Here is a 57,671-nt window from a genome sequence, read left to right on the forward strand (position 1 = left end):
TCACTTAGCTTTTGCGGAAATAAAAAAGACAAAGGATAACTAATTTATCCCTTGTCTCTATTAAATGTTCCTAGTTTTCTACTTGAATTTCAATAAACTTATCGATTCATTTCACTCTGATAACCGGTTCCCTTATGGCTTTCTATAATCTTATCCATTTCCTTTATATCAGTTGAGGGTAAATCACCTAATACCGTATTTTTAACGGCACATGCAGCATTACCATATTCAAGAGCTTTCTGGCAATCACCATAAGCAAGCAGACCAAATAATACACCGGATACATAAGCATCCCCGCTTCCGATTCGGTCAATAACCTCAATATTTTCATACGGCTCTTCACGGTAGAATTTATCCTCTTCGGCATTATATATGGTTGAACCAAAGGTATGCTTTTTCGGACTGATAATTTTACGCTCCGTGGAAGCCAGAACCCCTATATTATATTCTTTAGCAAATGATTTCAAGATTTCCTTTAAATCACCGGTTCTTCCAAAAGTACGCCTTGAGGTTTCTTCTGATATAAATAAAATATCAACGTATGGCAATATACGTTCAATATATTTCTTCGCATCTGCTTCCGTCCACAAATTAGCCCTGAAATTCACATCAAAAGATATGAAAGCACCTGCTTCTTTAAATTTCCTGATTAAGGTTTCTGCAGTATTACGTGTCTGCTCTGAAAGTGCTAAAGATATACCGCTGGTATGGAACAGCCTTGTGGTATGATAAATACTCTCAGGAATCTCATCCAACTTAATGCTGTTTATTGATGCATTCTTTCTATCATATACTACGGTAGGTTTTCTAGGGAATACTCCGTGTTCATAATAATAGATACCCAGTCTTGCTTCCGGACTTTCATCATAAACCAGCCATTCATCACTTACACCGCAAAAGCGGACATTGTTTTTTATATAAGTACCTAATTCGTTTTTGGGAAGCTTTGATATAATTCCGGTATGCAATCCCATTAATGAAATCCCGGATACAACATTTAATTCTGCTCCGCCTGCCCTTTTTTCAAATACGGCTCCGGATATCATTCTCTCGTTTAAAGGAGATGATAATCTTAATAATAATTCTCCAAAAGCAAGCGCATCAAATTCTTTTTTTTCCTCTGAAAACTTCATATATCCTCCATGTAATACGGCAAATATTTAAACTATAACCGTTTATAAAATAACAGAAGTTGCTTCTCAAACTTCTGATAAAAGGCGATATTTTCCGCCGTATATTTACTTCTTCTGAATCAGGTGTACCCCAAAGCCGCCAATTTCTTCTGCTATATATATGGCAGTCATGTTACCATTATTATCATATTTTACAGTATTCATATCAAAGGTGACACCTTGCAGCTCCAGATGATAAATGGCTCTATCGATATAATTGGTCTGGATGGCGATATGTCCATTCTTTCCTAAATAAGGTGCTTTCATTACTTCAATTCCAAGTCCGGCAAAAACAGAACTTACACCTGAGTTCTTTGTAAAACCAAATATTTTCTCAAAGGAGGAAGCAATATGATCCGCTTCCGATTCGTCAGAAGCATTGATACCAACATGACATAATTCGAACCCTAACATTTTGGTTACCGCTTCTTTGGTTAATTGACTTATCTTATCAAATTCACCGGCTTTGATCATTTCATCATTAACCATCCAGCTTCCGCCGCATGCTATAATTTTAGGAAAATCCAGATAAGTAATTAAATTTTTCTCGTTAATACCTCCGGTAGGCATAAATTTCATATTAACATATGGTGCAGACATTGCTTTAATCATATTTAACCCGCCTGCTGCTTCGGCAGGAAAGAACTTAACAACTTCAAGTCCTAATTCGATTGCCTGCTCAATATCGCTGGGGTTAGAACAGCCTGGTGTGATTGGTATTCCTTTGGAAACACAGTATTTTACGATTTTAGGATTTAAGCCGGGACTTACAATAAATGTTGCACCTGCGTTTATTGCTTTATCTACCTGTTCCGTTGTAAGTACCGTTCCTGCTCCCACCAACATGTCCGGGTATTTGGAAGTCATAATACGAATCGCTTCTTCTGCTGCATCTGTTCGAAAAGTTACTTCGGCACAAGGCAGTCCGCCTTCACATAGAGCCTTCGCCAAGGGTTCGGCATCTTCCACGCGGTCCAGTTTTACTACCGGTACGATACCCATTTTTTTTATGCTCTGTAAAACATTATTCATTTTTTTCTCCCTCTTAATAGTATTTTCAATATGTCTTATAACAACCTTGGTTTTAGTATACACTTTTGGAAAAGTAAATTCAATGTTCCAGGCATTGCTTTTTTACACAATTTTTTCTATCAATCTATTCTCTTTTATTTATTCCAAAAACAAAATTGGGCTTTGCCGGGTTAATCTTTCTAATATAAGTGTCATAAGTCTCAAATAGTTAAAATAAAATCTTTCCCAAATTCATAATAAAGCTTAATAGTAAATTATTATTATAAATAGTACTTAAGAAAGTATTTTCATTTATCAGCTGAAAAACAACTTCTCCCCATTTTGTACTACTCAATATAGTTATAAAAATACATCCTATCCATATTACGATTATTCCTTGCAAAAGTCCTGCCAGTAATCCGGCCGTCTTATTCAGACCGTTTATAAGGGGTAGTTTACTGATTATATCCAAGGTTTCACAAAGTAGTGCCAGTCCAATCGTTATAAAAAGTACTACAAGGAGGAAAACGGCTGCATTTATAATAATTCTTGCTATGGAATTTATGATATAACCTTTAAAATTCTTTACTGCCATGGCAGTATAAACATCTTTTGTATTATTTTCTATCAGAGTATGTTTCATTATCTTAGGAAGTGGAAGTTTATTAATGAAATTAACCTGATCGGGTTTTTTTTCACCCATGTCTTTAAACTCAATCACCTTTGAAACTTTCTCGGTAACAAATCCCATAACTTTATCATTTTTCTGAAGTTCTTTACTAATAGCCGGGCTGACCCAACTTGTTACTATAAGTGCTATTATTGTTGAAAATAGAGTAAATACAGTCCGGATAAATCCTACTCGCCGCCCGTTTAATGCATACCCGGCTAAAACTACCAATACCAATATCACCAACCAATTCATGATATCCTCCTGTTTTATAGAGTTTTATTTATATTGTCAATTAAGGAATTTTCTTATGTAAAGGTGACCCAAAATAATTATTATTTCTTAGCTTCACTTAGTTTTACTTCTTCTATATACTGATTATCGATAATTATGTAGCTATCAATATTATTGACCGGCAGAATATAGGAAATATCGCTGTCAAAGGTATAATGGAATTTCTCCTCTCCGTCGTTATGTAAAATAGTCCATTCTAAATTGGAATAAAGAATGACTTCATCTCCGGATACATAGATATTGTCATAATTATAATTAATAGCCTTATCAAGTATTACATTACCTTTTAAATCATATAGGAGAATAAGGTATTTATCTTCTTTATCACCATTATCCAATACAAATCCTACGTATTTATCACTATGGAATATACTTTTGATTTCCGACTTAAAGGTTTCTTCATATACAACTTTTGGTGTCTGGTTCATGGAATACAGGCTAAATCGGTCATCGCCAAAGGTACATACTGTGTTATTATTGATAAATTCAATATTGGGTATAATTGTCTGTCCATAATCAAAACCACCTACCACATTATCAACATAGTTTTGACCTACCCCGCCAAAATTATAAAAGGTAACTTTATTTTGTACTTTGCCGCTGCTTATGGATAAATAACTGGTAACCAGTTTTCTTCCGTCATTTGATAAGGAAAGGTCAATGGGGAATCCGTCTTTCTCATTAATCGTTCTGGTACTTACCAGTTCTTCCCCATCTTCACTGTAAATTTTTATGTAATTTACATCATCTCCATCCATTAATACCGCAACCACTCCCTGATTGGCTATTTCACTTTTAATTATGGGATCTGGTACATTAATTGTGGTCATTCCCCCTTCTCCATTAAATACCTCCAGAGATTTATAACCCCGGTCGCTAATGACCACATATTTATCACAGACATCTGCAATGGGATCTTTCATTTCAAATGTACCATTCCAAAGGAGATTACCTGCTCCGTCCATAGCCATGGCCCCATCCCTGCTGTAACGGAGTACCCCTGTTCCATAGCTGTCATATTTAGCTGAACTGCTGTCACTCCTTTTCGTTTTATGGATGACCTGGTAACTTGTATAATTTTTATGTAAAATTAAATTTGCTGCAAATATAATAAAACCGATACCAGCAATTACTGAGACTATCGTTATTATGGTTACTATTTGTTTATGTTTACGTTTTCTTAGTTCATAGCTTCTTAAATCCCGTTTTTCTAATTCTATCGCCATGATTTCTCCTTTTTGCTTCCTTTTATCTTTATTAAACTCTTTTTGTACATGTATGTTAATTATACCTTATTTGCCTCATATTGACACTAACTTTTTTATATTTTTAAACCAGAAGAAACACGCTTTGCGAATTTCTTCGGTTCACGTGTGCGTTCGAATTATTGCAAGCAAGCTTGCTAATTCTCACTTTGCTTTTGCGGAAATTAGGAAAGCTGTCAACCTGAGCTTAGGTAACCAGGCTCAATTCGACAGCTTCTAATATATTATGAAACAAACATATAAATAGGAAATACTACCTGATCCGTATTTTATGTCCTAACTAAGACTAAGGTACGATTAATTTCTGACCCTCATAAATTTTATTTTCATCTTCTATTCCATTTAATTTTTTAATCTCATCCATGTAACTGAATGTATTATAAAGCTGATGACTAATGGATGCAAGAGTATCTCCTGCGTGTACGATATAATATTTTACCGGAGCCGAAGTCTGTACGGTTTCATTATCGTCCTTATTAGAATTGGAATTATCCGCTGCACTTGCAGAATTATCGTTCTGGTCATCGGCTTTTGCAGTATCCTTTTTATTACCTGTATTATCACTTTCGGAATTATCCCCGTTCGGAATATTATCTCCATCCGCATCGTCCGCCGGCTTATTGTCATCCTCCTCTATGGTGTTTACATTACCCTCAATTGTTTCAACCGTTGTTTCCTGTCCGTTATCCGAGCCTTGTTCCTCTTCTGCATCAGATCCTTTACCTGGTTGATTGTCCACTATGTTCTTATCATTGTCACCGGTTTGGGAATCGGCATCGGCAACCTGGGAATTCTCTTTATTCCCATCTGCAACCTGGGTATTATCCCCGGTCTGCTCACCCGTCTCTGTATTTACTGCCTCATCTAAGGTATCACCGTCATTTTGAGCTATATTGAGACTTTTGGATATGGTATTGAGGGCTGTTTCCATACTCTTCATTTTATCATAATTATCTAACATAGTCGCGGCTATAACTAACACAATGATTGCTAATAAAGTACTGGCAGCATACAGCAGCCGAATAATACTTCTATCATCTTTAATTTCTTTCTTTTCCTGAATTACATTGCGTATTTTTCTGGTGGTATGATCGGTGTAATTTTTTTCTTCACTTACAGCCTCCTTATTTTCCACCATATAATTCTGCATTTCTTCATTTTTTTCATAATATATGTAATAGCCATTTAATTTTACCAACTGATTATTTTCATTTACATAAAAAGCTTCTTCCTTCTCCATACTGTCCATCTTGAGGAAGACTTTATCTGATCCCGAGAAATTCTCCATATGAATTTTCCGAATTTTTTCTCCGCTTTCGATAAAAAATTCCGGACCTATCAGAGACCATCCTACAATTTCCACATCGCTGAAATATCTTTTTATATTTTCGTATATACTTGTCCAACCCTCGTCAGAAAAGGCAATTCCATTACCAAAGTCCGTATTCATCATTTCTATTGCACCTTTGATGAATATATTTTTGCTTTCTTCCGTTCTTATATAATATCCAAGTAAAACAGCAATTCTGCAGCCGGAATGTTCTTTATCTGATAATTGCTTTATATAAGTCATTACATAATCTTCTACATAAATCACCTTATTACGAGATCCCATACTTCCTACCTGTCTAACATTTTTAGGAATCTTAATGGGCATGGTGTTAACAGGCTCTGGCTGGTTATTTATATTTCCGCCCTTACTGTTTAAGTTGTCCATAACTTTTTCCCTCCTAACCACAGTCTATTTTAGACAATGATATAAATATTACTGTTGTTAATCGTATCATAGCCGTCATAAATATTATGTCAAAAGAATAAAGCAAACCTAGATATCTTACTTATTTTATATTCTCTTATTCGCCTTTTATTTTCAGGTTCTGCAATTTTTTTGCTGTATTTAATATTACCGGATGAGATTTATTACTATTCTTGGTGGAATTTGGCTTTCAAAATATTGCTATAATCTGACTATTTTACTTTTTTAAGGTAATACTTTTGTTATTACAGAATATGGTTGTAGTGTACGAGTATTAATAGGAGGTTATAATGAATAGAGAGTTAGAGGCTGAAAAGAAATTATATTATTTTAATACGAAAGATCGTTATTCTGTGTATGATTTTAGCAAGACTTTACAAGAATTGATACAGAAAAACATTTATAATAAAAAGCAAATAGTTTTCTTATGTATTGGAACTGATAGGGCAACCGGCGACTGCCTTGGACCTATTGTTGGTTATAAATTATCAAAACTTCCTCATAATATCATATTATACGGAACATTGGAGCAGCCTGTGCATGCTAAAAATCTCGGAGAAACCATGAATTACATTTATGCACATCATCAAAATGCTTTTGTAATTGCAATAGATGCCTCTTTAGGCAAATCCGGCCATATCGGTTATATTACTCTGGGGGAGGGCCCTTTATTACCAGGTGCCGGAGTTGATAAAGCTCTACCGCCGGTGGGAGATATCTTTATCACAGGTATTGTAAATTTTTCAGGAATGTTAGACCATATGCTGCTTCAGACTACACGGCTAAATGTAGTAATGATTTTAGCAGATTATATATGCACCGGTATTAATTACTGCTTTTATAAATTAGCTGCGGATTGAGGAAAAGCCTGTGTAGGTTAAGTTTTAAATCTTACCTAGACAGGCTTATTTTTAATAATTTCCCTCTTTATAATAACCAAGCGCTTCCGAAATCGTTTTTAAATCATTCTCAATTATAATATCAGATAATATATTTAATTTGTCTACGGACATAAATTCTTTACCCAGATAGGCTTCATATTTATTAGCTATTTCCATGGATAACACTTTAATCTTTTCTTCCGTATCTTTTATTTTAACATATACTTCACCATATTCTTTCTTCAAAGAATTTAATTCTTCCTGACTTCTGGCTCTAATTTCATCTCCGATAACCAAACGGGTATTATTTTCAAAGGTATTCAGAGCTTCTTTCTTTTGCTCCATTATTGATTTCAACTCATAATCCAGTTCGGATAATTCCTGGTTAAAATTATCCAGTCCATATTGGCTTTCATCCTTATCCTTTAAAATTCTCTTTCTGATTTTCTCTCTTTTTTTCTTATTTTCACCGATTTGTAAACGTATATTATAAATCCGTTTAATCGTCTGCATATGCTTATCTTTGACATTATTATCAATAAGCATATAGGAGCCGCCGAAAAATATTACGGTAATAAAATAAATTAAAATCAAATAAATCATTTTTTCATCCGGAATTACATAAAAGTAAAAGAAACAGGGAATGATCAGCAGAATTATAATTAAGGACAGTAAGATGATTGCCATATCCCCCATACCTGTTGGAAGAAATAAAGCATAAAATAACTTGGTATTACAAAAAGCAGGCACTTTCTTTTGCTTTAGTATGGCTTTCGTTTCTAATACCATCTGCCTGTACTCTTCTTTAAGCTGAGACGTCTCTGTTTCAATACGTTCAGAGATTTTCGCACTTTTTGATTTTTCTTTTTTATTACGGATTTTTTTCGCTCTTAAACGTGTTTTTTCAAGCTGATCGTCGTAAGTCGCTTCAATTTCATCTTTTCGTTTTTTTGTAGTACTTGCAATTTCTTCAGTTATTGCTTTTTCTTTATTTTTAATGGTTTTTTCCAAACGGGATTCTTCCGATGCCAAGGCATCATTACTATCCATGTAATCATTTAACTCGGACAATATGTCCTTTAATCTGTTTACATCATCTAATCCACCGGATAATATATTACTTTCCATATACCTTTCCTCCTATGTATTAGTTAATAGGTAATATGTTTATCAACTGTTTTTTACAAAATATCTCTATAATCGATTTTACTAGATATGACAGGAAAGGTCAATGGATATTCCAATAATGCTCCTATTTGATTAACACAAAAACAGGGCTAAAGAATAAAGTACATTCTCTTTAGTCCTGTTTTAATATATATTAAGCTCCCCAGCTATTTATATAAAGCAATTTAATACGAATGTTATTATCTAGAATTTAAATCTATTTATGATTACCTGAAGGTCCTGAGCCATTGCAGCTAACCCTTCACTTGCTTTTGCTATCTCTTCAACCGATGCGGTCTCCTCTTCCAGAGAAGATGTTACCTGCTCCGTAGAAGCGGAATTTTCCTCTGCAATCGCAGATAGGTTCTGCAAGGTATCCAGGATTTCATTTTTCATTTTCTCCATTTCCTGCCCGGATACATTTAATTTCTCAACTGCTTCTTTCGCATTTTTAATTGCTTCGGCAATCTCCATATATTTCTTTTTATTGATCTCTACACTATCTGTCTGTTCTTTGATAACGGATGAAATTTCTTCCATTGTATGGACAGCATTCTGAGAATTGCTTTGCAATTCCTTAACCATTTCATCAATTTCTTTCGTGGAAGCAGTGGATTGTTCCGCCAGGCTTCGGATTTCTTCTGCCACAACAGCAAACCCTTTGCCTGCTTCCCCTGCTCTTGCTGCTTCTATTGCCGCATTTAAAGCTAAAAGGTTTGTCTGTTCGGCAATAGAGGAAATTACATTGCTTGCCTGTCCAATTTTATTAGAACTTTCGTTTGTTTTTAAAATAACTTCCTTAATATCACTTGATGCCTTATTATTTTCTTCTGTTTTCTTGATAAGGAAATCTATCTCTTTTAATCCTTCCTGAAGAACTTCCACAACTTTTTGTGTTGCATCATTTAATCCTGCTAAATAATTCTGATCCTTTTCGATTGCTTCTCCCAGTGAATCGGCTTTCATGGAGCCTTCTTCGGTATGTTTCGCCTGATCCATTGCTCCCCTTGCAATTTCTTCTACGGTTGCTGATACTTCCTCAGATGCCATAGCCGATTGTTCCGTGGTTGCTGTTAATTCTTCGGAAGCGGCAGCCAACTGTTCCGAGGAATTATTAATGTCACCGATAATACCTCTTAAGCTGTCTGTTATACCTTGTAATGCCTTGGACAGAACTCCTATTTCATCTTTCTTATCCAGATACCTCTTATTAATGTTTTCAGTTATATCCAAAGCTGCTATTTTTTCAGCATGTCTGACCGTATTAATAATTGGCTTGGTAATGGTATTTCCCATAATATAAACTATAATAATGCAAAGTATAAATATGAGGAAAGCTATAATGATGATAGTATTACGCAATACAGGAATTGCAGATAATACTTCACCTTTATCCGCTGTTATAACAAAAATCCAATCGGTTCCTTTAATTGCTGAATAACCTGCATACAAATCTTTTCCCTGATAAGAATATAAATCAACACCATCTTTTTTATTGACTATCATCTGAAATAACCTGGAAAGGGAGGATAGGCTTGCATCCTTTTTGGATTCCTCGATAGGATTAAATTGATTTAAAACTTTATCTTTCTCCGGATGTGCGATTACTGTTCCCTTACTGTTTATAAGATAACCATAACCATTTTTACCATACCCCGTATCAGATACGAGTTCACTTAGTGAATTGCCATCCCTTCTTCCGATTATTGCTCCCACCACCTGATTATTTTTGCGGATTGGGGCTGCTATCATTATAACCGGCTCATTTGTTACCTTGCTTATTAATACGTCCGATACTGCTGTTTCACCTTGAAGGGCTTTTTGGATATAATCTCTGTCAGCCAGATCGCTGGTAGTTCCATCCGTATATTTAGCAGTACCATCCATCCCTACAATGGCAATGGCAAGAAAATCGGTAGAACTCACCATAGATTTTAATAAACTCTCCTGATTAGTCCAATCCATACTTTGAATGACTTCATTAAGGGCAATTATCTCTAAAGTACGTTTTAGAATATCTACTCTGCTTTCTGTTAACTTAGCATCTTCCGCTGATAAGGAGGCCAGTGCTCTTTCTCCTTCCCCAGTTAAAGATTTACTGGAACTTTCAACTGAGATAATTCCCAATAGAATAGAAACCAATAAAATCAATACCGAAAAATTGAGTATTAATTTTGTTTTAATGCTTTTCATTTCGAAAATAATTCCTCCGATTCTTTTTTCTATTTATGTATTGTCATAAAACAACAGAGTAAAGCGGACATGTCCGCACCAACTCCCTAAGTCCCTAACGAGTGAAATGCTTGAGCGTTTTGTGCGCCAAATGCAATCACGCCAGTGATTTCCACAAAAAGGTTATTATCCTTTTGCGCCTCCCCCGGAGGGCTTTAATTTTATAGGAACGTTCGGAGAACATCCCTATAACCGGAAGAAACACGCTTTGCGAGTTTCTCTGGTTCGCATACGCATTCGAATTATTGCAAGCCAGCTTGCTAATTCTCACTTTGCTTTCACGGAAATTAAAAAAACCCTTTTTCATAAGCAACAGAAAAAAAAGGGTTTTATACCATATTTTGCAACCGGCTGCCATGTTCGTTAACTTAGGCCCTTGGCTTTGCGTCCTTATCTTTCGAGAAGTTTGCCCTTTTTAGTAATGCTTTCTATAAAAGAAATAAAAAAAAATTCGTTTTTTGTCGAATTACAAATTATATATTACATTACTTTATATTATTATGCAAGGATTAATAAATAAAAAAATTTTTTTGTCCGTTTCTAAGTACTTATAACGGAAAATATGGCAATTATTAACTGATATGTTAAATATATGAAGTCAATGTTCACACTTTTTTCAAACTTCTAACATATTTTCTACACATTCACGCTATATAATGTCATCAATCAAGGAAGTCCCTCTCCCTTGTTTATATAAATACCTTTTCATAACGGGCCTGTTGTAAAAATAAAATAATCTCAACTTACATTTATAAAATATACTCTCCCGTAGATAATATAAATTTTTTTACAGCAGACCTACTCCTCTAAACTTATCTCCCAATCCTGTAAAAGACACCAGTTCATAACCGGGTTATCTTCATCTGCACTTACAGTACCCACCAATACATCTTCGATTTTATCTTCAAACTCCATATATTATTCCTGTGTTATTCCTGTTTCCTCATATATTTCCCGGAGACAAGCCTCCTTGGGACTATTTAATTCTTCCGGTTCCAGGTGACCGCCCACACCTGCCCATAAACCTGGCGCCAGATTTCTGCCGGCTGCCCGCTTCATTAATAAAAACTCGTTTCTGTTCATTAAATAGGCTGTTGCCATATTTCTTAGTTTTATCATGATATCTCCTTTAAGTATCAATCCTTGTAAGTACATTCTATAAAATTCTTAATTAGATTTAGATATTTTTCATAATATTTCAGGCTGAGTTCCCCATGAGAACAGCCTTCTGCAAGATAAAACTTACTACTTGGAATAAGTTTATGAAGATAAGCCGCTGATTTTTTCATAATCTTTAATTCCTTTTCTCCGACTATAATCAAAATCTTTGCTGTATTGTCTTTAATAGAATCTTTTAAAATATAGTCTCCGTTGCTCAAAGTAATATTTATTAAAGATTCTTTTGTTATTTTCAAACTGTCTTCATAATACGTCGGGGACATATCCTCCGGTACGGATAAAGTCTTTGCCTGCAATTTTGAAAACCATTTTTCCCTGATTAACCCATAAAATAATTTATAGCTTGGCACAGTAAGTAATTTAGTACCTTTTATAGGATACAGCAGGGCACTTTCAATGATTCCAAAAGAACTTATATCTTTACGTATGGATAGAACCTCCGTTACTATTTGAGCTCCGATTGACAATCCTCCAAGTAAAAATACTTTTCCGTGAAATTCCTTATCTATATATGCAATTAGTTTCCCGGCTGAATCCTGAATACTTATAAAGGTCGTAACTCCATCTTCCCCGTGACCGTCTATAATGGGGGTAACTATATAATAATTGTCTTGTAATTTATCAATTATTTTTTGATATGACCACCAGGATAAACCACCCCCATGGAGCAGTATAACTACGGGCCTCTTCCTATCACCGAATACTTTAAATTTCATAAAACCTCCTTACTCCTATTAAAAACATCACTTTGCTTTCGCGGAAATATAAAACCATGGTAAATGGGATTTTCCCCATTTTACCATGGTCTCATGTTCAGGTGTTCTTTATGTTTGTATTATTTAGAATTTATCTGCCTTTACAATGATTGCAGAATCTTCCGCTTTTTATTTTAGTCCCGCACTTTTCACACACAAACCAGGCATATTTGGATTCCTCTGAAAATTCCAGCCTGTCTTCCCGAATCCACTCAAACAGCTTTGTTGGTGTTATTTCATTGGCTTCCGCTATTTGTACAATGGTTGCTTTCGGATGTGCCATGATATAATCCTTAACCTGTTCAAATTTCTCTTCTTCCTCTTTCACCATAGGCCTTAAAGCTGAAGTCAGGCTTTTATTAACCGGTTCTGCTTTTTCTTTGGACACCAGTTTCGTGCATTCCGGGCATAACTCCGGTCCATAAATATATTGGAATAACCTTTTGCAGTTCTTGCATACTCTTACTTCCATTCACATCTCCCATATATTGAATCGGAAAGGGTATCTTATAATTCCACTCGTCCTTCCAGCGCACGAAGTAATGTCACTTCATCAATGTACTCCAAATCTCCCCCAACCGGTACACCGCTTGCAATACGGCTGACCTTAATTCCGGTAGGCTTAATCAGTTTACTGATATACATAGCGGTAGTTTCACCTTCCAGGCTGGAATTCGTTGCTATAATAACTTCCTCAACATCCCCTTGCAGACGTTGTATTAATTCCTTTAATTTAATATCATCCGGACCAATACCTAACATCGGTGATATCGCTCCATGAAGTACATGATATACCCCATCAAACTTACCGGTCTTTTCATAGGCCGCTAAATCTCTTGGATTTTCAACTACCATAATGATATGTTGATTTCGTTTTTCACTGGAACAGATAGGACATAACTCACTATCCGTCAGGGTATAACAATTGGAACAGTATCTGACATTTTGCTTTGCTGCCGTTATCGCCTGGGATAAGTTATTTACCTGATCCTGTGGCATGTTAATTATATGAAATGCCAGTCTTTGCGCAGTCTTAGCTCCAATCCCCGGCAGCCTGGATAACTCTTCAATTAATTTGCTGATCTGACTGCTGTAATAGTTCATTAGAAAGGAAATCCTCCTAAACCACCAAGGCCTCCGGTGATTGAACTCATAGCCGCCTGAGATTCATCCTCCATTTTACGGAATGCTTCATTGACTGCTGCCATAATAAGATCCTGAAGCATCTCAATATCATCCGGATCTACTACGTCTTTGGAAAGAGTGACAGAGGTTATCTCTTTTTTACCGGAAACTTTAACCGTAACAGCACCGCCTCCAACAGAAGCTTCCCACTCTTTTTCTTCTATTTCTTTGGTTTTCTCTTCCATCTGCTTTTGCATTCTCTGAGCCTGTTTCATTAAATTATTCATATTGCCGGGCATAGCTCCTCCCGGAAATCCACCACGTTTTGCCATGTTTATTCTCCTTCCGATTATTAATCCTCATATTCAATCGTTATATTTTTTATTAATTTAGTTAAATCCGGGATGTCTTCCATAGATTCTTTTCCCACGGTTAACAGCTTTGTCTGTACTTCTACTTCTTTATTAATAACTTTAGCTATGGCATCTTTTAGTTCTTCCATATGACTTTCCTGTGATATCAGTTCTTTATCCATGGATTCGGTAAATACCAGCAGAAGAGTATCATTATTTCCGATACTCGGTTTTGCATTCATTAAAGAGGCTTTTGTCAAAAGGGATGTACCTGCAACAATATTATGCCAATTTTTCGCTACTTCCTTTAAGTCTTCTGAAATAGCCTTAGTCAGTACCTGCGGTACCTTTTCCTCCCTCTCCTGCTTTACCGGTTTGCTTATGTCTCTCTCAACCGGTGGGGCCATTATTGTTCCGTTTTCTAATTTGCCCTCAATTATCTTAAGTCGATTAATAATATCTTCATAATTTGTTTCCATCTGAGGTTTACATAATTTAATCAGTGCCACCTCAACCATAACTCTTTTCTGGGATGCATATTTAATCTGATTGGATAAATCTGAAAATATCCGGATATACCGTATTAAGGTTTCCATATCAAACTCTTCTGCCTGCTGCTTTAAAATAACCAGATTATCTGTTGATACTTCAATAATCTCATTTGCCTCATCCGATGTTTTTACTAAAAGAAGATTTCGTAAGTACCAGGTAAAGTCTACCGTAAACTGGGTTAATTCCTTACCTTTTATTATAAGTTCTTCCAACAGAACCATGGCACCGGTCACATCACCTTTTCGTATGATAGCAAGTAGTCTGGCAAATATTTCAATATCCACTGCTCCCAAGACTTCCAAAACATTATCAAAGGTTAACTTCTGCCCGAAATAAAAAGCGATACATTGATCCAAAAGGCTCAGGGCATCACGCATGGAACCATCACCCATTCTGGCGATATACCTGACTGCTTTTTCCTCGGCTTCAACACCCTCCCGCTGTATTAAATCGGTTAATCTGACTGCTATGGTGTCTATGGTAATTCTTTTAAAATCATACCGCTGGCACCTGGAAAGAATCGTAATGGGGATTTTATGTGCCTCCGTTGTCGCCAGTATAAAGATTACATAAGAAGGTGGTTCTTCCAGAGTTTTTAAAAGGGCATTAAAAGCTCCTGCCGAAAGCATATGAACCTCGTCAATAATGTATACCTTATATTTCCCCTCGGTGGGAGAATACCTTACTTCATCTATAATTTCACGGATGTTATCCACACCGTTATTGGAAGCAGCATCTATTTCAATCACATTCATTGAAGTCTGGTTATTTATGGATCTGCATATGGAGCATTGGTTACAGGGGTTACCATCCACCGGATGCTCGCAATTTACCGCTTTACCTAATATCTTGGCAATTGTAGTCTTACCCGTACCCCTGGTTCCGCAAAATAAATAGGCATGGCCTATCCTGTCCGCCTTCACCTGATTTTTTAAGGTGGTTACGATATGATCCTGACCTTTTACATCATTAAAATCACCCGGCCGGAATTTTCTATAAAGAGCAGTATATGACATGCTTGCACTTCCTCTTATTAACATAAGCCGCAATAATAACAGCTTTGTCTATCTTACTTTCGTTATTATTTTACCAATATCACGGCAGATTGTCAAAAGATTTATCTTATCCCTCAAGGTTCCGATAAATACTTTTTCTCTCTTAATGCTGCTTCAATATGATCTAAGATTTCTTCCGAGTCTGCTTCCACCGTATGCAAATGTACTCCATCTGTCAATTCTTTTAACGGAACCGTATTTTTAAATTTTACCTTTTTTACAAAATCATATACATCCTGACGGTTCTTTATAATTAAATCCGCAGCTATTTCTCCATAAAGATCATGGGCAACGATAACATTTAATACTTTTCCGCCATTATCCACTATGGTACATAATTCATCTTCTATCTCCTCGGTAGTATGTTTAACCATAAAACAGCGGTTCACTTTCTGCTTTTCCTGCAGATATATCATATATCCCTTTGTAGTGGATAGTATATTCTTATTTACTGCCCGCAGTAAGGCTATGTCCTGTACAATAACCTGCCTGCTGACACCCAGCTTTTTCGCTAGTTCAGTTCCGGAGATAGGCTCTTTGGCAGAATGCAGCAACTCTATTATTTTATCCCGGCGTTCCTGTCCTTCCATAACAACTCTCCTCCTTTCGATTTTAAAAGTTAGTAGGTAATTGCGAAACTAATTAATTATTTTATATATCCGTTATTAAGATAATTCTATAATATCTTTGCAGGAAATGCAAGGGATTCCCCATGTACGGGGTTGGTGCAGTTAAATAGACGGAACCCTTCATTTGTATAAATCCAGTATTCTTAATCCAGTATACTTATTATTGCATAATACTTTATAGCACTTCGTTTCCTAACACTAAATTGGACTTTTACCCTCAGTCTTTACATTATATAAAAAAAGAAACCCGAATTGTATTCAAAGAATTATTCGGGCTTCATTAATATCCTATCTAAAATTTCTAATCTATGAGAATTCCACCGGCTGAATTGGAGAAATTTCCGGTACTGTGCTGGGAGTGGGGTTTTCTGCCGGTATTGGCTGTATTTCAGGTTTCGGGCTGTTTTCTATGGTATCAGGCTGAGGACTCGGTACGGAAGAAGGGTTGGGAGAAGGTATCTCGATACCCGGCTTAGGCGCAGGTACTTCTTTCTCCCCCGGTTTTGTATCTGCATCTGATTTCATAGAATTATTATACTCTATATCCGTTTCTTGTGGCTGGAATCCAATCATTACTTTTTCTCCTTTCATTTATTTGCCATTATTTAGATAATTGCGAAACTCACATATTGTATCTATATACCATGCAATTAATACAATTTAAGAGCTGAATTTTGCCCATAGGGCAACTGAAGCTCTGAAATTCGTATCAATTGTATGGTATCTTCAGAAAACTATATAGTTTCGCAATTGCCTAATTTACCATTATTTTTTCCGATTGGCAAATAAATTATGCTAGAATTAAAAAAGCATTCTGATTCCATAATAAATAACAGGTATCAAAAGGGAAGGCAGCATATTAACTGTTTTAAATTTAATATCGGTCATTAGATTCAGACCAACGCATATTATCAAAGTAAAACCAACCATACAAACCTGGGTAAGCAGTTCACCAACTAAAATATTACTTAAAAAACCTGCAAATAAGCATATACTGCCCTGATAAATAACCAGGGGTATACAGGAAAACATAACACCAAACCCTAAACTGGCAGCTAAAACGATAGTAATTACCAAGTCTAATATACTCTTAGTAATTAAAATGCTGTTATCGCCTGTCAATCCACTGGTTAAAGAACCGATAATCCCCATGGCTCCTATACAGCATATACTGGAGGCGGTGATAAAACCGGCCGTAAATCCCTGGATTTTAAATTTATGTTCAATTTTACCACTGAAAGCATTTATTTTATCATCCAGCTTTAATATCTCCCCGGCCAATGTACCTATGGTAAAACTGATTACCAATAAGAGTTCTCCGGATGAGAGCAGGGATCCGTCAGCCTGGGTACGGAACATATTCGATATGACTCCATTGATACCAATAATAATAACAACAAGTCCAAGCGCCTTATTCATGCTTTTTTCAATGCTTTCCGGAATGCCTTTTTTAAATAACAAACCGATAAAACCACCGAATAAAACAGCTGCACCATTAATTAAAACACCTATCATTCTGAATTCCTCCCTAATCCTATGTAGTCTATGGTTTCTATTAATTTAATATTAAATCTAACTATTAATTTGAAATAGATTTATTTTATAAACATTACAATTATAATAGAATGTTCCGGAAATATACAGTTTTTTTTATAATTTTATAAGGGAAATAATATACCAACGCTATACATCTTTCATATAGTTATGCTATAATAGGAACTTGTAAATGATACTTATTTTCACAGCTGCCACCATTATGGCATGCTGACCTTTCATGAATGGAGAATGTTATGTTCCGATTATGGGCCAAAATATTTAAAGATAACCGCATGTTACATGATATGGTTGTCTGTAATGACAATAAAAATTTAAACCGTACTCAGAAAATATTTGCTGCAGTGGATGAAATCTGTTACACATATGATTTATCCAAACCTATCTGGCTGGATTCCACCATTGCAGATTTTAAGAAACATGATAAAACCAGATTTACACAGGATAATTTTATAGATCGAATTGATTTTGATTATTTAGAAATTCATGTGATAGAGGAAGGTTAAAGTAACGGTTACTGATTATGAAGAGAAAATTAAATCTCCTGATATTATCCATTCTTATCTTGCTTATAATATTTATGAGTCAGGTTATTCATAAATTAGATAAATTCTCTGTTAAACAGAATGCAAACAAGATACATGAAACCTCTGATAATGTAAAAAGCCATGAAAACTCTTCACAGTCGGATATTTCTGATGCTGGCAGATTAAACTCTGATAAAACGGGGAAAGAAAAAACCATAGAAGAAACAGCAGATTCAATATCTGCAAATGAAGAGAATAAACCCTCCAAAACAACATCAACTACATCTCATAAAATTAACCATACCGCTAATAAAACAAGTCAAGAGGCGATTACCGTGTTAAAGACTAAGGAAGCACTGCGGAAAGTATCTGCCGGTAGTGTTATAGAGGTAAAAGAACTAGGAGCTAACCTTATGAATAACTGTTTTTACTCAGAAAAAATTAAAGATGACATAAAGAAAAGAATCATGGGAAAATCCTACAAAGAAGACTGCACCGTTCCCTTTGAGGAATTAAGATATGTACGGGTACTCTATTATGGCTTTGATAAGAAAACCCATATCGGTGAGTTAATTGTTAATAAAGCGATTGCTTCCGATATCGTTGCTATATTTACCGAATTATATGAAAATAAATATCCCATTGAACAGATGGTACTGGTAGATGAATATGAGGCGGACGATAATGCATCTATGGCTGCTAATAATACTTCCTCCTTTAATTACCGTGTAGTGCCGGGATCCAACCATTTATCCAAGCATGCACTTGGGCTGGCGATTGATATTAATCCTTTATATAACCCTTATATCCAGTATACGGAGGAGGGAACCATTATACTGCCCGAGGAGGGAAGTAAATATGCAGACCGCACTTTGGACTGCCCTTATTACATAAATGAGGATGATTTATGTTACAAAGCTTTTACCAAGAGAGGTTTTACCTGGGGCGGTTTTTGGGAGACAGAACCTGATTTTCAGCATTTTCAAAAAAGTTTCTGATTTTGGGTAACAATATACTTCCTTTCCCAAGATGCTCATCCCGCAGGCCATACTCTTTCATGTTTTAAAACAAATTTCTCACTATGCTTTCACGGAAATCAAAAGCGATACCATGAAATATTTAGGTTAAAATTTAACTTTATATATCATGTTATCGCTTTATTATATAATAAATATTTTATTATGATTCTAATCTCTTTAATAATTCTTCTCTTTGTTTTTCAAATCCCGGTTTACCAAGAAGTGCAAACATATTCTTCTTATAACTTTCTACACCCGGTTGATCAAATGGATTAACTCCCAGGATATAACCGCTGATGCCGCAGGCAAATTCAAAGAAATAGAATAATTCACCTAAGAAGAATTCATTCTGTTCCGGAAGATTAACCAATAAATTAGGTACATGTCCGTCGGTATGAGCCAGTCTGGTTCCGTTCATGGCACTCTTATTGATAAAGTCCACACTCTTACCGGCTAAATAATTTAAGCCGTCTAAGTCCACCTCTTCCTCTTCCATAATAATCTCAACAGGAGATTTTTCAAGGTTAATAACTGTCTCAAACATAGTTCTCTGCCCGTCCTGTATAAACTGTCCCATGGAGTGAAGATCAGTTGTTAAATCAACTGCCGCAGGGAAAATTCCTTTCTGGTCTTTTCCTTCGCTTTCACCGTATAATTGCTTCCACCATTCAGAAACATAATGAAGGAAAGGTTCGTAGTTAGCAACGATTTCGATGTTCTTACCTTTTCTTAAAAGGATGTTACGTACGGCCGCATACAGCATGGCATCATTAGAGGCAAAAGGATTGTTAAGACAGCGTTCCCTCATGCTCTGCGCACCTTCCATTAATTTTGTTATGTCGGCACCGCTGACAGCAATCGGAAGTAAACCTACTGCGGTTAATACGGAATAACGTCCGCCTACATCATCCGGAACTACGAAGCTTTCATATCCCTCTTCTGTTGCCAGATTCTTTAAAGCTCCCTTAGCTTTATCCGTAGTTGCATAAATTCTCTTAGCTGCTTCTGCTTTTCCGTATTTTTCAATCAATAACTTTTTGAACACACGGAATGCAATCGCCGGTTCCGTGGTTGTACCGGATTTACTTATAATATTAATAGAGAAATCCCTGTCTCCGATTACTTCTATTAAGTGGCTGATATAGGTACTGCTGATATTATTACCTACAAAATAAATCTCCGGTGTCTTTCTGATTTCTTTTGATACGGAATTATAAAAACTATGTCTTAAGAACTCGATTGCTGCTCTGGCACCCAAATAAGATCCGCCAATTCCTATTACTAATAATACTTCAGAATCTTCTTTAATCTTTCCGGCAGCTTCCTGTATGCGTCTGAATTCTTCCTTGTCATAGTCTACCGGTAAGTCAATCCATCCTAAAAAATCATTTCCTGCGCCTGTTTTATTCAGTAACTCTGCTTTTGCATATTCTGCAATTTTTTCTATCATCTTTATTTCAGATTCGGTGATAAACCCTTTTGCTGCTGAATAATCAAATGTTACATATTTGCTCATTTCATGCACTCCTTTATTAGTCATTTATAGGGTTATTATTACATATTCCTATTTATTCTATCAAAGTGGTGCTGGTTAATCAATATCTTTTTTTGTATAAGAGATGTATTATATTTTGTAACTATTCATGCCACCCGAGATATTCTTAGAAATTCTAGTTATTCGGCGTAAAGTAATGAGAAACACTAGAAATATACATATATATGCATACTTTGTGCACATAAACGCATATAAACGTTGTTCGTCAGAACCGCAGTGACTGAATAGTCACTGCATTTTACGCTAAAAATTCCTTCAAAATATCTTCAATCAGCTTATCATCGGCAGTAGAAGCTTGCTTTGCTTTTTTAGCAGCCGGTTTTACTTTTTCTTCTTTGGCTGCGCTGGTTTTAATAATTTGTCCTTTTTCTACCTTTGGTTTTTCTACATGAGCTAATTCAACATTTACTTTTTCTACCGCAGCTTTTTCCATATGTAATTTTTCAGAACTATTAACCGCAGCCATCTTATCTTCTTTTTTGTTTTCAACTGCCGGTTTTTCATCCATTAATGTTGCTGCTATTTTATCCTCCCTGCTATACAAAATAACATCCTTTTCATCCTCATGGGTTTCTATATGCCTGCGTTCTCTGATTTCTCTCTTTAAACTTTCTTTTCTTTCCTGGGCTATGGTTTTATATTCAATAGGCTGCGCTTTGCGTTTTTCCTCTTTTACCGCTTTCTTTTCTAAAATTAATGCTTTCTTAATTTCTTCCTGTTTCCGCTTTTCTTCTTTTTTACGTTCTTCATTGGCTTTTACTTCAGATTTAATTCGTTCTATTTCAGCTCTTTCCGCTTCTCTTTTTCTTTCTAACGCGAGTTTGGTCTCCCTCTTAATACGTTCTTCTTCTTCACGAGCCTTTTGCCTATTCTGAACTTTAAGCATTTTCTTCTTTTCTTTATCCAGCCGTTTTGCTTCTTTTTTATTTAAAGCATCTGCTTTCTTTACTTCTTTATTATTTATTTTTTCAGCCCGTTTTGCTTCTTTTAGCCGCATCTTCTCTCTGATTTTTTCGGCTTTAGCTTTGGAGAGCTTGTCCTTCTTTTCTTTTCTGGTCAGTTTTCCTGTTTTCTCACTTGCTGCTGCCAGAAGTTCGGAACTATTGAAAGCCTGTTCTTCTTCATGAAGATATTCTTTTTTGTATTGTTCAATTAATTCAGGTGAAACCTGTTCCTGTTCTAATCGAACTTTTAAAATATTTTCCAGATAGTCTTTCATATTCAGACGGATTAATTCTTTTCTGCCGGAGAGATTAATTAACCCTTCTAAAAATATCAACAACCCGCTTGTTAAAATACCCACAGAAAATGTACTTAAAATCTGTTGTTTTCCACATTCATAAATAAGCCCTACAATCGTACTGATTGAACCAATCAAGATGCATAACATTAAAATTTGTCCACCGATGTTTTCCCATGTTGATAAAAGAATTCCACAAAATCTATGGCGAAAAACATACTTATCCACAAAAATATCCACATTATTCACACCTATTTTAAGTTTATAGCAGGTTTCAAACTTTTTCTTCATCATTTGAGTCAATTTATTCTTTGACTTTGCCATATTATCAGAAGCTTTAATCAGCCTTGAATAAACCAGATTTAATATTAACTTTAATAATATTCCGCATGCGCAAAGAGCTAACATTATGTATGAAAAAATATTTTTGTCAAATAACTCTTGTACCACAAAAAGGTCCCCTTTCTTCCCATTAATTTACAGTTATTATAACGAATAACTTTCCATTTGAAAAGAGAGGAGACCTATAAATCGGTTGACAAATCCGGTCACGGGTACACATGAGCCTGTTTCGTTCACCATTATTTTTATGGGATTTTATTCTATTATTGTATATTTTGGCATATCCTGTCAGATAGTGTCTACGAAAAGTTGTCTTATCCCATAACCTTTTCCTAATAATATATAATTACGTGCTTTATAAATCCTTAACCAGAGCGGTTATAAATTTCACCGTATGAGCTATGGCACCGGCTTCAAACTGGCCATAATCCATATGTGCACTGTCATCCGCTTTATCGGATATGGCACGTACAATTAAAAAAGGAACCTTATTTAAGTAAGCTGTCTGAGCGATAGCCGCACCTTCCATCTCCGTACAATACCCTTCGAATTGTGCCGCTATCCAGGTTTTTTTATCCTTATCCCCTATAAATTGGTCACCGCTTACAATTCTGCCAAGAAATACGGATATATCCGGATTAACCTGGCTGCATACGGCCTGTGCCTTTTTCGCAAGTTTTTCATCCGCTTTAAACACAGAGGTATCCATTCTGGGAATTACTCCGTAAGCATAACCAAACCCGGTTGCATCCACATCATGATGGAGGGTATCCGTAGAAATTACCATATCTCCTATATTTATCTCAGCTTTTAAAGAACCGGCGATACCTGTATTAAAAACCATATCTATATGAAATTCATCTACCAGAATCTGAGTACAAACAGCTGCATTAACTTTTCCTATACCGGAACGTACGATTACAACATCCCGGTCTTCTAATTTACCCGAATAAAAATCCATCCCTGCTTTACTTATAACCAGCACTCCGGTCATCTTTTCTTTTAACTGATTTACTTCCTCGTCCATTGCACCTATAATGCCGATTTTATCCATTATTTATCTCCTTAAAAATACCATATTTTTATATTGAAGTATTATAGCGGAATTCTTATAATCCTGCAAGGCTATTCACTTTTATCACTATAAATTTATTTTAAAGTTTTGAATCAGTCCTTTTAACTTTTGAGACATTCCTTTTACTGCATCACTTACTTCATTAATAACAGTCATGGTTGCAAGTATTTCCTGTGTAGAAGCAGAGGTTTCTTCGGTACTGGCTGCATTTTCTTCAGCAATTGCTGATAAAGTATGTACAATATCTACAATCCTTGAGCGGCTCTGTTCCATTTTATTGCTTACCGTATCAAGAGCTTCAATTTCATGGTCAATGGTTTTTATATTATCCATAATAGATATATATTTGACTTTAGTTTCATTAACACTTTCTGACTGAAGCTTAACGGCAGTTTTTACTGCTTCGCTTTGATTATCCGCATTCCGGACATTATTATTCAGATCCTCTAACATACTGTCAATCACATTGGTAGAAATTGTGGACTGCTCAGCTAACTGGCGGATTTCATCTGCTACAACGGCAAACCCTTTCCCGGCCTCTCCAGCCCTTGCCGCTTCGATTGCAGCATTTAAAGCCAGTAAGTTGGTTTTGTGGGCAATTTCTGTAATCATGCTGCTGGCCTCACCAATTTTAGCAGCACTTTCACTGGTTTTATCTATTATATCAAATATAGCGTGAAAGGAAACCTGGTTATTTTCCGTTATTTCCGTTAACTCATTTACCACCTTAAGGCCATCGCTGCTTACTTCATCAATCTGGCGGCTGGCAACGGACAAACCTTTACAGCTTTTAGCATTTTGAATGATTACTTCACCCAAAAGATCAATTTCTTTTACTACATTTTCTGTATCTAGAGCCTGTTGTCCGGCGCTTTTGGCTATCTCTCCCACCGTACTTGCTATTTCATTAATAGAATCCGTAACTTCGCCTGCACCGGTACTCATGGAAGATGAAGTAGCTTCCAGTTCCAGGGAGGTATTATTAATTAACGTAATAATATTACGCAAAGAATCAATCATAGTAATTACCGATGCTGACAGAGTACCAAGCTCATCTCTGGCTGTTAGCCTGTGAGGCTCAAAAGACAGGTCGTTATTAGTTAACTGATTCATATCCTTTGTAATATTAAGGATGTTTTTTCTTAAATATTTGATAATTAAAATAGCTAATATAAATAAAAACAGAATTACGGCAATAATTACAGGAACTGATATGATTATGCTGGTCATTACATCCTTTTGTATATCGGAAGATATTTTTTCTCCATATTCCTCCAGCAGTTCAGTCATAATATTAATATTTTCCCTTGCAGCATCAAAAGCTTCTGCTTGCACTTTTATATCACCTGTTCCATCTTCCGGGTGATACGCCTCTTTCCAGGTATTAAAATCTGCATTAAATTGTTTTTCAAGCTTCGCTAAGGTTTGATCTGTTCCTGAATGTGTAAATTGATTAAAAAGTTTTTTATTACCTTTCAGGTTATCAAGTGCAGTTATTATTCTTTCTAAGGTCTGGTTTATATTATCATTATAATCTGCGATAAGCGTTTCCTTTTTATCAGGCGTTAAAGAATCTCCGCCAAGGAGTAGCTCTTTCTCTGATAAGGAAGCCTGGTAAAAATCCCTGTCCGCATTTAAAATTAGGGCAGTACTGACAAAAACTTCATCGTATAATGCTTTTTTAGAAATTTTGCTTATATCCACAGAACGAATAATGAATATTGCCAATAGCACTACCATAGCGATAACAGCAGGAAGTATTAATAACCACAATTTTTTAGATACTTTTAAATTTTTAATCATATTCATTACCTCTCTCCGGATTTTTGTATGGGCTGAATACCCAAACCATTTGTATTTCTTCTGGTATTTCAACAACATTCTACTATATCCATTATAATTTGACAAGAAAATATAATTGTATCTTCACACCTACTTAATACCCATATGAATTATCAAAAGATAATGTATGATATAAAATCGGTTTACTATTTGTCACAAATTCATTCTTGCACCGTCTCTAAAAAATGATATAATAAGAAAGAACTTGGGCATATCAGGTTTTATAGAGAGTTAATGAATTATTTTATACATAAAGAAAGGACTGACGATTATGGTATATAAAGCTTCCGGTGTATGCTGCACCGAAATTACTTTTGAGGTAGAAGATAATATAATTAAAAATGTTAATTTTAAAGGAGGCTGCTCCGGTAATGCAGCCGGCATCTCTAAATTAGTAGTAGGTATGCCCGTCGATGAGGTAATTGCTAAGTTAGAAGGAACAAAATGCGGGTATAAATCTACCTCTTGTCCGGATCAGTTAACGAAAGCCCTAAAGGAATGGAGGAAATAAAAAATGAAACGTATTGTCTTAACCGGTGGTGGAACTGCCGGACATGTAACACCTAACATAGCCCTGCTGCCTGCACTTAAGAGAGAAGGATATGAAGTTAATTACATCGGATCCTATGATGGAATTGAGAAAAAGTTAATTGAGGAACTTAATATTCCTTACTATGGCATTTCCTCCGGTAAATTAAGACGATATTTTGATCCTAAAAATTTCAGTGATCCCTTTAAGGTAATGAAAGGTTATCTTGAAGCAGTTAAATTAATGAAACAATTAAAACCTGATGTTGTGTTTTCAAAAGGAGGTTTTGTTGCTGTTCCGGTCGTACTGGCCGCAAAAAGAAAAGGTATTCCGGTGATTATCCATGAATCGGATATGACACCGGGACTGGCCAATAAAATTTGTATCCCGTCTGCTAAAAGAGTATGTGCTAACTTCCCGGAAACGGTAAAATATTTGCCGGAAGGGAAAGCGATATTAACCGGTACGCCCATAAGGCAGGAACTGTTTTCCGGTAATAAGATGATGGGGCTTGACTTCTGCGGCTTTAACCGGAATAAGCCGGTTCTACTAGTGGTGGGAGGCAGTACCGGTTCCGTAATTGTGAATGAAGCGGTAAGAGCAATTCTTCCTGCCTTATTGGAGAAATATCAGGTCGTTCATTTGTGCGGTAAGGATAAGGTAGATGAAAAGTTTAATAAAACTCCCGGTTATGTTCAGTATGAATATATCAAAAAAGAACTGAGTGATCTTTTGGATGCGGCTGATGTTGTAATCTCAAGAGCCGGTGCCAATGCTATCTGCGAACTACTGGCACTTAGAAAACCTCATATCCTGATTCCATTATCCGCTGCTTCCAGCCGCGGTGATCAGATTTTAAATGCAGAATCTTTTGAACGGCAGGGTTACAGCTATGTTTTAAAGGAAGAGGTTTTGACCGGGGTATCATTATTAAATGCAATTGAAACCGTATATAGTAATAGAAAGACATATACAGAAGCCATGAGTCAGAGTAAATTAAATAACTCCATTGAGACAATTATCCAGTTAATTAAAGAAGTTTCTAAATAAATGGACAGACAGAGGGTACTATGGAAAAACTACATGTAGTTAAAATGATGAAGCAACAATTTAAAAACATGCCTATCCGTAATAAATTCACTGCAGTATGTATTTCCATCATGCTTGCTTTGGTTGTCTTAATTCTAGTAATTTCCAATATCATCCTGTACAATTCCGATATAAAGAAAACAAAGGAAATTGCACAGGATGAATGCGAAATCATTAAAGTGCGCTTAAATTCCATGCGGGATAACCTGGTTATCTGTACTAATATGCTGACTCAGGATATTAACCGTATTTATCGGGATACGAATATGCGGAATATAAACGATGTGTCCTTTGTATCCATAAAAAAGAACATTAATGCGGCATTGGATTATGATAAAAGGAGCTTTGCGGATATTCATTCCATTCTTTTTGTTGATGCCAGAAGAAATATGGTTTCCGTAGGTCTTACTTCCAATCCGGATTACAAGATAGTGAAAGAGGAGCTGCTTTCTCAAATTGCAGATTTTGGTCTGGCCAAAAACGTGCAGTTACCAATAAAATACAGGACTTACTTTAACTCAGATGAACCTGTTTTAACTTTCGGAAAACGCATTATCAGTATGGATACCGGGGAAATTATCGGTTACATTTTTATTAATATAAAAGAAAGCACCATATCTTCCATATTTCCCGGAACTAAGGGTGAAGTTTTTAAACGTTCCTATTATCTGGCTGATGAATCCGGTATTATCAGGTCATCTTCGGAGAAATCCGCACTATTAAAAGGCATTCAGGAAAAGAATCTATTGGAATATGTCAAAGAATTTAAAGATGACAGTAAGAAACTTTTTATCCAAAGGGAAGCATATCTGGTGACCAAAAAACCGGTTACTGTTTTATCTTTTAATTTAGTAAGCCAAATTTCCATTCGTGATTTGACACAAAATATCCGAACCACATCCAAAATTATTATAATATTAGGTATTACCGGGATTATCATAGCGGTTATCCTTATTTTTATCATGTCTAATTTTATCACCACTCCCATTCATATACTAACCGATGCGGCAGAAAAAATCCAGGAAGGCGATTTTACGGTACATTGTGAGAGTAATACGGAAGATGAGGTTGGTATTCTTTCAAGAGCTTTTAATACCATGACCGTAAAAATCGACAGACTGTTAAACCAGATTAAAGCAGAACAAAAAAGGAAAAGAGAATACGAACTGGCTTTAATCCAGTCACAGGTAAAACCTCATTTTTTATATAACACACTGGATTTAATCTATGTCTTATGTGAAAGCGGTATGCCGAAAGAAGGTGCAAAAGTCACAAAATCCCTGGCTGATTATTATAGGACAAGTTTAAGCAGCGGCAAAGAGATTATTTCCATTGGAGAAGAAATAAAAAATATTGAAAATTATTTATATATCCAGAGGGAACGTTATTGTGATTTAATTGAATTTGAAATTAAGTCAGATAAAAAAGCAGAAAATTACTCCATACTGAAAATGACTTTACAGCCAATTGTAGAAAATGCCATTTATCATGGCTTAAAGGAGAAAGGTTCAAAAGGTAAGATTTTGGTTACTGTAAATATGGAGGAATCCGCGATTTTACTGTCTGTAGAAGATGATGGGGTTGGAATGAGTATAGAGCGTATGGATGAAGTGTTAAAGGAAAATAAGCAGGAATACAAGCAGCATTTTGGACTCCGCAGTGTAGACGAAAGGATTAAGCTATATTACGGTGAATCCTTCGGCATACGGACCCAAAGTACGTCAGGCAAAGGTACAAAAGTGTTTATACGGATTCCGAAAAAGATGGAGGATGAACTATGATAAGAGTACTCATAGCAGATGATGAACCCCACTTTCGTAATTATATGGAACGGGTTATAGCCTGGGAGGAATTAGGATTTAAAATCTGCGGTATCTGTAAAAACGGAGAAGAAGCTTTAGAAACCACCAAGGAGACGTTTCCTGATATTGTACTTCTTGATATTAATATGCCCGGTATGGATGGAATTTCTCTTGCCAGGATATTAAAACAGATGAATCCTAATCTTTACATCGTATTTGTTACAGGTTATTCCGAATTTGAATACGCCCGAAAAGCGGTTCAGATAGGGGTGGATGAATACATCCTCAAACCTTTTACCAAAGAAGAACTTACCAATATCATGATTAAGCTTAAACTTAAGATACAGAAGCAGACTGCTTCCCTGTTTAATCAGAAAGCGGATAAAGAAATAGTAAAAGAGGAATTATTAAAACAGTTGATCCGTGGAATTTCCCCAAATCGATTGGAAGAATTCCTGGAGAAATTAGAACGGGTGGATATACAGTTATCCGGTACTAATTATCTGGTCAGTGTGATAGAAATCGATAATATCTCAAATATGTGGAAGCAGTCGGATGAAATTGACTTATGGAAATTCGGTATTTCAAACGTTACACAGGAAGTGCTTAATTTAGAGGGTATAAGACATTTAATATTTAACGGGTTTGAAGACCGGATTGTATCCATATTAATTAATAATTCAGATATTGATCTTCATGAATTTACTAAACCTTATTACGAAAGCATTAATTTATTAATAAAAGAATATTTTAGCTTTACCATATCTATTGGCATCGGAACTGTTATCAAAAAAGCAGACGATATTGCAGAATCTTACCGGCACGCCATGGCTGCGCTGGAAGAAAAGTTCTTATTAGGGCCGGATCGGGTGATTTGTTATGATGATGTTGCCAGACAGAACAGGGAAGCTAATTTTTACCGCCTTGATTTAAATGAATCTTTACTAAATTGCTTAAGAAAACATGAAAAGGATGAATTATTAAGTATTATTGATGAAGCAAGACAGGTTATTATGGATAAAAATCTAACCGTAGATTATGCTTATATGATAATAAGCGGTATGATGTCTATCTGCCTTTCCTATATAACTGAAATGAACGGTAATATAAGTGAAATATATGGTTCGGAATTCTCGCCCTATTCCGAATTGTATGCGAAAGGATCTTTAGATGAGTGTTTTTCCCTGCTGAAAGAAATTTTCTTAAAAGCTATGGATGCGTTTAAAGTAACTTATTCTAAAAGAGGAATTGAAATTGTACAGCAGGTACAGCAGTATATTGAAAATAATTATAAAGATCCGGAATTAACGGTGGAAAAGATAGCTGCAGGAGTTTTTCTGGACAGCAGTTACATCAGACGGGTAATTTCAAGGCAAATTGGCTGTACGGTATCTGACCTGGTAACCAATATCCGTATGAAAGAGGCGATAAGGCTGATGGAGCACCAGGAACTTAGTATTGGGGATATTGCAGAACAGATCGGGTATAATGAACCAGGGTACTTCAGCAAATGTTTTAAAAAATGTTATGGAATTACCCCAAAACAATATTATAACCAACGTAAAAGTTAGAGTTGAAGCAGGACACTTGTGTCCTGTTTTTTTCATAAACAGACACGTATATTACTTCATCTTCCAGAGATTGAGATGTTATACTTTAGTTACAAAACTTAATGAATTGGAGGAATTTTTATGAAACTAAGAAAATTATTAAGCATTACCTTAGTGGCAGCCATGGTTCTTGGCTTAACCGCTTGCGGGGGAAAAGGCAGTTCAACGGAATCACCGGAAAAAACCGGCAGTGAATCTGTAAATACCGATACGGGTAATGCTGAAACCGGCAGTATGGATTCAGCTTCAACGGACGCTGCCAACACGAAAGAAATAACCTATAAAGTATGTACTTATTACGGCGGTGACAGTACCGTATTTGCTGAATTTGCAGCAGAAAAAATTAAAGAAAAATATCCAAATGTAACATTAGAATTTGAAACTCTTCCATCCGACGGTGGTTTAACCATTAAAACCAGAGCTGCAACAGGTGATTTACCGGATATCTTATTAGTAGATTCCGGATCCATCGATGTACTTGCAAAAAGCGGCAGTATCATTACTTTAGATGAATATGTAGATAAATTAAATATCAAAGATTATTACACTCCTGCTATTATGGAAAACTGCCTGTATTCACCGGACGGTCATGTATATCAATTCCCTATGGGAAGTATATCACCGATTCTTTGGTATTATAACAAACAGATCTTTGCTGATAACAACGTAAAAGTACCTACGAATTTTGATGAATTAATGACGGCTGTTACTGCTTTTAAAGAAAAAGGTATCATTCCAATGGCAATGTTCGGTAAAGAACCATGGCCTCTTGGGGCATTTTTTGATACTTTTGCAGTAAAAGAAAATCCGGGCGGAAATTATGCTTTATCAAAGGGTGAAGCAAAAGCTTCCGATGAATCTTATTCTAAGATTATAGGAAAAATGGAACAGGCTATTAAGGCCGGAATCTTCCAGGATGGTGCGACCAATACAGATTTTGATACCGCATCCGCATTATTTAAAGAGGGAAAATCAGCTATGTTTTTAAACGGAAGCTGGTATACTGCCGATGCTATAACCGGTTTAGGAGACAAAGCAGATGTTATTTTATCCTATCCTACTGCAGATGCAGGTAAGGAAACTGTGAACCAGTATAGTATGACCGGCGGCGGCGATACCAGCGGTATGGCAGTCACAGCCAATGCCGAGGATAAGGAATTAGCAGCTAACATAGCATTTTTATTTGCTTATTACCGTGAAGTAGCTCAATATGAGAAGAACTCTTTAGTTACAACTCCTCTTCAGACAGACGGTTTAACATTGGAAAATGAACTGGATCCGATTTCCGCTAAATTACTGGAAACCATACCTCAATTTTCTTACAATACCAAGTTCCTTCATACCTTGCCAAATACCAAGTTTGCAACAACCTTTACTGAAGAAATGCAGAAACTTCTGGTTGGTGAAACTAAAGATGATTTTATTAAAAATGTAGATAAGAGTATTGAAGATACAGTTCAGAAATAAAAAGTCGAACTAATAATTTAATTTTATAAAACCGGGCGTAAGTTGAAAATTCATCCAATGGATTTGACCATTTCAATTACGCCCATTTATATCACTTATTTTGTGAATCATACAATTATGTTTACAAGTTAAGCTTTAAGAAAATATTTCAAAGAAAGGTGGCTGTATCGCAGGCGGTACTGCGGTATGTTAATGGTATAAGCATGAACAGAATGTTAGGTAACAAAAAAGCAATATTAATTTTTACAATGCCTACTTTAATTGTATTTACTGTTTTTGTATTTTATCCGGTATTTCAAACATTCTATCGCAGTTTTTTTGAATGGGACGGAATTACGGATGCAGTTTTTACCGGACTTAATAATTATAAAGAACTATTTCAGGATGACCTGTTTTATGAATCCCTGAGAAACGGTATGATTTTTGCCGGAATCTTATTGACGGTTCAGGTAGGTTTGGCTACTTTGCTTACTTTTGCTTTAATGAATCATAAAATACGGGGAAAACGTTTTTTCCGTACTGCTTTTTTTATTCCGGTTGTATTATCTGTAACCGTAGTGTGCCAGTTATGGGCCGCTATTTATAATCCGGAATTCGGGCTGATCAATCACGTTTTTGAACTTCTTGGAATGAGTTATCGGCAAAACTGGCTTTCGGACATGAAATTGGCGATTATCGCAGTTACTTTTGTAAATGTATGGCAATATACCGGTTATCAGTTTGCAATTATATATGCCGGTGCCAAATCAATTCCGGAAGATTATCTGGAAGCAGCTAGGATTGACGGTGCTTCCAATTGGAAAATCAATACCCGGATTATTCTGCCTCTATTAAAGGATACTTACCGTATGTGTTTTATCTTTGCGGCTACCGGGGGATTAAATGCATTTGCTCATATGAATTTACTGACAAAAGGCGGTCCCGGAACTTCTACTTACACCCTCACATATATGACTTTCCGCAGTGCTTTTACGGTAAGTGAATTTGGTTACGGCTGCACTTCCGCGGTTATTTTAGTATTGCAATGTCTGATTGCAACAATTCTTGTAAATAAAATCTTTTCACTAAAAGAAAGTGCAACATATTAATAAGGAGGCTGGTTTCATGAAAAATATTAAAACGGTATTGTTAACAATTGCACTTTTCCTGTTTGGCTGCATATGTATCTATCCGCTTATTTATCTGTTATTTTATTCTCTGAAAACAAATGAAGAGATTTTCTATATCAATCCTTTTGGATTCCCGGAAAATCCTCAGTTTAATAATTATATAGACGCAATTAATGCCTTTAATATACCGGGTTTCTTTAAAAACAGTATTCTGGTATCAGCATTTTCCATTATTGGAGTTATGATATTAGCACTTCCTTTTGCCTATGCAACTACAAGAATGAAGTGGAAAATGAAAAATGCGGCAGCAACCTATCTGACTTTGGGATTGTTCATACCCATCCAGGTTATCGTTCTTCCCCTTGCAATTCTGGTACGTCAAATGCATTTGTCCAATACGTACTTAGCATTAATCATTCCTTATATTGCATTTAACGTATCCTTTTCCAGTATGATTCTGGCTACTTCTTTTCGTGCACTTCCGAAAGAAATGGAGGAATCTGCGTTTATGGACGGAGCTTCCATCTACCGTACTTTCCTGCATATCATCATGCCTCTTGCAAAACCTGCCATTGCAACAGCCATAATATTTGTATTTCTTGGGGTCTGGAATGAATATACGGTAGCCTCCATATTTATAACAGATAATGCAATTAAGACCTTACCGGTCGGGCTGGCCTCTTTTACAGGAGAACATTCCACGGATTGGGGGGCTATGGGTGCCAGCCTTATGATAGCAAGTATACCAACTATTATTATCTACATCATTTTCAGTGAACAGATAGAAAAGGCGCTTACTATAGGCGGTGCTGTGAAAGGGTAATAAGATAGATTAAATATAATGAAAGACTGTAAAATGGTTTAAATATGTGATTTGCAATCATCTTATTTTAACATATAAAGTTTCCATTCTTATAAATATTAATTAAACCAGCTATATATGCAAGTTGTTAGAGTATTAAGAATGAAATAAGGAGAGTCTTATGAAAAATTTACTAATGTATGATAAACCGGCAGAAGCATGGGAAAAAGGTATGGCTCTGGGAAACGGCAGAGTGGGGCCATGCTTTTGGGTGAACCTTTAAAGGAAAGAATCTGGCTCAATGAAGACACTTTATGGTCCGGTTTTCCGACAGATTATAATGATGTGAATACTTCTTATTATCTGGAGGAAGTTCGTAATCTTATCTTCCAAAAGAAATACAAAGAAGCCGGTGACATCATCAACCATCATATGGTTGGAGTATGGAATGAATCCTATCTGCCAATGGCTGACCTGTTTATGGATATAAACGGGATATCAAATAATACGAATGAGTATTACAGGGAGTTGGATTTAAGTAAAGGAGTCAGTACCGTGCGCTTCAAATCCGACGGCGTCAAATATGAACGTTATGCTTTTTGTTCTTTTCCCGATCAGGTTCTGGTTATCCGTTTGAAAGCAACCGGTAAGCTAAAAGATTCGGTTAAGGTTCGGTTAGGCAGTCAATTAAATCATTGGCTTACTTATGAAAACAATGACATTATATTAAACGGCTGGAGTCCTTCCGTTGTAGAACCGGATTATTATCCAGCCGAAAATCCAATTATTTATGAGCCATATGATAATACAAATGCAATTAAATTTCAGGTACGGTTAAGGTTAATTACTGATGGTACTGTTACAGCAGATAATAAACAGCTTATTGTTACAGATGGCAGCGAAATACTTCTTCTATTAACAAGTGCTAATAGTTTTCAAGGTTATGACAAAAATTCTGATAGTGAATATAAAACAAGGATCATAAAGTGTTTAGAGGATGCAGCCAATAAAACTTATTCTGAATTGCTGGATCGGCATATAAAAGACTTTAATAATTTGTTTCATAGAGTTGACTTAGATTTAGGACATACGGATAATGAAAAGCTCCCGATGGATAAACGTATAGAACAATTCTATCTTGGCAAATCCGACCCGGAACTGATTGCATCTGCTTTTCAATTCGGACGTTATCTTCTGATATCCAGTTCCAGAGAAGGCACACAGCCTGCTAATCTTCAGGGAATTTGGAACAATGCCCTCAGAGCCCCATGGAGTTCTAATTATACGGTAAATATTAATACCCAGATGAATTACTGGCCTGTAGAAAACTGCAATTTGTCAGAATGTGCAGAGCCTTTAATTCAACTTATTAAGGATATCTCTGTTACCGGTGAGAAAACGGCCAAATCAAACTATAACTGCCGGGGTTTCGTTGCTCATCATAATATCGATTTATGGCGCAAAACAACAGCTGTAGGTTCCAGGAGTAAGGAAGTTGATACTCTTCCCTGGTCTTTCTGGCCAATGTCCGGAGGATGGTTATGCAGACATTTATGGGATCATTATACCTACACCATGGATGAGAAATTTCTAAGAGAAACTGCTCTTCCGGTGATGGATAAAGCTGCACTGTTTTATTTGGACTGGCTGGTTGAATATAATGGGGAACTTGTAACAAATCCCTCCACCTCACCTGAAAATCTCTTCCAGGATAATGGTACAACTTTTGGAGTAACCTATGGTTCAACCATGGATATTTCTATAATTAAAGAATTATTCCAAAACTGTATCAAAGCAATGGATATATTAAAAATAACAGAAGATAACGAATTATACGAGGAAATAAAAAATTCCCTGGCAAAACTGCCGCCCTTTAAAATAGGCAGATACGGTCAATTACAGGAATGGTATGAGGACTTTGAGGAAAATGATCCGGAGCACAGACATCTTTCCCTGCTGTATGGTTTATATCCATCGGATTTAATTGACGAAAACCAAAACCCTGAAGTTTGTGAAGCCTGTAAAGTTACCCTGAAACGCAGGGGAGAAGATGGGGTCCCCTGGAGCAGAGCCTGGAAGATTGGAATATGGGCACGGTTAAAAGACGGAGAAAAGGCATATACCGAGGTGAAGCGGTTTTTGCAGCCGGCTAATTCCAATGAGATTTCCTATACCGATGGCGGTGTATATAATAATCTGTTCTGTGCAAGGCCACTTGAAGTAGACGGAAACTTTGGATTTACCGCTGGTTTAGCTGAGATGCTGGTACAGAACCACACAGGCAAGACGGAATTTTTACCAGCCATACCCTCCAGTTGGAAAAACGGTTATGTAAAAGGTCTTAAAATACGGGGTAATAAAGAAATTGAGATCGAGTGGAAAGATGGTAAGATCGTAAAATCTAATATAATTTAAAATAAAGAAAATGTTTAACTTTTTATGATTTAGTAACTTTTTTTAAAAATACCTATAGTTTAACAATACCTGTTATCAGAACCAAATTAATAGCGATTTAATAATATATATTTTTAATATTATTCATTTTAGTGATTTTAAGATAAATACAGAGAAGAGGAGATTGATGATATGCCAATGTTGGATATGCCTTTACAGGAGCTGAAAAAATATTCGGGCAGCTCACCGAAACCGGACGATTTTGATGAATATTGGGCCCGGGCATTAAAAGAGATGAATGAAGTAAAAGCAGAACCGGAGTTTATAAAATCCGATTTCGAAACACCTTATGCTTACTGTTATGACCTGTTTTACCGCGGAGTAAAAGGTGCCAGAATTCATGCTAAATTATTAATACCTAAAAAAATCGAAGGATCAGCACCGGCCGTATTAAATTTTCACGGGTATACCGGTAATTGCGGCAACTGGTTTGATAAACTCCCCTTTGCGGCGGCCGGTTTTGTAGTTGCAGCCCTGGATTGCAGAGGTCAGGGCGGTTTATCGGAGGATGTGGGAGGTATTAAAGGTAATACCATGGAAGGTCACATTATCAGAGGATTAGACGGAGACCCTGATAATATGCTTATGCGCAATATTTTCCTTGATACCGCACAGCTTGCTAAAATTATAATGGAAATGCCCAAGGTTGATGAAAACAGAGTAGGTGTATACGGCGTATCCCAGGGAGGCGGGCTCTCCCTCGCCTGCGCTTCCTTAGAACCGCGAATTGCAAAGGTTACCATACAGTATCCTTTCTTATGTGATTATAAAAGAGTCTGGGAAATGGATTTAGCAAAGGATGCATATAAAGAACTGCAATCCTATTTTCGCTTTTTTGATCCCCTTCATGAAAGAGAAGATGAGGTATTTAACCGCCTTGGTTACATAGACGTGCAAAACTTAGTTCCAAGAATTAAAGGTCAGGTTCAGATGGCAATTACATTAATGGATAATATTTGCCCGCCTTCTACTCAGTTTGCAGCATATAATAAGATTACCGCCCCAAAAGAAGCTAACATCTATCCGGATTTTGGGCATGATTTTTTACCTGGTAATGAAGACAGGATGTTTCGGTTCCTAATGCAATTATAATACAAAAACTGCCCCTATAAATCGATGGGCCGTAATCCCTTTTGTTAGAAAAAATCTAATGGAAAGACTTTGCTTCACCGATTGGGGGCAGTTTATGATCATAAGCTTTTTTATAATAAAATTTGAATTTTTAGATTCGTTTATTTATCGCAGCAGCTATCATTTCTGCTTCTCCTGCTTTATAACTGTCATGAGCCCAGGTAATACGCACGGAATCGCCTATATATCTGGGGATGAGATGGATGTGAAAATGGAATACTGTCTGACCTGCTGCATCTCCATTGTTTTGCAGAATGTTCAAACCATCACACTTTAGCTCTTCCTGCATGGCTTTTGCTACTTTAGCCGCAACAACGAAAATTTTAGATGCGGTATCCTCATCCATCTCAAAAATGTTGGCAATGTGTTTCTTCGGTATTAAGACGGCATGTCCCTTGACTGCGGGAGAAATATCCATTATTACCTTAAAATCGTCATCTTCATACAGCGTAACAGAAGAAATTTCATTCCCAATAATCTTACAAAATATACAATTATTATTCATATTTCTGCCTCCAAAATCTTATAATTTATAATTCTACAATTTTTGTTTCATTTATAGCCTCTTATTAAGTATTTTAAAAGTGTTTACTGTCGTTTCTTGTAAACGAGATTTTATTGTATAATGTACCATATTCTGCTAATATTAGCTCAGGAGGTGAACAAAATGTTTACGAAGGAAGAACAACAAAAGCTAACGGAATTAATGAATTCCAACAACGATTTTGCTTATTATTTTAACAAAGTTTCAAATGAATGTAAGCTTCTTACCTCACAAATCTCTCATGAGTTACGTAACCCCCTAACCCTAATTAAAAGTACTGCACAATTAATTGAAACCGTAAATCCCGAAGTTAAGAACTTTAAATACTGGGATCAGTTAAAAGAAGATATTGACGGATTAGAAACTTTATTAATAGAGGTTAGTAAATTTAATCACAGTGAGTCAGTTAACAAGCAAAAGCAAAATTTCTTTCTTTTACTCAAATCGATAGTAAGCACCTTTCGACCCCTTGCCGAGCAAAACGGTATTGAATTGTCATTAACAATAGCAGAAGCTGATATCCCCTATTATATCAGCTATTCCTTAGACTCAGTTAAAATTAGCCAGGTCTTTACGAACTTGATTCGTAACGCTTTTGAAGCAACGGAAAGCGGCTGCTATATTAACATAGTATGCAAAGTATTTGCACCATCATATCTGACAATTGAAGTCCAAAATAACGGTAGAATGATACCCCCTGATGAATTGCCCACTATTTTTAGACCATTTGTAACCTATAAGTCTGGTGGTTCCGGTCTTGGACTAGCGATTTCTTCCAATATCATTGCAGCTCATAACGGCACGATCGAAGTGACCTCTTCTGAGGAGAAAACAAGCTTTATTATCCAATTGCCACTATTTGAATAACAACTGTTTAAACAATATGGGAACTCCCCCCATACTGCTTATTCTGACGTTCAGGACATAATTACACTTTACATAATTTTGACCCCAAATACCTGTTAATTTCAAAGGATTAGCTTAATAGCTAATCCTTTGAAATTTCCGACTATTCAGTCACTGCGGTTCTAACGATCAAAGCACAAGTGTACTTCGGCTTACAAAATATATAAAAATATAAATATTTCATAAGATGCATACTTTGGGCATGTTCTTCAATGCTGCGAAACAATCCGAAATTCCACATACAAAGTTAGTATAGTTCAATGATAGTATATATCTATATTTATAAAATATTAAACTGAAATACCTGGTCAAAAGTTCGTAATGTTTTAAAATTCCCTTTTGCCGTAAGATCACCGGACATAAAAGCTCTCTGCATCGTCATACGGCCGTTTATTATTTTATTTATAATATCATACGTGGTTCTAGCGTTAACATCCGCGTCTTCTTTTTCTCCATAAAAACAATTCAAGTTTATACCGTCTACTTCAATAACCATAGTCCTGTCAGTATCCGTCATAGTAATAGCATAAATGGCTTTAAAATCATTCAGAGGATGGAAATTTTCTTTCAGATTTCGTATAAACTCCTGATGATTTTCATTTTCCTGTGTACCAAGCATTCCCTTAAATATTTGAGCCAATTCCTCAATATCCTCTTTCTGTTTTTTAACATAAGTATCATCCGATACATACATGGATAATTGTTCACTTTCCTGAGGTGTTAAATCAATGGAAGCAGACCTTAAAACATTGTTTCGAATGACTGAATTGCTTACCGGGAGCATTTTTGTTTTCTGATTAATTATCTTGTAGAATAATTCTGCCTGTTTCTCAATAATCTGCCCATATGCAGAATTAGTCTCAAAGTCTACGTGATCCTCAACATAAGCACGCAGACCATTGCAGGCAATTCCTCCCAGCATTTCCCAGGCTTTAATTAAATACAGCTCTGCTTCTCTTTCTCCATAAGAATTCGCCATAACCACAGGAAGCATATATAATTTACTGATATGTTCCTTATCTGCATAAAGCCAGCAGGCATCCAGGAATTGCTGCATATACCCTCCAATACCCAGCCATTCCACTGTAGTAGCCAATATAACACCGTCAGCTTCTTTTAAGGTTTTAGGCAAAACAGCAATCGCATTTTTTTCTTCATATAAGTTATACCTGACAACATTAACACGAATTTCATTTAAGACCTCGGTTAATTTATTAATAACGTATAAAGTAGGATCCTCTATAAGTCCCCTTCCGCCATAATAAATATTTACATTCATGTTTTAACCCCTTTCCGGTTCCTTTTTCTTATGTTTACGATACAAGATGGCTGCAAGTACAATACCCGCTAACAGTCCTCCGATATGAGCGGCATTATCCACACCCTGACTTGTCAGGCCTCCATATAAGCTGAATATTACGAATAGAATAATCTGCCTTGTACTAATATCCTCCAGCCGGCCTTTATTTACTGCAACAATATAAGCCATAGCGCCTACCACTCCGAATATAGCACCGGAAGCACCTATAGAAATGGTATTTAAATTATTTACCATATTATAACTCATGGATGCAATCCCTGCAATAATTCCTGAACCAAAATAGATTAATAAATACCTCCACTTACCGGAAGCCCTTTCCACATTATCACCAATAATAAGCAGTACAATCATGTTATTGGCTAGATGTTCCATACCTCCATGCAAAAACATGTAAGTAAATAAACGGTAATATTCATCCTTATATTTTATCGCAGGCCAATATAATGCTCCCGCATCTACAATACCATTATTTAAAAAGGGTATATAACCTCTTTCTATGATAAAAAATACAAGTATATTCAAAAGCACCAGAAAGGTATTGCATTTTGCAAAATATTTTGTCCAAAAAGAACCGGTTACTGCATTTTCCCTGAATTCGTCAGGAGAATTAAGAAATGGTTCTGCCCCCGAACCGGAAATCTGCAAACTTAATAAAATATCCTCTAATTCACTTCGAGTACCCACAAAATCAGGGTTCTGGTCCTCATAAATAATCAACCTTACATGAAGAGTATCGATAATCCATACATTCCTTCCGCTTAACGTAAGATTACGCACAGCTTCTACGTGATCGGTACAGATAATAGCCTGAATATGGATAGAAGTAAATCCCTTCTCCGAATAATTCTTATATAGCTGTGCTTGAATATTTTTAAACTGGTCATAAGTAAATTCAGTACCTGCCTTAAAATCAAAAATTGCAAATATATTAATTTCATTATCAAAAGTATGATAAAGAAGATAAATGCCTTTGACATTTACCTCCACCTTTTGAAATCCCTTTTCAACTAGTTTGGTTCTGATTTTCTCAATGATCATATAAATTTATTCCGTCCATTCAAAAGATCGCTGTACAGCCCTCTTCCAACCATGTATTAATTTGTCTCTCTGCTCTTTTATCATATCTGATGTAAAGGTCCTGGATAAGGCCCAATTTTCTTTAATTTCGGTTTTATCTTTCCAATATCCTGTAGCCAGCCCTGCAAGATAAGCTGCTCCCAGAGCCGTAGTTTCAATACAGGACGGTCTATGTACAACTACATCCAGTATATCTGCCTGAAACTGCATGAGAAAATTATTTGCAGACGCACCGCCATCTACTTTTAAGGTTTTTAAAGTATTTCCTGCATCCTGTTCCATGGCTTTTAATACATCATACGTCTGATAAGCAATAGATTCTAACGTTGCGCGTACTAAATGCTCTTTATTAAAACCTCTCGTTATACCTACTATGGTACCTCTTGCATACTGATCCCAATACGGTGCACCAAGACCTGAAAAAGCAGGAACCACATACACACCACTGCTGTCTTTTACTGCCGCAGCCAATTCTTCCGATTCAGCTGCCGACTTTATGATACCCAGCTCGTCTCGCAGCCATTGGATTGCTGCTCCCGCCACAAATACACTGCCCTCTAAGGCATACTGCACCTTATCCTTTTCACTTGCTGCTATAGTAGTTAATAATCCATTTTGGGATGAAATAGCCTCTTCCCCGGTATTCATAAGTAAAAAGCAACCTGTTCCATAGGTATTCTTAACTTCTCCCCGTTCGAAACAGCATTGTCCAAAAAGAGCCGCCTGCTGATCTCCGGCGACACCAGCAATAGGTATTGTACCTCCTAACAGCCCGGAATCCGTATGACCGTAGATATAGCTGGATGGTTTAACATCCGGAAGCATGGACCTTGGAATATTTAATTTATTTAATATCTCTTCATCCCATTGTAATTTATGAATGTCAAATAACATCGTTCTGGAGGCGTTGGTATAGTCAGTGACAAAAACCCTTCCATTAGTAAGATTCCATATTAACCAGGTATCAACCGTACCAAATAATAAATTACCTGCTTCTGCTTCTTTTCTTGCACCCTCTACATGATCTAATATCCATTTAATTTTCGTACCGGAAAAGTATGCATCAGGTATTAATCCGGTTTTGTTTCGTATAATCTTGTCGAATCCGGACTTCTTTAATTCCTGTATCATATCCGAGGTTCTTCTGCATTGCCATACAATTGCATTGTAAACAGGCTCACCGGTATATTTATTCCATACAATGGTTGTTTCCCTTTGGTTTGTAATTCCGATAGACGCTATTTCATCTGCGTTTGCTCCTACTTTAGCCATAGCCTCTGCCGCTACACTAATCTGTGATGACCAAATCTCCATAGGATTATGTTCCACCCAGCCGGCAACCGGATAGATCTGTTCAAATTCTTTCTGAGCAATACTAAGAATTTGCCCCCTTTTATCAAATAATATACATCTGGAACTGGTAGTTCCCTGGTCCAACGCCATTACATATTTTTTCACGTAAATTCCCTCCACATTATCGTTTTTTACTAATAAAAAAGCTATGGAATAAACGATTCCTTATGGTAGATTATACTATTCTTTCGCTTTTAATACAAGGGAACTTCTATTTAACTTATGTATATAACTGACTACTATTAATTGTTCTATTTTTCACTGTTAACTGACCATACGTATTTTGTTTGTGATAACATTATTTCATCTTTATCAGCTAAAAGGTAGGGTTTATTCTCCGTTAATTTAATTCCATTTAAATAGGAACCGTTGGTTGAGTTTAAATCAGTTAGAAAAATACTCTCTCCTTCTTTTGTAATTCTTGCATGGCGGCGGCTTACGGAGGTACTTTCAGCGACAAGGTCTGACCCTTTTGTTTGCTTACCTATTACAAACGGAAAATGATCTACTTTTATCTTCTTATTATCCGATTCAACAGAAATTAAAAAATAAGTTATATTGGGTACTATTTTTGACAGAATTACTGTTTTATTTTGTTCCGGATCATCCTTCTCTCTCCATAAAACTTGAGTTTTATCATATTTCAAATTATTTATATAATTTTTTCTGAAACTATTATATTATTATTGGATTCCGTTTGACTAGATTGATAATGTGTATCCGGTTGATAATCTGTATCTGGTTGATAATCTGTATCTAACTGATAATCTGTATCCGGTTGTTGAGTCCCCGCCTTTTGCCGATTTTCATACGGTTCCACATAATCCACGTCTTTTTTCAACCGGGTTCGTTTATTGTTTTTATCAAATAACTTAATAAGAATAAATATTTCTATAGCACAAATAATTATTATACAACAAATGAGTTTAATCATATCAATATGAGTTCCAAAAGTGTTATGCAGTAATTTCAATTGTAAGGCCAATATAAAAACCAGAAGCCCTATGAATATAGAAGCCGAAGCCAGGATATATATTTTCCATCCAAAATAATAGATTTCCCTTTCCACTTCCACTTCTTCCAGTACGGCATATGTATTAACTTTTCTTTATCCATAATACTGTTCCCAAACCAGTTTCTTATAAAGTTATTCAAGGACTTTTGGATCTTTTTCGATCGAGAATCCTGATTTAAATCCTCCATAATTTTTTTGGAAATTGAATTGTATTTTTTTATCGGGTTATTATTTTGTATTTTGTTTTTATTTGGAATTTTGTTATGATTCTGAATTTTATTGTCAGTATTTTGGGTGTTACCCTGTTCGTTTATTTTATTTACATTATCCATACTGATTTTTCTAACTTTGGGTTCCTTGCATTTATTATCTAATTCCTTTAATAATTTCTCAAATGTACAGCCTACCTCTTTACTTTCTTTATACATTGCATAAATCAGTAATACGGCTGCTTCCTCCTTATAATCTACTTTGTTCATAAGATATTCCATAAATTTGCTTAATTGTTCCCGGATATCCACCTGCTGCCCTATCAGATGGCATAATTCTATTTTATTTGATGTATCATCCATAAAGATATAATTGGGCTCTATAATAAAGTCATTTTCAGATAGTAAATACTCGCCGCTGTTTTTTATTGTTTCAATTATTTGGCTAAGTATCATTTTAATATCATTATAATTATAGGATTTGTTTTGAAACGTGTCCCATATGGAAGTTTTAGCAGTTATGTCATAATAAAATAAATCCATATGATCAATACATCTTACTTCTGTTTTTAAAATACCAGGAATGGAATTGTTTAACAGCATTTTTACTCCAAAAGTGGATACTATACCCTCCATACCTTTTAAAACCAAATAATTATTGTGCATATCTCTTACATATTCTGCCTGTATCATAAAATACCTCCATTTAATTACTGAATTTATTTAATATCTCTTGCAGCTTTTTTAATGACTCACTCAATACTGGTATTTTATCAGCAACACTGAAAAAGATATCAAAGATACGTATAAATTCTGCATTATTTTCAATCGGTACTTTATTTTGGGCTGTTATTGATGTACCGCTTTCTGCAAATAAAGGCATCAGCCCAATAAACGGCAGTCCCATCTCAGCTTTTATTTGCAGATTAATATGAGTATGGCTGGCTTCTACATTAATTGAATTTACTTTGGCAATAAATAATCCGTTAGTTAATTGCAGTTGTATATCATTGCAGATCTTCTGTTCTTTTTCCTTAAGATTATCTTCTAAGGAATATAATAAACCTCTTTTATAATATTTATCATAATTAATAACCCCCGTTTGCATATCTGCCTCATATTGAATGAAATCTCTGCCTTTTATTAAGTATTCATCCAGAATAGCTTCTAATTTATCCTGATCATGCAGATAAAAACCTAAATAGATTAGACTGGTTATTATGAATAAAATTGTTGGGAATATCAGTGCGGCTTCAATGGTATAACTTCCTTTTACCATTTTTAACATATCAAAATCACCCCCAAATACCCTATAAATATAAATGGGATAAATGGAATCGTTGCTTTTTTATTAACTTTTTTAATGAGTATTAATCCAATTGAAAATATGGCAGAGACAAATAACCCATAGGTAAGTGTAAATGCTGCTACAGGAAAACCTAATCCAATTCCGATTATACTTACAATAAGCCCATCTCCAATCCCTATTTGCCCCCTTGTTACCAGGGTCAGTAAAAACAACAGCAATCCTAAACCTAATCCGGCAACCCGGCTCCAAACTGTAATCTCCCCTGTTATGAAAGAGCAGATACATATAATTAAGCATCCTATACCTATTAAAACCACATGCACTCTCTTCTTTTTTATATCCTGCCAGCTGCAAATCACAAGCCAGATACAAACAAAAAGAGTGATTAAATAATCCATATTCACTATTCTAATACCATACCTTTCCGGTTCTTTAGTCTTTAATGAACAAGTTGAATATATAATATAAATTTATCTTAATATTGTCCTATTTTTCCTTTGCATTACATCTGGTACATAAACTTCGATTGCCTGTCTCTGATATAGGAATTGTTATTATTGTCCGCTTCAGACCACTGCAGTTTAAATCATTGTGATAACGGTCCCCTGAATCAGTTATATACACGCTTGTTACTCCTATGCTTTTTCCCCCGCATATACTGCATTTTTTATATTTACCGCCGGAATTATTTCGTAATATATCAATCTGTTCAAAATCAACTTCATGAATGGATAAATCCAGGTATGTACAGTCTTTAAACAAGTGGTATACGGTTCCTGTTTCGGTTATATAAACCATTTTCTCATTACCCTTATCAGAATCAGCAGGCGGTGTATTTTTAACAGCAACTTCATGTCCGTTCCATCCACGCATACGTACTCTTTGAATAACAGGTATATCCTTAATTGATATAAAAAGCAAAGGAAGTTTGATATTATATGACAATATAATGTCAATCGTATCGTCTTCTTTCATAAAGCTTGACAGATAGGTATGTATACCATCAAAACCATTCCTAATGCAGAAACGGTCAATTTTATTTTTATCAAGATAATCCTGTATTTTAATTTTGTAATAAGTGCTGTCAATACTTTTAGCTATGGCTGCCTCTAGGCTTGTTTTAAGCTTATTATTTTTATTTTCAGTCTGCTCTTCCTGTGATTTTTTGTTCGTTGCTTCTTCTAAGCTATTTTCTTTCTCTTTATCCTTATTATTTTCTTCTTCCTTTTTCTCATATTCTTTGATGGAATCATATACATAGGCATATTTAGCAGTATAAAATCCTGTTTCGGTAATTGCATACTGAAGATTTTCCTGAATTCTTATAATTTGTAAAAAATAAGCGAAAGCAATAATTATATAAATAAAAATTGGTAATACCAGGGCTGCTTCTATGGTCAGGGAACCGATTGCACCTTGATTTGGCTTTTTTTTTTCATTTTATTGTATTTCCTTTCAACCTTTACCTCATTTTAGGTAACTATTATCTAGTTTCGTAATTACCTATTTACCTTATTACAAAAACCAGTGGTTATTTAGTTAATTTAGAATGGATAGGGATATCCGTTCAAGAAAAAGTGTTTTGGATGATGTTTTCTTGGAGAGAGAAATTGTTGATTTAATAGTTATTTTTAAGATATTTAGATAAGAACGGATATCCCAATCCATTCTAAATAAGATACATTCGATATAAAATGAAACAGTTTTAATATGCATTTTCTATAACAGAATAAAAAATATATAGATAATCATCTTTTTTGTCTGGTTGCTTATGAATGAACGGAAAATTAATAAATTTAGAATCCATCCCAAACTCTGCCGCTGCCTGAAAACCTAAGATACAGTTTTTTATGTAAAAGGTATCCTCATACTTTAGCTGGATATTTTCCTGTATAAGATCCATTGCTCTAAAACTTTTATTTTTCTGACTTTCCATTAATAAAAATAATTTGATATATTCTTGATAGCTAAGAGTCATTAAAGATTGATTTTCCTTAAATTTTTTTGCCTTTGAACGGATTAATGATTTATTTAAAGTAAATATTTCATTTAGTGCAATTTGTAACTCACTTCCTTTCTTTAAAAGAGGTATAGATTTACCTAAAAGTAAAATGTTTATATCAACTATGGATTCTGCAAAAGCCCATACCGTTAAAATAATCATTTTTGTTATTTCCATTAATGCCGGAAGACCTGTAAAACCGACAAAACCAATTGCTAAAACCCGCGCTTCTTCGTTGCTTTTCTTATCGCTTAATAAGGTTATCATATTCATTATGGTACGTGTTAATAAAATACGCATAAGAACTGCTCTTAAGTTTTCATAATCGGAACTCTTTCCCATAATGATGTATTCCAATTCATAGTTAAGTGCTTTTATCTCATTCGCCTGATCAGACTCACAGAAGCTGCTAAAATGGTCTAATAAATACTCCTGTAATAAAAGAAAATTACCAACACTGTCCACCCCATTTAAAGCTGCTTCCTTAAAATCAGCACCTTTAATGAAATCTCCCATAATATTAGAAAACAACCCCACCCCACCCGATAAATTCATCTTAGAAATGGAAGACGTAATATCCGTGGGTTCCTCACTCTGCTTAATCTTTAGCAGCGTGGATGGCAATTCATTGCTGCTTAATTCTTTGTCCGAAATTTTGTCCGTATCATCAATCATAAGGCTCATTATTCCGTCCTCCAGCAAAGACTGAACGCCAGAAAAAAATGAATCACTTTCTATGGGTTTTACTAAAGTACTATAATCAAATTGAAGCTTATCATAACTATAATTTCTAATAATACTCTTGATATTGGTAAGTGCCGAACTATAATCAATCCAGGATTCTTTACTGGTTGTTATTTTTTCTTCAGTATATGGCTTAATCTGTTTTAATATGGTTTCATCAATATTAAGTGTCCCTTTCATACCCCTAAAATCGTATTGGTCAAAGGAACCATTGCTATCTTCCGATCCTTTATATCTTTCCATAATGGTTAAATCATCTAATAAACTCTGATAAAATTCCTCATTTATCAGTTCCTTGTTCTCTGTAAGGTATTTTTCGTAATCCTGTATTTTTAAACCGGCATCCCTCTGCAAGGGTATTAATTCATCGATTACACCTTTCGCACTATTAATAACCGGCAGAATCCCATTCACTAGTTGGTTCAATTCATTTATTGCATCATTTAAAGACTGAATTAACTCTTTCTCTATTTTCTTATACTGATCCAATTTCTTTTTAGCTTTTGATATGGATTTTTTAAGCGCTGAAAGCTCTTTAGGATTTTTAATTTTACTTTGATCAATGGATTTTAAGCGCTGGTAGTTTTCTTCTGCTGAGTCCTTTTTATCTCTATTTTTATATAGTGATTCCAGATCACTTTCAGCTGAATCAATGATTTGAATAGGGTCTGTTAAATATCCTTTTAATGAATGAAATACTAAATCATTTTGAGTTCCTATATTTTCTTTTGTGGCAGGTAATATAAAAATCTCTTTTACAAAGTTATCCTGGATTTCTATTTTACCGTCTTTATTTATTTTCACTCCTTTCTCGCTTATATTAATCCCATCAATTAATTTCATTAAACTTAAAACTCTTTCATCTATTTTGAATAGACTTTCTTCTGTTTTCTGCTTTTCTTCCAGAACCTCCTGAGCTTTTACCGATTCTTTCGTACCGGTAATCTTAGGTAAAAAATTTTCTAATCCTTCCCCTAATTCGTTATACTTCATATAGGAAGCTGCCTGATTAATAAATAATTCCCCGTCAAAATCCATCAGAGTATTAACCCTATTAATATTAATCGAAGTTGTATCAATACCATATAGGTTGAAGTATTCATTAGGTGATCCTCTTAAATCTTCCAAACCTTTTCCCGGGTGAAAGGTATAATCCATATATTCCGTTAGCTTTTCGGATATACTATCCATATTCAGGCTGTCCGTGCCGAAACTTCCATCCAGCCCGAATATATGATATTCTTTAAACAGTGGCAGATAATATTCTCCTAGTACAGAATCCATCGCTGCTCTAAGAGCCCGCTCAGATTGTACCTTAGCACCGTTTACCCTTGCTGATTCAACCGTACTCATAATAACCGCCAGAATCAGTAGTAGTATAAGGCTTAAGAACACTGTAATGGATCCCTCTTTCTCTTTCCTCATATCCGCCCTCCATCTGCCTGTTTTCAACGGCGTGTAATTAAGATATCTATAGATATACTGTAAATCAAAGTAATTCATATTATTCAGTTACGATTCAGGATTAATATTATTCATATCAGCTGTAATTGAATTTATGATTTTTTCTGTTAAATCCACAATCTTATCTCTAAATATAACGACCAGACCGATTAATAATACTAATATTAATATAATTTCCACAATTGCTATTCCATCTTCCTCATTAATAAATTCTTTAATTTTATTCATGGGTAAACCTCCTATTTATTCTTTTTATTTTTTAACCTTGCTTATACTTAATAATGTAAAGCAACCTTATTATTTTTCCATTTAAACGCACAGAAGTATAAGTTATTAGTCAAAGCAGATATTCTTTGGTCTGCATTTACGCTTTATAAGCTGCAGACTTACTTGCAGGTTAATTAACAATTATAGCTGTAAAGATATAAATGCCGGAATTAAAATAATAACTAATACAATAATAAGCATTAACATCATGGGAACCAGCAGCTTGGTTCCGGCTTCTTCTCCCATTCTTTTGGCCAATTCCTTTCTTTCTTCGAATGCTTCAGCTGCTTCCAGTTCCAATTGCCTTAGTAACTCTGATGACCCTTTTTTTACATTTTGTGCAAGGAGCGAACTGAATCTGAGATAAGGAATTAATTTTACCCTTCTACCGAATCTTTCATATGCGGTAATTTCAGAAGTTCCCAGCGTTAACTCTCCATAGGTGATATTCATCTCCTCATAAGCATACCTTGTTTTTGCACCTTTTTCCTTATAATCCCTGGTTATTTTACTCCATGCATTGGATAAAGACATACCCGCACCAACCAAAAGGGTAAATTTATTAATTATTTCCGGATAATCCAGCAGCATTTCCCTGTTTCTTTTTTCCACTTTATCGTACAGATCCCGATCCATTAATTTGAACATGATATATGCCAAAACGATTCCGAAGGGCAAAAGCAGCCAGCCTGTTTTATCTTCTCTTTCTGCCCAGGAAATATGAAGTTTATTTATAGAATCCGGAAGGGTAAGCCTGTCTTTCGTTTTAGATTGTTCGTTTGCTTCATTAAGTGCATCAGTAAGTTTTTTCCTTGTTAATTCTTCCCTGGTATACTGTTTCGGTAAAACCTTAAAATATCTGGTATACTCTTCTGAATAGTTTTCATAGGATATATGAGCCGTGACCCATATTAATAATTCTTCGTCTAACACTTCGTTATGTAATGTACCCTTTGCATCAATAATATTATTATCACCGGTAGTCCACGTAACAGCTAATCCGGTATCCGGTATCCTGGAAATAAAATTGAGATCTGATATTATTTTTTCAGATGATTCATTTTTATTTAATATACGGTTATCAATGTATTTTTTCGCATATTCAAATTTCTGATTTAATTCCTTTTTGGTATAATGCTTTTCTTCCAGGTCAAGTTCCATATCCTCTTCCAGGATTGTCGAATCCTTATCTGAAACATTTACTTTTAACTCAACCGATTTACTTCCATTCTCATATCCCGGCCTTTGAAGATATTTTCCGTCCAATAATTGTTTATTTGTTATGGCTTGAAAATTACTTAGAAGTGCAAAAAAGTTAGCTAAAAAAATGATAAGAACTGTAATAACCACTTTATTGCACAAATACATTTTTTTTATATAATCCAGTTGATTCCCCACGTATAAGGCTCTAAGCGGCTCCTCCAGATGATGGGAATCTTTATTTTTATCTATCCGTAACTTATCCATCAGAAATAAACCAAGAGGATAGAAAGCTACCAGTTTATGCTCATTTTTATTTAGTTTTTGTATGTCATCTTTGTTATAATTTTTAGAAATAATCCAGACTATAACAAAGAAGATTAAAATTAAAATATTTAATAAAATCATTCCCGGCTAAAACCTCTCTCTTTTGATGTACTATAGTTAAATCATAGTAATTTTTCTTATACTTCAATACTTATGATTTTCTGTGTTAATTGATAGACTCCATAATATAAAATCAGTACGGCTGACATAAACAGAAACCCAAATGGATTATGATAAAGCGGATTCAAAAATCCTGAGGAAAAAAACCTTAAATATAAAATTATACCGATTGGTATTAAGCTCATTATATCTGCTTCAAGCTTTTTACCTGAAATTAGTGTAACAATTTCTCTTCTGACTTCGATTTTATCACTGATCGTATTGCCTGTACTTCGGATGATTTTAATAATGTCCCCACCGGTCCTTTTGGCTGTTATAAACACCTCTGCAAAATTTTTAATATCATCTAATCCGCTTCTCTCTGCAAAGTCGCTTAATGCATCTTCTACAGGTCTATTCATATCCAGTTTATTCACAATTCCCTCGAATTCCTTTACTATCAAAGCATCGGGAGAGTATAAAAGCTTCAGATCCGTCACTGCCTGGCTGAATGCATTTTCTACGGAGTAACCTGCATTCAGTGCTGCCGACAAGCTGGCAAGCCCATCTCTGAATTCTAAGTTTAACTGCCACTTTCTTTTTTCTACTAATTGCTTTTTTTTACTATGCACATGAATAAACGCGTAAGGCATTAGTAATAAGATTCCAAGCAGATTTGAATAAAATAAAATTCCTAACCCAGTTCCTATCAGGATTCCCTGGATAAAATATCTTATCTGTTCTTTTTTTGTTGTTTGGTAATTGTTATAATCCATCACAGAATCCCCGCTTTACTTAATTTTGCTAAATTAATTAATTCGTTATTGGTCTTTTGTAGCTCTCCCAGAACTTTACCATTATCATCTTCTCCCGATTCCTTAAAAACATAAAGTTTATTTACTTCAATTTCACCGTCTACACAATCTAAAACTTCCGATACTTCAAGTACTTTTCTGCTCTTATCTCTTAATCTTCCCAGATGAACAATAACATCAATAGCGGAAGCAATTTGTTTTCTTACCGCCATTAAAGGTATATCTGCCCCCATTAAAACTAATGTCTCCAAGCGGTTTAACATATCTACCGTAGAATTTGCGTGGCCTGTTGACAAAGATCCGTCATGACCGCTGTTCATAGCCTGAAGCATGTCAATCGCAGCTGCATCTCTTACTTCGCCCACCACGATTCGATCCGGGCGCATTCGAAGGCTTGATTTTATAAGATCCCTAATGGTTACAGCATTTTTACCCTCCACATTTGCATTACGGGCTTCTAATTTAACCAGATTGGGAATCGACTTGATTTGAAGTTCTGCTGAATCTTCTATGGTGATTACTCTTTCATCTTTGGGAATAAAGTTAGAAAGAACATTAAGAAATGTTGTTTTACCGGAACCGGTACCGCCGCTTATGAATATGTTGTAACCTGCTATTACTAATTTTTCTAAAAATTTTGCAACTTCATCTGTAACAGCACCAATTTCGATTAATCTTTTAATGGTAATGGGATTATCAGGGAATTTTCTAATGGTAACTATGGGGCCTTCCAAAGCTACCGGTGGGAGAACAATATTAACTCTGGAACCATCTGATAATCTTGCATCTACTATAGGGCTTGCCTCATTAATAATCCTGTTTGATTTAGATACAATCTGCTGAACCACATCTTCCAGCTTTTTTACTGATTCAAATTGTTTATTCCAGGAACGGATTGCCCCATTTTGTTCTATAAATATATTATTGGCACCATTAATCATGATTTCCGTTATGGAACTGTCTTCAATCAGCTCCTGTAATATATCCAATCTACGGATAGAATTAAATATATCTTTCCTAAGCTGCCTTTTATCCTGCAAACTTATGTAATTATTTTTACTTTCCTTTAGTAAAATATCGTCTATTATCTCCAGAATTTCATCATCTTGTAATTCTTTCGATAAATCTATCTGTTTAATTACCAAGTCCTGGAGTTCTTGCTTTTTTATATCCATCTTACCTCCTATCCGGTTAGTTTCGTTATTTTATATAAGTATTATTAAATATTGGATCTTATGGTAAACCATTATCTATTTTTGTTATTTCGTATACTCAGAAATAAAATTAAAATTACCGGTTTCAATATCAAAGTGTTGATACATCCTATTTTCCAGTACCCCTCTTACTTCTTCCGTAACAGGAACCTTTTTTATCTTTTCTAATACGTCGGTATAACCGGACCAGCTCAGTTGGTTCTTAAATACATTGTATCTTACCTCATCCCAGCCGTTTTCTTCTAAAAATACCAATACCTGGCTGCTATTACGAAATAGTTCTAACACCGTATGAAAATAACAGCCGACATCAAACAAAATAACATCATAATCCGCATTCAATTGTAATTCACCTAACCATAGAACAATATCTTCTGGCGTTAACTCAAACAAATCCGGTCCAAAAGATACACCCTCTATATAATCAAGGTTTTTTCTTTTCGTAATAATTCCTCTTATTTTGTTACTTAAATTGGATGGATTTTGTTTTAGAAAATAAATTAACTCAGACAAGCCTTTATCCGGTTTATAACCCAGAAGTTCTGATAATGCCGGATAGGTATCCAGATTGATGTATAATGTTTTTTTAACTGACGCATATTGCTCCGCCAGGGAAAACGCAAAAGCCTGCCGCATAACGTCTGCTTGCATGGAAAAAATACTGATTATTTTAGTTTTGCCGCCATATGAATTCTTAATATTACTTTGATGTAATTGTTCCGGAAAGTATGAAAAAAGTTCTTTCATAATAATTTCCGCTGACTGATATTTATAAATTACCGGATAATTATGATGATTAGATACTGTATTTTCTTCTGATAAGATGCAGATATTTTTTATATTATCCATATTTATTTCATCGAGTGGTAAGCTTTCATTGATTACTAGTATAGGAATGGAGTTTTCCCCCATATATTCCTTTAGACTTTGCAAATTTGTGAAAACACGTATCTGCGTTAATTTTTTCTGATTACGTTTTAAATAATCCATCAAATGATTAGCATAATCACTTTCCGAATCATAAATAGCCAACGTACAGCTCAATTTACATTCCCCCTTATTTTATCTAAATAACTTAATACTAACTCCCAAGCTTTTTCTAGTATAATTCCTGAGGAATAGACTCTTTTCCTTTTTTCCCCAAACCTCGTATCCTGGGCTTTTGCCTCGAATTTATTGTGAGACTATTCAAACTAATAAATCTGAAAGATATGAATTAGTACGGCTATTAAAATTGCCGGTGAAAAATGAATGACTCCCTGCTTACTGCCTTTTCTTCTCTCACAATATTTTCTAATAGCCGGTAAAGTCTTTTTCTTTTCTTCCTCCCTAACTTCTTGATATATAATTATTCCAGGGTAATAACCGCTTTCTGTTCTCCTTTCCATACTTTTTGTTTGTTTTTGAGGATAACTTTGGAATCTAAAGACAAAATATTCTATTTCATATTTTACCTTATAAAAACTTTTCGGTAATTTATTAATTATTAAATGAATGGATTTTGAAATTTGAAAAATGCTCTGAAAGAAATTCAATCCAGATACAACATACCTGTGCTTAATAAGATGTAACATAGATAAAAATGCAGCTATAACAAACGCAGCTCCGATAGAATGATACACATTGGCCGCACCGCAAAAACAGCCCACTACAGAAAAAAGCTTTATATCTCCTGCTCCCAAGGCTTTCATCAGAAAAAGCGGAAATAGGAGAAGTACTGGTAATAACATACCGAAAAAACATAAACTTAGGCTCGTCCATCCCTGTTCACTGTAGTTCATTATAAATCCTAGAATTAATCCGAACGTGATTATAAGATTACTGATTTTATAAGATTTTAAGTCCATTATAACAGCAACTAGAAGCAGACAGACAAGGCAAGTCATCTTAAAACTAATAGGCCTCACCTCACAGACTTTTTAGATAATGTATATCTTACACTCATTTTATGAGTTTTTCAACCAAAATAATGTAAAATATGTAAATTCATTACATGTTACAATTTTTTTATAATTTTTTATCTATATTTATATACAAATTAATTATAAAACAACCCTTTTCGTTAAACTTTTGTCTAACAAAAGGGGTTCCCTTCATTAAGCAAGGGTTTTTATAAATTTTTGATTTCATGTAAAATAATAAAAAGCAGTTATACCATAAACCAGCAGGAACCCGGGAATGCCTAATAATCCTATTACTAGGGCATTAAAAGCATTAGTGCCCGCCGTTAATGATAAATGCAAACTGAGTAATAAACTATTTAAAAGATAAATTCCTAGTAACCCTGAAAAAATTCGCAGGCCGAAATTTACCAATAAATCAAAGCGGTGTTTAATTAAACCAAATAAAATTAATGCAACGCATATTATAATTATTATAACAAAAATCTGGCTTTCCATAATTTCCTCCTTTTATTAAATTAGGTAAATTTTTCTATATTTTAGTATATTCTAGATATAGCCTGACTATACTATAATTATAATAATTATTTATAACCCTGTTAATCAGGTAGAAATGGAGCATGAATGAAATTGTTTTCAAAAATAAAAAAGCAGCAAACGAATGCTTTGCTAGGTGAAATTGAAAAGACAAAGCTTGCTCTGGAATCCGCATATTCGAATTTTGAAAACGTAATTGATCCTGATTTAATTGATTGTTATATCTATGAAGTGAATGCGATTCAAAAAAGATATAAATTTCTCCTAAAGCAAGCGAAAGAGATGGATAATGATTATTCAACTATATAATTAGATCAATAGTAAAGGACATACATAAATCGTAAAGTAAAACTTAAGATTTATATATGTCCCTTATTATTTAATACAATTTTTACGCTCTGAATCCTCTGCTCTGCTCATTGGGATTTAAATAGGTTTCATTTAACACACCTTTGCCATAAGTCAGACCCGCATAAAGTTGCTGGGTATTCTGCATAACAGGCCCGGACTTATCTTCTTTAATAATTCCTTTAAACCCATCCATTAATATTTTAAGAATAGCTTCCGCATCTGTTAAATTATCGCTTTTCTTTTGATATATAGCAGTTATGATAGATTTATTAATGAAAATATACAGGCTCATTAACTGGTAGGAAAGTTCATACCGGTAATCAAGAGTTGCCATTAATTCATTAAGAAAACGCTGGGCATGTTTTAATTCACGTGTATAGGAATCAGATTCACCGGCTTCGAAATATTTTTTAGCAGAATCTATGTCTGATAATATAATCTCATACATAATTACCACTAACTCACTTTTGGATGCCTGAGAAATTCTGGCTGTATAAGCTTTTATCAAATCGTTTTCCATTTATGTTCCTATTGCCTTTCTCAAATCAATTCTTACCATAGGCTATTAGCCTTGCAGTAAGGATAAAATTGCCTGGGGTCTCTCATTCGCCTGTGCTAACATAGAAGTACCTGCCTGGGATAATACATTTTTCTGTGTATAATTAGCCATTTCCTTAGCCATATCAACATCTTCGATACGGGATAATGCTTCCGTCATATTTTCAGAGGTGGTATCCAGATTGGAAATAGAATGTTCCAAACGGTTCTGATATGCTCCTAATTTAGCACGGATAGCGGTTACTTTCGTATTGGCATTATCGAATGTTGTAATTGCGGCTTGCGCGCCCTCTTCCGTACAAAGATTAACATTATCAATTCCTAAGGTAACGGGATCTACCTTGGGAATCCTTACGTCCATGGTCTGATGTTCATTGGCACCGATTTGCAATTCCATAGGGCCAGCATCTAATACTGTTATATTAGTAATACTTTCGTCTACGGTAGTTGTAGCAGCATTATCCACACGTTTAGAACCCGGTCCCGCATTAATAATCATTTCAAAATCGCTGTTATCCGTTACTTTTATTAAATTACCATCAGCCGAAACGGTTGCTGTTGTAGAAAAACCTGATGTCAGGGTTGCTTTTGCATCTGTTCCGCTTGTAGAAGTTATAGTTGCAAGGCCTAAAGCAGCTTTTAAGCTGTCATTATCACACTGAATTTCAATTTTTTGATCACTGCCGTATTCTTCTGATATAAACACAAGCGCTGTTCCATCGGCAAGATCAACCGCATGATACCCTGCTGTGTCCGGAGAGGCTGCGATTTCCGCCGCCGTTGGTGCTGGAGCAGCAACATCATCACTGGTTATTACTTTAATATTAGCCGTATCGCAGGTATTACGTATCTTTTCAAATACTTCTTCCATGGTGTCTCCTGCTTCGATTTTCACTTCATTACCGTTAATATTAATCGTTCCTGCCTGGCTGGAGCTGATTACCAAATCTTTATCCAGGGAAGCCGTACCGGTTGCTACTGCTTTGGTTGCTTCCGAATCAATTCTTATTCCATAACTTCCGCTTTGAACTGCATCAGATAAAGAAATTAAATCAACGGAGGTATTATCGGAATACGACATACTATCAATGCTTCCGTCCAATATTTTTTTGTATTAAATTCTGTCGTATCGGAAATTCTCTGTATTTCTTCCTGCAGTTCGTTAATTTCGTTTTGTATGGATTTTCTGTCCTCTGTTGTATTAGTTCCATTGGC

The 57,671-nt window shown here is 35.3% G+C and carries 55 protein-coding genes, 1 pseudogene and 1 riboswitch (1 of these 57 running past the window's edge); of the genes and pseudogenes, 15 read left to right on the forward strand and 41 right to left on the reverse strand.

All coding sequences use genetic code 11. The annotated features are described in order from the left end of the window. Positions 1-98: 98 nt before the first annotated feature. The 5 genes from Ana3638_RS04950 to Ana3638_RS04970 all read right to left on the reverse strand — a co-directional run bounded on the left by Ana3638_RS04950 (position 99) and on the right by Ana3638_RS04970 (position 6,129). A complete protein-coding gene (locus Ana3638_RS04950; protein WP_161837039.1) occupies positions 99-1,133 on the reverse strand; it encodes a sugar kinase in 1,035 nt (344 codons plus the stop codon). 105 nt (positions 1,134-1,238) lie between these two features. Beyond that, positions 1,239-2,204 (reverse strand): bifunctional 4-hydroxy-2-oxoglutarate aldolase/2-dehydro-3-deoxy-phosphogluconate aldolase, encoded by a 966-nt coding sequence (locus Ana3638_RS04955; protein ID WP_161837040.1) that lies wholly within the window; start codon positions 2,202-2,204, stop codon positions 1,239-1,241. Positions 2,205-2,412: 208 nt separating this feature from the next. After that, on the reverse strand, positions 2,413-3,108 hold the full coding sequence (locus Ana3638_RS04960) for a CvpA family protein (protein ID WP_161837041.1): 696 nt from the start codon (positions 3,106-3,108) through the stop codon (positions 2,413-2,415). Positions 3,109-3,188: 80 nt separating this feature from the next. After that, positions 3,189-4,373 carry a DUF5711 family protein gene (locus Ana3638_RS04965; protein ID WP_161837042.1) on the reverse strand — a complete coding sequence of 395 codons (1,185 nt, stop codon included), beginning with the start codon at positions 4,371-4,373 and terminating at the stop codon, positions 3,189-3,191. A gap of 325 nt (positions 4,374-4,698) precedes the next feature. Next, complete coding sequence (locus Ana3638_RS04970) at positions 4,699-6,129, reverse strand: LysM peptidoglycan-binding domain-containing protein (RefSeq protein ID WP_161837043.1); 1,431 nt, start codon at positions 6,127-6,129, stop codon at positions 4,699-4,701. A 329-nt stretch (positions 6,130-6,458) separates the two neighbouring features. On the opposite strand from Ana3638_RS04970, the gene yyaC reads away from it, so the two are divergent. After that, positions 6,459-7,028, forward strand: a complete 570-nt coding sequence (gene yyaC / locus Ana3638_RS04975) for a spore protease YyaC (RefSeq protein ID WP_161837044.1) — start codon at positions 6,459-6,461, stop codon at positions 7,026-7,028. 51 nt (positions 7,029-7,079) lie between these two features. On the opposite strand, the gene Ana3638_RS04980 is transcribed toward yyaC, so the two are convergent. The 11 genes from Ana3638_RS04980 to Ana3638_RS05030 form a co-directional block, all read right to left on the reverse strand. Further along, on the reverse strand, positions 7,080-8,177 hold the full coding sequence (locus Ana3638_RS04980; protein WP_161837045.1) for a hypothetical protein: 1,098 nt from the start codon (positions 8,175-8,177) through the stop codon (positions 7,080-7,082). 243 nt (positions 8,178-8,420) lie between these two features. Further along, positions 8,421-10,409 (reverse strand): methyl-accepting chemotaxis protein, encoded by a 1,989-nt coding sequence (locus tag Ana3638_RS04985; RefSeq protein WP_161837046.1) that lies wholly within the window; start codon positions 10,407-10,409, stop codon positions 8,421-8,423. A gap of 378 nt (positions 10,410-10,787) precedes the next feature. Further along, positions 10,788-10,869: riboswitch (cyclic di-GMP riboswitch) on the reverse strand. A gap of 497 nt (positions 10,870-11,366) precedes the next feature. Beyond that, positions 11,367-11,567: an NUDIX domain-containing protein gene (locus Ana3638_RS04990; RefSeq protein ID WP_161837047.1), complete on the reverse strand. Its 201-nt coding sequence runs from the start codon at positions 11,565-11,567 to the stop codon at positions 11,367-11,369. Between the two features lie 17 nt (positions 11,568-11,584). Continuing rightward, positions 11,585-12,343, reverse strand: coding sequence for an alpha/beta fold hydrolase (locus Ana3638_RS04995; protein ID WP_161837048.1), 759 nt, complete (start codon positions 12,341-12,343; stop codon positions 11,585-11,587). A 130-nt stretch (positions 12,344-12,473) separates the two neighbouring features. Next, the gene (locus tag Ana3638_RS05000; RefSeq protein ID WP_161837049.1) at positions 12,474-12,854 is read right to left on the reverse strand and encodes a flagellar protein; all 381 of its coding nucleotides are present in this window, start codon (positions 12,852-12,854) and stop codon (positions 12,474-12,476) included. A 35-nt stretch (positions 12,855-12,889) separates the two neighbouring features. Further along, on the reverse strand, positions 12,890-13,486 hold the full coding sequence (gene recR, locus Ana3638_RS05005) for a recombination mediator RecR (protein WP_161837050.1): 597 nt from the start codon (positions 13,484-13,486) through the stop codon (positions 12,890-12,892). After that, complete coding sequence (locus Ana3638_RS05010) at positions 13,486-13,839, reverse strand: YbaB/EbfC family nucleoid-associated protein (protein ID WP_161837051.1); 354 nt, start codon at positions 13,837-13,839, stop codon at positions 13,486-13,488. The genes recR and Ana3638_RS05010 overlap by 1 nt, the downstream gene beginning before the upstream one ends. Before the next feature lie 20 nt (positions 13,840-13,859). After that, complete coding sequence (gene dnaX / locus Ana3638_RS05015; protein ID WP_161837052.1) at positions 13,860-15,428, reverse strand: DNA polymerase III subunit gamma/tau; 1,569 nt, start codon at positions 15,426-15,428, stop codon at positions 13,860-13,862. A gap of 113 nt (positions 15,429-15,541) precedes the next feature. Further along, complete coding sequence (locus tag Ana3638_RS05020) at positions 15,542-16,057, reverse strand: transcription repressor NadR (RefSeq protein WP_161837053.1); 516 nt, start codon at positions 16,055-16,057, stop codon at positions 15,542-15,544. A 345-nt stretch (positions 16,058-16,402) separates the two neighbouring features. Further along, positions 16,403-16,669 carry a hypothetical protein gene (locus Ana3638_RS05025; protein ID WP_161837054.1) on the reverse strand — a complete coding sequence of 89 codons (267 nt, stop codon included), beginning with the start codon at positions 16,667-16,669 and terminating at the stop codon, positions 16,403-16,405. Between the two features lie 228 nt (positions 16,670-16,897). Beyond that, positions 16,898-17,611, reverse strand: a complete 714-nt coding sequence (locus Ana3638_RS05030) for a DUF554 domain-containing protein (protein ID WP_161837055.1) — start codon at positions 17,609-17,611, stop codon at positions 16,898-16,900. Between the two features lie 275 nt (positions 17,612-17,886). On the opposite strand from Ana3638_RS05030, the gene Ana3638_RS05035 reads away from it, so the two are divergent. Next, entirely contained in the window at positions 17,887-18,156 is a 270-nt protein-coding gene (locus Ana3638_RS05035) for a hypothetical protein (protein ID WP_161837056.1), read from the forward strand. A 17-nt stretch (positions 18,157-18,173) separates the two neighbouring features. After that, positions 18,174-19,175, forward strand: coding sequence for a M15 family metallopeptidase (locus tag Ana3638_RS24910; RefSeq protein WP_246240803.1), 1,002 nt, complete (start codon positions 18,174-18,176; stop codon positions 19,173-19,175). 181 nt (positions 19,176-19,356) lie between these two features. Here the strand turns inward: Ana3638_RS24910 and Ana3638_RS05045 are convergent, their stop codons facing one another. From Ana3638_RS05045 to Ana3638_RS05060, 4 genes are all read right to left on the reverse strand, one after another. Beyond that, entirely contained in the window at positions 19,357-20,712 is a 1,356-nt protein-coding gene (locus tag Ana3638_RS05045; RefSeq protein WP_161837057.1) for a glucose-6-phosphate isomerase, read from the reverse strand. Positions 20,713-20,989: 277 nt separating this feature from the next. Then, the gene (locus Ana3638_RS05050; RefSeq protein WP_161837058.1) at positions 20,990-22,441 is read right to left on the reverse strand and encodes a hypothetical protein; all 1,452 of its coding nucleotides are present in this window, start codon (positions 22,439-22,441) and stop codon (positions 20,990-20,992) included. Positions 22,442-22,688: 247 nt separating this feature from the next. Further along, positions 22,689-23,387, reverse strand: a complete 699-nt coding sequence (locus tag Ana3638_RS05055) for a 5'-methylthioadenosine/adenosylhomocysteine nucleosidase (RefSeq protein WP_161837059.1) — start codon at positions 23,385-23,387, stop codon at positions 22,689-22,691. 87 nt (positions 23,388-23,474) lie between these two features. Beyond that, on the reverse strand, positions 23,475-25,217 hold the full coding sequence (locus Ana3638_RS05060; RefSeq protein ID WP_161837060.1) for a methyl-accepting chemotaxis protein: 1,743 nt from the start codon (positions 25,215-25,217) through the stop codon (positions 23,475-23,477). 304 nt (positions 25,218-25,521) lie between these two features. Here Ana3638_RS05060 and Ana3638_RS05065 point away from each other — a divergent pair, with 304 nt between their 5' ends. The 10 genes from Ana3638_RS05065 (at position 25,522) to Ana3638_RS05105 (ending at position 37,204) form a co-directional block, all read left to right on the forward strand. Then, positions 25,522-25,761, forward strand: a complete 240-nt coding sequence (locus Ana3638_RS05065) for a TIGR03905 family TSCPD domain-containing protein (protein ID WP_161837061.1) — start codon at positions 25,522-25,524, stop codon at positions 25,759-25,761. Between the two features lie 3 nt (positions 25,762-25,764). Next, the gene (locus Ana3638_RS05070) at positions 25,765-26,829 is read left to right on the forward strand and encodes an undecaprenyldiphospho-muramoylpentapeptide beta-N-acetylglucosaminyltransferase (RefSeq protein WP_161837062.1); all 1,065 of its coding nucleotides are present in this window, start codon (positions 25,765-25,767) and stop codon (positions 26,827-26,829) included. 20 nt (positions 26,830-26,849) lie between these two features. Then, positions 26,850-28,649, forward strand: coding sequence for a sensor histidine kinase (locus Ana3638_RS05075; protein ID WP_161837063.1), 1,800 nt, complete (start codon positions 26,850-26,852; stop codon positions 28,647-28,649). After that, positions 28,646-30,241: a response regulator gene (locus tag Ana3638_RS05080; RefSeq protein WP_161837064.1), complete on the forward strand. Its 1,596-nt coding sequence runs from the start codon at positions 28,646-28,648 to the stop codon at positions 30,239-30,241. The genes Ana3638_RS05075 and Ana3638_RS05080 overlap by 4 nt, the downstream gene beginning before the upstream one ends. A 120-nt stretch (positions 30,242-30,361) precedes the next feature. Next, positions 30,362-31,747, forward strand: a complete 1,386-nt coding sequence (locus Ana3638_RS05085) for an ABC transporter substrate-binding protein (protein WP_161837065.1) — start codon at positions 30,362-30,364, stop codon at positions 31,745-31,747. Between the two features lie 212 nt (positions 31,748-31,959). Continuing rightward, positions 31,960-32,835, forward strand: a complete 876-nt coding sequence (locus Ana3638_RS05090) for a carbohydrate ABC transporter permease (RefSeq protein ID WP_246240805.1) — start codon at positions 31,960-31,962, stop codon at positions 32,833-32,835. 16 nt (positions 32,836-32,851) lie between these two features. Then, positions 32,852-33,679 carry a carbohydrate ABC transporter permease gene (locus Ana3638_RS05095; RefSeq protein ID WP_161837067.1) on the forward strand — a complete coding sequence of 276 codons (828 nt, stop codon included), beginning with the start codon at positions 32,852-32,854 and terminating at the stop codon, positions 33,677-33,679. A gap of 160 nt (positions 33,680-33,839) precedes the next feature. Further along, on the forward strand, positions 33,840-33,941 hold the full coding sequence (locus Ana3638_RS24915) for a glycoside hydrolase family 95 protein (protein ID WP_246240807.1): 102 nt from the start codon (positions 33,840-33,842) through the stop codon (positions 33,939-33,941). Further along, complete coding sequence (locus Ana3638_RS05100; RefSeq protein ID WP_161837068.1) at positions 33,926-36,073, forward strand: glycoside hydrolase family 95 protein; 2,148 nt, start codon at positions 33,926-33,928, stop codon at positions 36,071-36,073. The genes Ana3638_RS24915 and Ana3638_RS05100 overlap by 16 nt, the downstream gene beginning before the upstream one ends. 171 nt (positions 36,074-36,244) lie before the next feature. Next, positions 36,245-37,204, forward strand: coding sequence for an acetylxylan esterase (locus Ana3638_RS05105; RefSeq protein WP_161837069.1), 960 nt, complete (start codon positions 36,245-36,247; stop codon positions 37,202-37,204). Between the two features lie 130 nt (positions 37,205-37,334). Here Ana3638_RS05105 and Ana3638_RS05110 read toward each other — a convergent pair whose 3' ends face one another. Beyond that, positions 37,335-37,748, reverse strand: a complete 414-nt coding sequence (locus Ana3638_RS05110; protein ID WP_161837070.1) for an HIT family protein — start codon at positions 37,746-37,748, stop codon at positions 37,335-37,337. A 162-nt stretch (positions 37,749-37,910) separates the two neighbouring features. Between Ana3638_RS05110 and Ana3638_RS05115 the strand changes: the two genes are divergently transcribed. Then, entirely contained in the window at positions 37,911-38,654 is a 744-nt protein-coding gene (locus Ana3638_RS05115) for a sensor histidine kinase (RefSeq protein ID WP_161837071.1), read from the forward strand. Between the two features lie 319 nt (positions 38,655-38,973). Here the strand turns inward: Ana3638_RS05115 and Ana3638_RS05120 are convergent, their stop codons facing one another. From Ana3638_RS05120 to Ana3638_RS05200, 17 genes are all read right to left on the reverse strand, one after another. Continuing rightward, positions 38,974-39,972: an SCP2 sterol-binding domain-containing protein gene (locus tag Ana3638_RS05120; RefSeq protein WP_161837072.1), complete on the reverse strand. Its 999-nt coding sequence runs from the start codon at positions 39,970-39,972 to the stop codon at positions 38,974-38,976. Between the two features lie 3 nt (positions 39,973-39,975). Further along, entirely contained in the window at positions 39,976-41,052 is a 1,077-nt protein-coding gene (locus Ana3638_RS05125; RefSeq protein WP_161837073.1) for a rhomboid family intramembrane serine protease, read from the reverse strand. Positions 41,053-41,058: 6 nt separating this feature from the next. Next, positions 41,059-42,549 carry a glycerol kinase GlpK gene (gene glpK / locus Ana3638_RS05130; protein WP_161837074.1) on the reverse strand — a complete coding sequence of 497 codons (1,491 nt, stop codon included), beginning with the start codon at positions 42,547-42,549 and terminating at the stop codon, positions 41,059-41,061. A 146-nt stretch (positions 42,550-42,695) separates the two neighbouring features. Continuing rightward, on the reverse strand, positions 42,696-43,091 hold the full coding sequence (locus Ana3638_RS05135) for an FHA domain-containing protein (protein ID WP_161837075.1): 396 nt from the start codon (positions 43,089-43,091) through the stop codon (positions 42,696-42,698). A 5-nt stretch (positions 43,092-43,096) separates the two neighbouring features. Beyond that, positions 43,097-43,513: a hypothetical protein gene (locus tag Ana3638_RS05140; protein ID WP_161837076.1), complete on the reverse strand. Its 417-nt coding sequence runs from the start codon at positions 43,511-43,513 to the stop codon at positions 43,097-43,099. Continuing rightward, on the reverse strand, positions 43,447-44,361 hold the full coding sequence (locus tag Ana3638_RS05145; RefSeq protein WP_161837077.1) for a DUF6382 domain-containing protein: 915 nt from the start codon (positions 44,359-44,361) through the stop codon (positions 43,447-43,449). Before Ana3638_RS05145 ends, Ana3638_RS05140 begins: the two co-directional genes overlap by 67 nt. A gap of 13 nt (positions 44,362-44,374) precedes the next feature. Continuing rightward, positions 44,375-44,956 carry a TadE/TadG family type IV pilus assembly protein gene (locus tag Ana3638_RS05150; protein ID WP_161837078.1) on the reverse strand — a complete coding sequence of 194 codons (582 nt, stop codon included), beginning with the start codon at positions 44,954-44,956 and terminating at the stop codon, positions 44,375-44,377. After that, complete coding sequence (locus Ana3638_RS05155) at positions 44,950-45,375, reverse strand: prepilin peptidase (protein ID WP_161837079.1); 426 nt, start codon at positions 45,373-45,375, stop codon at positions 44,950-44,952. The genes Ana3638_RS05150 and Ana3638_RS05155 overlap by 7 nt, the downstream gene beginning before the upstream one ends. 88 nt (positions 45,376-45,463) lie before the next feature. After that, positions 45,464-45,952: a hypothetical protein gene (locus Ana3638_RS05160; RefSeq protein WP_161837080.1), complete on the reverse strand. Its 489-nt coding sequence runs from the start codon at positions 45,950-45,952 to the stop codon at positions 45,464-45,466. Between the two features lie 730 nt (positions 45,953-46,682). Beyond that, positions 46,683-49,148: a DUF5702 domain-containing protein gene (locus tag Ana3638_RS05165; RefSeq protein WP_161837081.1), complete on the reverse strand. Its 2,466-nt coding sequence runs from the start codon at positions 49,146-49,148 to the stop codon at positions 46,683-46,685. An 87-nt stretch (positions 49,149-49,235) separates the two neighbouring features. Further along, on the reverse strand, positions 49,236-49,415 hold the full coding sequence (locus tag Ana3638_RS05170; protein WP_161837082.1) for a Flp1 family type IVb pilin: 180 nt from the start codon (positions 49,413-49,415) through the stop codon (positions 49,236-49,238). A 180-nt stretch (positions 49,416-49,595) separates the two neighbouring features. Beyond that, the gene (locus tag Ana3638_RS05175) at positions 49,596-51,062 is read right to left on the reverse strand and encodes a hypothetical protein (RefSeq protein ID WP_161837083.1); all 1,467 of its coding nucleotides are present in this window, start codon (positions 51,060-51,062) and stop codon (positions 49,596-49,598) included. Positions 51,063-51,118: 56 nt separating this feature from the next. After that, positions 51,119-51,856, reverse strand: a complete 738-nt coding sequence (locus Ana3638_RS05180) for a type II secretion system F family protein (protein WP_161837084.1) — start codon at positions 51,854-51,856, stop codon at positions 51,119-51,121. Then, positions 51,856-53,070, reverse strand: a complete 1,215-nt coding sequence (locus tag Ana3638_RS05185) for a CpaF family protein (protein ID WP_161837085.1) — start codon at positions 53,068-53,070, stop codon at positions 51,856-51,858. Before Ana3638_RS05185 ends, Ana3638_RS05180 begins: the two co-directional genes overlap by 1 nt. A gap of 84 nt (positions 53,071-53,154) precedes the next feature. Next, on the reverse strand, positions 53,155-54,153 hold the full coding sequence (locus Ana3638_RS05190; RefSeq protein WP_161837086.1) for a P-loop NTPase family protein: 999 nt from the start codon (positions 54,151-54,153) through the stop codon (positions 53,155-53,157). 149 nt (positions 54,154-54,302) lie between these two features. Then, positions 54,303-54,995 (reverse strand): A24 family peptidase, encoded by a 693-nt coding sequence (locus Ana3638_RS05195; RefSeq protein ID WP_202621620.1) that lies wholly within the window; start codon positions 54,993-54,995, stop codon positions 54,303-54,305. A 240-nt stretch (positions 54,996-55,235) separates the two neighbouring features. Beyond that, positions 55,236-55,508 (reverse strand): pro-sigmaK processing inhibitor BofA family protein, encoded by a 273-nt coding sequence (locus Ana3638_RS05200; protein ID WP_161837088.1) that lies wholly within the window; start codon positions 55,506-55,508, stop codon positions 55,236-55,238. A gap of 126 nt (positions 55,509-55,634) precedes the next feature. Here Ana3638_RS05200 and Ana3638_RS05205 point away from each other — a divergent pair, with 126 nt between their 5' ends. Next, complete coding sequence (locus tag Ana3638_RS05205; RefSeq protein ID WP_161837089.1) at positions 55,635-55,856, forward strand: YaaL family protein; 222 nt, start codon at positions 55,635-55,637, stop codon at positions 55,854-55,856. A gap of 82 nt (positions 55,857-55,938) precedes the next feature. Here Ana3638_RS05205 and Ana3638_RS05210 read toward each other — a convergent pair whose 3' ends face one another. The 3 genes and pseudogenes from Ana3638_RS05210 to Ana3638_RS27005 form a co-directional block, all read right to left on the reverse strand. Next, positions 55,939-56,418, reverse strand: coding sequence for a flagellar export chaperone FliS (locus Ana3638_RS05210; RefSeq protein ID WP_161837090.1), 480 nt, complete (start codon positions 56,416-56,418; stop codon positions 55,939-55,941). 45 nt (positions 56,419-56,463) lie between these two features. Further along, positions 56,464-57,537, reverse strand: a complete 1,074-nt coding sequence (locus Ana3638_RS25660; protein ID WP_281352935.1) for a flagellin — start codon at positions 57,535-57,537, stop codon at positions 56,464-56,466. Between the two features lie 32 nt (positions 57,538-57,569). After that, a pseudogene (locus Ana3638_RS27005) lies at positions 57,570-57,671 on the reverse strand (flagellin N-terminal helical domain-containing protein) (its annotated part continues 291 nt past the right edge of the window); the annotation flags it as partial.

Origin of the sequence: Anaerocolumna sedimenticola (genome assembly GCF_009931695.1) — a bacterium.
GTDB classification, from domain to species: domain Bacteria; phylum Bacillota; class Clostridia; order Lachnospirales; family Lachnospiraceae; genus Anaerocolumna; species Anaerocolumna sedimenticola.

What these genes read in the sequence shown, in the direction of transcription:
- Ana3638_RS04980 (WP_161837045.1), bottom strand. Translation starts at nt 8,177, where the DNA reads ATGGAAAGTAATATATTATCCGGTGGATTAGATGATGTAAACAGATTA.
- Ana3638_RS24915 (WP_246240807.1), top strand. Translation starts at nt 33,840, where the DNA reads ATGAAAAATTTACTAATGTATGATAAACCGGCAGAAGCATGGGAAAAA.
- Ana3638_RS04955 (WP_161837040.1), bottom strand. Translation starts at nt 2,204, where the DNA reads ATGAATAATGTTTTACAGAGCATAAAAAAAATGGGTATCGTACCGGTA.
- Ana3638_RS05195 (WP_202621620.1), bottom strand. Translation starts at nt 54,995, where the DNA reads ATGACTTGCCTTGTCTGTCTGCTTCTAGTTGCTGTTATAATGGACTTA.
- Ana3638_RS05070 (WP_161837062.1), top strand. Translation starts at nt 25,765, where the DNA reads ATGAAACGTATTGTCTTAACCGGTGGTGGAACTGCCGGACATGTAACA.
- Ana3638_RS05145 (WP_161837077.1), bottom strand. Translation starts at nt 44,361, where the DNA reads ATGATACAGGCAGAATATGTAAGAGATATGCACAATAATTATTTGGTT.
- Ana3638_RS05085 (WP_161837065.1), top strand. Translation starts at nt 30,362, where the DNA reads ATGAAACTAAGAAAATTATTAAGCATTACCTTAGTGGCAGCCATGGTT.
- Ana3638_RS05065 (WP_161837061.1), top strand. Translation starts at nt 25,522, where the DNA reads ATGGTATATAAAGCTTCCGGTGTATGCTGCACCGAAATTACTTTTGAG.
- Ana3638_RS05185 (WP_161837085.1), bottom strand. Translation starts at nt 53,070, where the DNA reads ATGGATATAAAAAAGCAAGAACTCCAGGACTTGGTAATTAAACAGATA.
- Ana3638_RS05035 (WP_161837056.1), top strand. Translation starts at nt 17,887, where the DNA reads ATGTTCCGATTATGGGCCAAAATATTTAAAGATAACCGCATGTTACAT.
- Ana3638_RS05120 (WP_161837072.1), bottom strand. Translation starts at nt 39,972, where the DNA reads ATGAATGTAAATATTTATTATGGCGGAAGGGGACTTATAGAGGATCCT.
- yyaC (WP_161837044.1), top strand. Translation starts at nt 6,459, where the DNA reads ATGAATAGAGAGTTAGAGGCTGAAAAGAAATTATATTATTTTAATACG.
- Ana3638_RS05090 (WP_246240805.1), top strand. Translation starts at nt 31,960, where the DNA reads ATGTTAGGTAACAAAAAAGCAATATTAATTTTTACAATGCCTACTTTA.
- Ana3638_RS05000 (WP_161837049.1), bottom strand. Translation starts at nt 12,854, where the DNA reads ATGGAAGTAAGAGTATGCAAGAACTGCAAAAGGTTATTCCAATATATT.
- Ana3638_RS25660 (WP_281352935.1), bottom strand. Translation starts at nt 57,537, where the DNA reads ATGTCGTATTCCGATAATACCTCCGTTGATTTAATTTCTTTATCTGAT.
- Ana3638_RS04970 (WP_161837043.1), bottom strand. Translation starts at nt 6,129, where the DNA reads ATGGACAACTTAAACAGTAAGGGCGGAAATATAAATAACCAGCCAGAG.
- Ana3638_RS04995 (WP_161837048.1), bottom strand. Translation starts at nt 12,343, where the DNA reads ATGAAATTTAAAGTATTCGGTGATAGGAAGAGGCCCGTAGTTATACTG.
- Ana3638_RS05125 (WP_161837073.1), bottom strand. Translation starts at nt 41,052, where the DNA reads ATGATCATTGAGAAAATCAGAACCAAACTAGTTGAAAAGGGATTTCAA.
- Ana3638_RS05105 (WP_161837069.1), top strand. Translation starts at nt 36,245, where the DNA reads ATGCCAATGTTGGATATGCCTTTACAGGAGCTGAAAAAATATTCGGGC.
- Ana3638_RS04990 (WP_161837047.1), bottom strand. Translation starts at nt 11,567, where the DNA reads ATGATAAAACTAAGAAATATGGCAACAGCCTATTTAATGAACAGAAAC.
- Ana3638_RS05020 (WP_161837053.1), bottom strand. Translation starts at nt 16,057, where the DNA reads ATGGAAGGACAGGAACGCCGGGATAAAATAATAGAGTTGCTGCATTCT.
- Ana3638_RS05045 (WP_161837057.1), bottom strand. Translation starts at nt 20,712, where the DNA reads ATGAGCAAATATGTAACATTTGATTATTCAGCAGCAAAAGGGTTTATC.
- Ana3638_RS05115 (WP_161837071.1), top strand. Translation starts at nt 37,911, where the DNA reads ATGTTTACGAAGGAAGAACAACAAAAGCTAACGGAATTAATGAATTCC.
- Ana3638_RS05010 (WP_161837051.1), bottom strand. Translation starts at nt 13,839, where the DNA reads ATGGCAAAACGTGGTGGATTTCCGGGAGGAGCTATGCCCGGCAATATG.
- Ana3638_RS05155 (WP_161837079.1), bottom strand. Translation starts at nt 45,375, where the DNA reads ATGGATTATTTAATCACTCTTTTTGTTTGTATCTGGCTTGTGATTTGC.
- Ana3638_RS04960 (WP_161837041.1), bottom strand. Translation starts at nt 3,108, where the DNA reads ATGAATTGGTTGGTGATATTGGTATTGGTAGTTTTAGCCGGGTATGCA.
- Ana3638_RS05165 (WP_161837081.1), bottom strand. Translation starts at nt 49,148, where the DNA reads ATGAGGAAAGAGAAAGAGGGATCCATTACAGTGTTCTTAAGCCTTATA.
- dnaX (WP_161837052.1), bottom strand. Translation starts at nt 15,428, where the DNA reads ATGTCATATACTGCTCTTTATAGAAAATTCCGGCCGGGTGATTTTAAT.
- Ana3638_RS05160 (WP_161837080.1), bottom strand. Translation starts at nt 45,952, where the DNA reads ATGAAAGAAGACGATACGATTGACATTATATTGTCATATAATATCAAA.
- Ana3638_RS05030 (WP_161837055.1), bottom strand. Translation starts at nt 17,611, where the DNA reads ATGATAGGTGTTTTAATTAATGGTGCAGCTGTTTTATTCGGTGGTTTT.
- Ana3638_RS05095 (WP_161837067.1), top strand. Translation starts at nt 32,852, where the DNA reads ATGAAAAATATTAAAACGGTATTGTTAACAATTGCACTTTTCCTGTTT.
- Ana3638_RS05210 (WP_161837090.1), bottom strand. Translation starts at nt 56,418, where the DNA reads ATGGAAAACGATTTGATAAAAGCTTATACAGCCAGAATTTCTCAGGCA.
- recR (WP_161837050.1), bottom strand. Translation starts at nt 13,486, where the DNA reads ATGAACTATTACAGCAGTCAGATCAGCAAATTAATTGAAGAGTTATCC.
- Ana3638_RS05170 (WP_161837082.1), bottom strand. Translation starts at nt 49,415, where the DNA reads ATGAATAAAATTAAAGAATTTATTAATGAGGAAGATGGAATAGCAATT.
- Ana3638_RS05200 (WP_161837088.1), bottom strand. Translation starts at nt 55,508, where the DNA reads ATGGAAAGCCAGATTTTTGTTATAATAATTATAATATGCGTTGCATTA.
- Ana3638_RS05205 (WP_161837089.1), top strand. Translation starts at nt 55,635, where the DNA reads ATGAAATTGTTTTCAAAAATAAAAAAGCAGCAAACGAATGCTTTGCTA.
- Ana3638_RS04950 (WP_161837039.1), bottom strand. Translation starts at nt 1,133, where the DNA reads ATGAAGTTTTCAGAGGAAAAAAAAGAATTTGATGCGCTTGCTTTTGGA.
- Ana3638_RS05080 (WP_161837064.1), top strand. Translation starts at nt 28,646, where the DNA reads ATGATAAGAGTACTCATAGCAGATGATGAACCCCACTTTCGTAATTAT.
- Ana3638_RS05150 (WP_161837078.1), bottom strand. Translation starts at nt 44,956, where the DNA reads ATGTTAAAAATGGTAAAAGGAAGTTATACCATTGAAGCCGCACTGATA.
- Ana3638_RS05180 (WP_161837084.1), bottom strand. Translation starts at nt 51,856, where the DNA reads ATGGATTATAACAATTACCAAACAACAAAAAAAGAACAGATAAGATAT.
- Ana3638_RS05075 (WP_161837063.1), top strand. Translation starts at nt 26,850, where the DNA reads ATGGAAAAACTACATGTAGTTAAAATGATGAAGCAACAATTTAAAAAC.
- Ana3638_RS24910 (WP_246240803.1), top strand. Translation starts at nt 18,174, where the DNA reads ATGAAGAGAAAATTAAATCTCCTGATATTATCCATTCTTATCTTGCTT.
- Ana3638_RS05055 (WP_161837059.1), bottom strand. Translation starts at nt 23,387, where the DNA reads ATGGATAAAATCGGCATTATAGGTGCAATGGACGAGGAAGTAAATCAG.
- Ana3638_RS05175 (WP_161837083.1), bottom strand. Translation starts at nt 51,062, where the DNA reads ATGATTTTATTAAATATTTTAATTTTAATCTTCTTTGTTATAGTCTGG.
- Ana3638_RS05110 (WP_161837070.1), bottom strand. Translation starts at nt 37,748, where the DNA reads ATGAATAATAATTGTATATTTTGTAAGATTATTGGGAATGAAATTTCT.
- Ana3638_RS04985 (WP_161837046.1), bottom strand. Translation starts at nt 10,409, where the DNA reads ATGAAAAGCATTAAAACAAAATTAATACTCAATTTTTCGGTATTGATT.
- Ana3638_RS05060 (WP_161837060.1), bottom strand. Translation starts at nt 25,217, where the DNA reads ATGAATATGATTAAAAATTTAAAAGTATCTAAAAAATTGTGGTTATTA.
- Ana3638_RS05025 (WP_161837054.1), bottom strand. Translation starts at nt 16,669, where the DNA reads ATGATTGGATTCCAGCCACAAGAAACGGATATAGAGTATAATAATTCT.
- Ana3638_RS04965 (WP_161837042.1), bottom strand. Translation starts at nt 4,373, where the DNA reads ATGGCGATAGAATTAGAAAAACGGGATTTAAGAAGCTATGAACTAAGA.